This is a genomic window from Streptomyces sp. NPDC056479 (assembly GCF_042795335.1).
GTDB lineage: Bacteria > Actinomycetota > Actinomycetes > Streptomycetales > Streptomycetaceae > Streptomyces.
Genome location: NZ_JBHTRZ010000003.1, coordinates 1053518 through 1111188, shown reverse-complemented (window position 1 = coordinate 1111188; position 57671 = coordinate 1053518). Strand labels below are relative to the sequence as shown.

46 protein-coding genes (1 of these 46 cut by a window edge) are annotated in these 57671 nt (G+C 69.7%); 29 read left to right on the top strand and 17 right to left on the bottom strand.

The genetic code is table 11. From position 1 onward, the window contains the following. The 5 genes from ACFQ6S_RS16400 to ACFQ6S_RS16380 form a co-directional block, all read right to left on the bottom strand. Positions 1-313, bottom strand: partial view of an FAD-dependent monooxygenase gene (locus ACFQ6S_RS16400; protein ID WP_383409111.1) — the beginning only. It extends 1319 nt beyond the left edge of the window; the window shows 313 of its 1632 coding nt (coding positions 1-313); it begins with the start codon at positions 311-313; its stop codon lies off the left edge, out of view. A 176-nt stretch (positions 314-489) separates the two neighbouring features. Next, positions 490-1416, bottom strand: coding sequence for an amino acid ABC transporter permease (locus ACFQ6S_RS16395; protein ID WP_383409108.1), 927 nt, complete (start codon positions 1414-1416; stop codon positions 490-492). Beyond that, positions 1413-2087, bottom strand: a complete 675-nt coding sequence (locus ACFQ6S_RS16390) for an amino acid ABC transporter permease (RefSeq protein WP_383409105.1) — start codon at positions 2085-2087, stop codon at positions 1413-1415. The genes ACFQ6S_RS16395 and ACFQ6S_RS16390 overlap by 4 nt, the downstream gene beginning before the upstream one ends. A 96-nt stretch (positions 2088-2183) precedes the next feature. Next, positions 2184-3026: a glutamate ABC transporter substrate-binding protein gene (locus ACFQ6S_RS16385; RefSeq protein ID WP_383409102.1), complete on the bottom strand. Its 843-nt coding sequence runs from the start codon at positions 3024-3026 to the stop codon at positions 2184-2186. A 132-nt stretch (positions 3027-3158) separates the two neighbouring features. Then, entirely contained in the window at positions 3159-3935 is a 777-nt protein-coding gene (locus ACFQ6S_RS16380; RefSeq protein ID WP_383409099.1) for an amino acid ABC transporter ATP-binding protein, read from the bottom strand. 288 nt (positions 3936-4223) lie between these two features. On the opposite strand from ACFQ6S_RS16380, the gene ACFQ6S_RS16375 reads away from it, so the two are divergent. Next, the gene (locus ACFQ6S_RS16375; protein WP_383409096.1) at positions 4224-4910 is read left to right on the top strand and encodes a response regulator transcription factor; all 687 of its coding nucleotides are present in this window, start codon (positions 4224-4226) and stop codon (positions 4908-4910) included. Between the two features lie 9 nt (positions 4911-4919). Next, positions 4920-6311, top strand: coding sequence for an ATP-binding protein (locus ACFQ6S_RS16370; RefSeq protein ID WP_383409093.1), 1392 nt, complete (start codon positions 4920-4922; stop codon positions 6309-6311). A gap of 18 nt (positions 6312-6329) precedes the next feature. On the opposite strand, the gene ACFQ6S_RS16365 is transcribed toward ACFQ6S_RS16370, so the two are convergent. Further along, positions 6330-7325 carry a TAXI family TRAP transporter solute-binding subunit gene (locus ACFQ6S_RS16365; RefSeq protein ID WP_383409090.1) on the bottom strand — a complete coding sequence of 332 codons (996 nt, stop codon included), beginning with the start codon at positions 7323-7325 and terminating at the stop codon, positions 6330-6332. Positions 7326-7467: 142 nt separating this feature from the next. On the opposite strand from ACFQ6S_RS16365, the gene ACFQ6S_RS16360 reads away from it, so the two are divergent. Continuing rightward, positions 7468-7872 carry a MazG nucleotide pyrophosphohydrolase domain-containing protein gene (locus ACFQ6S_RS16360; protein WP_383409087.1) on the top strand — a complete coding sequence of 135 codons (405 nt, stop codon included), beginning with the start codon at positions 7468-7470 and terminating at the stop codon, positions 7870-7872. Positions 7873-7881: 9 nt separating this feature from the next. Here ACFQ6S_RS16360 and ACFQ6S_RS16355 read toward each other — a convergent pair whose 3' ends face one another. Continuing rightward, positions 7882-8829 (bottom strand): NADP-dependent oxidoreductase, encoded by a 948-nt coding sequence (locus ACFQ6S_RS16355; RefSeq protein WP_383409084.1) that lies wholly within the window; start codon positions 8827-8829, stop codon positions 7882-7884. 61 nt (positions 8830-8890) lie between these two features. Continuing rightward, on the bottom strand, positions 8891-9187 hold the full coding sequence (locus ACFQ6S_RS16350; RefSeq protein WP_383409081.1) for a DUF2218 domain-containing protein: 297 nt from the start codon (positions 9185-9187) through the stop codon (positions 8891-8893). Between the two features lie 190 nt (positions 9188-9377). Here ACFQ6S_RS16350 and ACFQ6S_RS16345 point away from each other — a divergent pair, with 190 nt between their 5' ends. From ACFQ6S_RS16345 to ACFQ6S_RS16335, 3 genes are all read left to right on the top strand, one after another. Beyond that, positions 9378-9854: a MarR family winged helix-turn-helix transcriptional regulator gene (locus ACFQ6S_RS16345; RefSeq protein ID WP_383409078.1), complete on the top strand. Its 477-nt coding sequence runs from the start codon at positions 9378-9380 to the stop codon at positions 9852-9854. 88 nt (positions 9855-9942) lie between these two features. Beyond that, the gene (gene miaB, locus ACFQ6S_RS16340; protein ID WP_383409075.1) at positions 9943-11472 is read left to right on the top strand and encodes a tRNA (N6-isopentenyl adenosine(37)-C2)-methylthiotransferase MiaB; all 1530 of its coding nucleotides are present in this window, start codon (positions 9943-9945) and stop codon (positions 11470-11472) included. A gap of 50 nt (positions 11473-11522) precedes the next feature. Beyond that, positions 11523-12251, top strand: a complete 729-nt coding sequence (locus tag ACFQ6S_RS16335; protein ID WP_383409072.1) for a class III extradiol dioxygenase subunit B-like domain-containing protein — start codon at positions 11523-11525, stop codon at positions 12249-12251. Between the two features lie 110 nt (positions 12252-12361). Here the strand turns inward: ACFQ6S_RS16335 and ACFQ6S_RS16330 are convergent, their stop codons facing one another. Both ACFQ6S_RS16330 and ACFQ6S_RS16325 read right to left on the bottom strand, forming a co-directional pair. Next, positions 12362-12631, bottom strand: a complete 270-nt coding sequence (locus ACFQ6S_RS16330) for an antitoxin (protein WP_383409070.1) — start codon at positions 12629-12631, stop codon at positions 12362-12364. Positions 12632-12655: 24 nt separating this feature from the next. Beyond that, the gene (locus ACFQ6S_RS16325) at positions 12656-12931 is read right to left on the bottom strand and encodes a hypothetical protein (protein ID WP_383409067.1); all 276 of its coding nucleotides are present in this window, start codon (positions 12929-12931) and stop codon (positions 12656-12658) included. A gap of 182 nt (positions 12932-13113) precedes the next feature. Here ACFQ6S_RS16325 and miaA point away from each other — a divergent pair, with 182 nt between their 5' ends. From miaA to hflX, 6 genes are all read left to right on the top strand, one after another. Then, positions 13114-14052, top strand: a complete 939-nt coding sequence (gene miaA, locus ACFQ6S_RS16320) for a tRNA (adenosine(37)-N6)-dimethylallyltransferase MiaA (RefSeq protein WP_383409064.1) — start codon at positions 13114-13116, stop codon at positions 14050-14052. A 108-nt stretch (positions 14053-14160) separates the two neighbouring features. Next, positions 14161-14664 (top strand): hypothetical protein, encoded by a 504-nt coding sequence (locus tag ACFQ6S_RS16315; RefSeq protein ID WP_383409302.1) that lies wholly within the window; start codon positions 14161-14163, stop codon positions 14662-14664. Positions 14665-14710: 46 nt separating this feature from the next. Then, positions 14711-15580 carry a diaminopimelate epimerase gene (gene dapF / locus ACFQ6S_RS16310; protein WP_383409062.1) on the top strand — a complete coding sequence of 290 codons (870 nt, stop codon included), beginning with the start codon at positions 14711-14713 and terminating at the stop codon, positions 15578-15580. Positions 15581-15878: 298 nt separating this feature from the next. Next, the gene (locus ACFQ6S_RS16305; RefSeq protein ID WP_383409059.1) at positions 15879-18068 is read left to right on the top strand and encodes a RelA/SpoT family protein; all 2190 of its coding nucleotides are present in this window, start codon (positions 15879-15881) and stop codon (positions 18066-18068) included. 146 nt (positions 18069-18214) lie between these two features. Beyond that, on the top strand, positions 18215-19849 hold the full coding sequence (locus ACFQ6S_RS16300; protein ID WP_383409056.1) for a M1 family metallopeptidase: 1635 nt from the start codon (positions 18215-18217) through the stop codon (positions 19847-19849). Positions 19850-20035: 186 nt separating this feature from the next. After that, complete coding sequence (gene hflX / locus ACFQ6S_RS16295) at positions 20036-21529, top strand: GTPase HflX (protein WP_383409053.1); 1494 nt, start codon at positions 20036-20038, stop codon at positions 21527-21529. Positions 21530-21648: 119 nt separating this feature from the next. Here hflX and ACFQ6S_RS16290 read toward each other — a convergent pair whose 3' ends face one another. Both ACFQ6S_RS16290 and ACFQ6S_RS16285 read right to left on the bottom strand, forming a co-directional pair. Continuing rightward, complete coding sequence (locus ACFQ6S_RS16290; RefSeq protein ID WP_383409050.1) at positions 21649-22854, bottom strand: trypsin-like serine peptidase; 1206 nt, start codon at positions 22852-22854, stop codon at positions 21649-21651. Between the two features lie 216 nt (positions 22855-23070). Beyond that, a complete protein-coding gene (locus tag ACFQ6S_RS16285) occupies positions 23071-24291 on the bottom strand; it encodes a trypsin-like serine peptidase (RefSeq protein ID WP_383409047.1) in 1221 nt (406 codons plus the stop codon). A 618-nt stretch (positions 24292-24909) separates the two neighbouring features. Here ACFQ6S_RS16285 and ACFQ6S_RS16280 point away from each other — a divergent pair. From ACFQ6S_RS16280 to ACFQ6S_RS16265, 4 genes are all read left to right on the top strand, one after another. Continuing rightward, positions 24910-26625, top strand: coding sequence for a diaminobutyrate--2-oxoglutarate transaminase family protein (locus tag ACFQ6S_RS16280; protein ID WP_383409044.1), 1716 nt, complete (start codon positions 24910-24912; stop codon positions 26623-26625). A gap of 309 nt (positions 26626-26934) precedes the next feature. Then, positions 26935-29016, top strand: a complete 2082-nt coding sequence (locus ACFQ6S_RS16275; protein ID WP_383409041.1) for an IucA/IucC family protein — start codon at positions 26935-26937, stop codon at positions 29014-29016. 38 nt (positions 29017-29054) lie between these two features. Next, on the top strand, positions 29055-29876 hold the full coding sequence (locus ACFQ6S_RS16270) for a GNAT family N-acetyltransferase (protein ID WP_383409038.1): 822 nt from the start codon (positions 29055-29057) through the stop codon (positions 29874-29876). Positions 29877-30388: 512 nt separating this feature from the next. Beyond that, entirely contained in the window at positions 30389-32374 is a 1986-nt protein-coding gene (locus ACFQ6S_RS16265) for an ATP-dependent DNA helicase (protein ID WP_383409036.1), read from the top strand. 177 nt (positions 32375-32551) lie between these two features. On the opposite strand, the gene lexA is transcribed toward ACFQ6S_RS16265, so the two are convergent. After that, on the bottom strand, positions 32552-33331 hold the full coding sequence (gene lexA / locus ACFQ6S_RS16260; protein WP_093911680.1) for a transcriptional repressor LexA: 780 nt from the start codon (positions 33329-33331) through the stop codon (positions 32552-32554). Positions 33332-33896: 565 nt separating this feature from the next. Between lexA and nrdR the strand changes: the two genes are divergently transcribed. Then, positions 33897-34466 carry a transcriptional regulator NrdR gene (gene nrdR / locus ACFQ6S_RS16255; protein ID WP_383409031.1) on the top strand — a complete coding sequence of 190 codons (570 nt, stop codon included), beginning with the start codon at positions 33897-33899 and terminating at the stop codon, positions 34464-34466. A 164-nt stretch (positions 34467-34630) separates the two neighbouring features. Continuing rightward, a complete protein-coding gene (locus ACFQ6S_RS16250; RefSeq protein WP_383409028.1) occupies positions 34631-37525 on the top strand; it encodes a vitamin B12-dependent ribonucleotide reductase in 2895 nt (964 codons plus the stop codon). A 150-nt stretch (positions 37526-37675) separates the two neighbouring features. Here the strand turns inward: ACFQ6S_RS16250 and ACFQ6S_RS16245 are convergent, their stop codons facing one another. After that, positions 37676-38209, bottom strand: a complete 534-nt coding sequence (locus tag ACFQ6S_RS16245; RefSeq protein ID WP_383409026.1) for a TerD family protein — start codon at positions 38207-38209, stop codon at positions 37676-37678. A gap of 156 nt (positions 38210-38365) precedes the next feature. Between ACFQ6S_RS16245 and ACFQ6S_RS16240 the strand changes: the two genes are divergently transcribed. The 3 genes from ACFQ6S_RS16240 (at position 38366) to ACFQ6S_RS16230 (ending at position 40668) form a co-directional block, all read left to right on the top strand. Then, complete coding sequence (locus tag ACFQ6S_RS16240) at positions 38366-38971, top strand: YdbC family protein (RefSeq protein ID WP_383409023.1); 606 nt, start codon at positions 38366-38368, stop codon at positions 38969-38971. A gap of 119 nt (positions 38972-39090) precedes the next feature. Further along, on the top strand, positions 39091-39750 hold the full coding sequence (locus tag ACFQ6S_RS16235) for a histidine phosphatase family protein (RefSeq protein WP_383409020.1): 660 nt from the start codon (positions 39091-39093) through the stop codon (positions 39748-39750). A 12-nt stretch (positions 39751-39762) separates the two neighbouring features. After that, positions 39763-40668: an ADP-ribosylglycohydrolase family protein gene (locus ACFQ6S_RS16230; protein ID WP_383409017.1), complete on the top strand. Its 906-nt coding sequence runs from the start codon at positions 39763-39765 to the stop codon at positions 40666-40668. A 382-nt stretch (positions 40669-41050) separates the two neighbouring features. Here the strand turns inward: ACFQ6S_RS16230 and ACFQ6S_RS16225 are convergent, their stop codons facing one another. Beyond that, positions 41051-42598 carry an MFS transporter gene (locus tag ACFQ6S_RS16225; protein WP_383409014.1) on the bottom strand — a complete coding sequence of 516 codons (1548 nt, stop codon included), beginning with the start codon at positions 42596-42598 and terminating at the stop codon, positions 41051-41053. Positions 42599-42783: 185 nt separating this feature from the next. On the opposite strand from ACFQ6S_RS16225, the gene ACFQ6S_RS16220 reads away from it, so the two are divergent. From ACFQ6S_RS16220 to ACFQ6S_RS16210, 3 genes are all read left to right on the top strand, one after another. Next, positions 42784-43407 (top strand): TetR/AcrR family transcriptional regulator, encoded by a 624-nt coding sequence (locus ACFQ6S_RS16220; protein WP_383409011.1) that lies wholly within the window; start codon positions 42784-42786, stop codon positions 43405-43407. An 82-nt stretch (positions 43408-43489) separates the two neighbouring features. Next, a complete protein-coding gene (locus tag ACFQ6S_RS16215) occupies positions 43490-44191 on the top strand; it encodes a ribonuclease HII (RefSeq protein ID WP_383409008.1) in 702 nt (233 codons plus the stop codon). Between the two features lie 68 nt (positions 44192-44259). Next, positions 44260-44901 (top strand): hypothetical protein, encoded by a 642-nt coding sequence (locus ACFQ6S_RS16210; RefSeq protein WP_383409005.1) that lies wholly within the window; start codon positions 44260-44262, stop codon positions 44899-44901. Positions 44902-45233: 332 nt separating this feature from the next. Here the strand turns inward: ACFQ6S_RS16210 and ACFQ6S_RS16205 are convergent, their stop codons facing one another. Continuing rightward, positions 45234-45869, bottom strand: a complete 636-nt coding sequence (locus ACFQ6S_RS16205; RefSeq protein ID WP_383409002.1) for a hypothetical protein — start codon at positions 45867-45869, stop codon at positions 45234-45236. 314 nt (positions 45870-46183) lie between these two features. Beyond that, positions 46184-48349, bottom strand: coding sequence for a RecQ family ATP-dependent DNA helicase (locus ACFQ6S_RS16200; RefSeq protein WP_383408999.1), 2166 nt, complete (start codon positions 48347-48349; stop codon positions 46184-46186). Between the two features lie 205 nt (positions 48350-48554). Here ACFQ6S_RS16200 and ACFQ6S_RS16195 point away from each other — a divergent pair, with 205 nt between their 5' ends. The 5 genes from ACFQ6S_RS16195 (at position 48555) to ACFQ6S_RS16175 (ending at position 57507) form a co-directional block, all read left to right on the top strand. Next, positions 48555-50336 carry a DUF4192 domain-containing protein gene (locus ACFQ6S_RS16195; protein ID WP_383408997.1) on the top strand — a complete coding sequence of 594 codons (1782 nt, stop codon included), beginning with the start codon at positions 48555-48557 and terminating at the stop codon, positions 50334-50336. An 860-nt stretch (positions 50337-51196) separates the two neighbouring features. Beyond that, entirely contained in the window at positions 51197-53113 is a 1917-nt protein-coding gene (locus ACFQ6S_RS16190) for a glycogen debranching N-terminal domain-containing protein (RefSeq protein WP_383409299.1), read from the top strand. Between the two features lie 406 nt (positions 53114-53519). Then, positions 53520-54278, top strand: a complete 759-nt coding sequence (locus ACFQ6S_RS16185; protein ID WP_274244220.1) for an NUDIX hydrolase — start codon at positions 53520-53522, stop codon at positions 54276-54278. A 207-nt stretch (positions 54279-54485) separates the two neighbouring features. Further along, complete coding sequence (locus ACFQ6S_RS16180; RefSeq protein ID WP_383408994.1) at positions 54486-56456, top strand: ATP-binding cassette domain-containing protein; 1971 nt, start codon at positions 54486-54488, stop codon at positions 56454-56456. A gap of 163 nt (positions 56457-56619) precedes the next feature. Beyond that, positions 56620-57507, top strand: coding sequence for a FadR/GntR family transcriptional regulator (locus ACFQ6S_RS16175; protein ID WP_383408991.1), 888 nt, complete (start codon positions 56620-56622; stop codon positions 57505-57507). Positions 57508-57671 lie beyond the last annotated feature (164 nt).

The window sequence follows — 57671 nt, the reverse complement described above, 5'->3', positions numbered from 1 at the left end:
TGTGCAGGGGGGCGGGGTTCGTGCGGCATTCGGGCTCTTCCCCGGCGCCGTCGAACGTGACCTCGCGCATCACCTGCTTGCGCCGCATCGACCGCCATCCGGCCCAGTGGGCTCCGGCATCGCCGAGCCGTACACCGGCCAGGCGTTCGATGAGGGCGGTGGTGTCCTCGCGCAGGACGACACTGCGTGCGAGACGGGGTTCGTCCTTGCCGGGACCCTCGTCGAGGACGACGCAGGGGACTTCCTGACGGGCCAGAGCAAGGGCGAGCGTAAGCCCGACGGGCCCCGCTCCGACGATGATCACCGGGTCCATGGCGCAGCGCCCCCTGCCCGCGGCGGTGTCCCCGGCGACACAAGTGAACAGAAAGTTGGAGCAGGGTGCACGATCACAGAACGTATGCAACCCATTGCCGGTGCTTGCGTCAAGTGACGGAGGGCAGTGGCGATCATGCCACTGCCCTCCGTCACCTCATGCGACCTGATGCCTCATCACAAGCCACTGGTCCCGGGGATCCCGCCTCCGGCACCGGTCCCGAAGGTGCCGCCGGTCGCCGCCGGGTTCAGCTCCTCCATGTCCTCGGCGCCGAGCACCGCACCGGTGCCCTTCTTGCTCCGCCGCAGCCTCTTCTCCAGCCAGCTCGCGAAGCTGGTGAGGATGAAGTTGAGGATGATGTAGATGATCGCCACCACGACGAAGCTGGGGATGGCGTTGCCGTAGTTGGCCGCCAGGGTGCCGCGCGCGTTGAGCAGCTCGGTGAACCCGATCATCACGCCGCCCAGCGCGGTGTCCTTCACGATGACCACGAGCTGGCTGACGATGGCCGGCAGCATGGCGGTGACGGCCTGCGGCAGCAGGATGGACCGCATCGTCTGGTTCTTGCGCAGGCCGATCGCCATCGCGGCCTCGGACTGCCCCTTGGGCAGGGCGAGGATGCCGGCCTTCACGATCTCGGCGAGGACGGACGCGTTGTAGAGCACCAGGCCGGTGACGACCGCATAGATCGGCCGCTCCTCGGTCGTGACGTTCGTCCAGCGGTCGTAGAACTCGTTCGCGAACAGCATCAGCAGCAGGACCGGGATCGCCCGGAAGAACTCCACCACCCAGGCGGCCGGAAGCCGTACCCACCGATGGTCGGACATGCGTGCGATACCGAACACCGCGCCCAGAGGAAGGGCGATCACCATGGCCAGGGCCGCGGCCTTGAGCGTGTTGGCGAGTCCCGGCAGCAGATACGTCGTCCAGGCGTTGGACTCCGTGAACGGTTTCCACAGGGCCCACTCCAGCTGGCCCTTACCGTCCATGGCGTCCCAGACGAACCACACGAGCAGGGCGAGCAGGGCGAAGAAGACCACCGAGATGACCACATTGCGCCGTTTGGCGCGAGGCCCCGGGGCGTCATAGAGAACGGAACTCATCGCTTCACCGCCAGTCGCTTGCTCAGCCAGCCGAGGAAGAGGCCGGTGGGCAGGGTCAGTACCACGAAACCGAAGGCGAAGACCGCGCCGATGAGCAGCGTCTGAGCCTCGTTCTCGATCATTTCCTTCATCAGGTAGGCGGCTTCGGCCACACCGATCGCTGCCGCCACCGTCGTGTTCTTGGTGAGGGCGATCAACACGTTGGCCAGCGGGCCGATGACCGAGCGGAAGGCCTGCGGCAGGATGATGAGCCGGAGAGTCTGACTGAAGGTCAGCCCCATGGCACGGGCCGCCTCGGCCTGTCCCATCGGCACGGTGTTGATGCCGGAGCGGATCGCCTCGCAGACGAAGGCGGCGGTGTAGCCGACGAGGCCGAGGATCGCCAGGCGGAAGCCCTGGACCTTGAAATCGGAGGCGCCCAACGTCACGCCGAAGACATCGGCGAGGCCGAGCGAGGTGAAGATGATGATGACCGTCAGGGGGATGTTCCGGACGATGTTCACATAGGCCGTGCCGAACCCACGCATGAGCGGGACCGGGCTGACCCGCATCGCGGCCAGCAGAGTTCCCCAGATCAGGGAACCGAGGCCGGAGACGGCGGTGAGTTTCACCGTCATCCAGAAGGCACCCAACAGAGTTGGGTTGTCATAGTCAGAAAGAAAGTCGAACACGATCTCCCGCGCTTCCGGGTGGGTGGCGTAGGTGGATAGCGCGGCGCGCCGCCGCCCTGATCGCGGTGGACGGCAGCGCGCCGGTCAGGCACTGCGCTACTTGACGATGACGCCGATCTTCGGCGCGGGCTCGTTCTTGTAGTTGGCCGGACCGAGGTTGTCGGCGACCGCCTTGTCCCAGGCCTTCGAGCTGACCATCTTCTCGAGGGCGGCGTTGACCTTGTTCACGGTCTCGGTGTCACCCTTCTTCACACCGATGCCGTAGTTCTCGTTGCTCAGCTTGAGGCCGGCGAGCTTGAACTTGCCCTTGTACTGCTCCTGCGCGGCGTAACCGGCGAGGATCGAGTCGTCCGTGGTCAGGGCGTCCACGGTGCCACTCTGCAGCGAGGAGATGCACTCCGAGTAGGTGCCGTTCTCCTTGAGGTTGGCCTTCGGCGCGAAGTCGTTCTTGACGTTCTGCGCCGAGGTGGAGCCGACCACCGAACACAGGTTCTTGCCGTTCAGGTCGGTGGCCTCGGTGATGTCCGAGTCCGTCTTGACCAGCAGGTCCTGGTGGGCCAGCAGGTACGGGCCGGCGAAGTCGACCTTCTGCTTGCGCTCATCGGTGATCGAGTACGTCGCGGCGATGAGCTTCACGTCGCCACGGGCGAGGGCGTTCTCACGGTCGGCGCTCTTCGTCTCGACGAACTCGATCTGGTCGGGCTCGTAGCCGAGCTCCTTCGCCACGTAGGTGGCGACGTCGACGTCGAAGCCGGAGAAGGTGCCGTCGGGCTCCTTCAGGCCCAGACCCGGCTGGTCGTACTTGATGCCGATCTTGATCTTGTCGCCGCCACCGGAGCCCGACCCACTGTCGCTGTCACCGTCCCCACCACACGCGGTGGCGGTGATGGAAAGGACGAGGGCGGCGGCCGCCGCGGCGGAGACTTTGCGGAGCTTCATGGTGAACATCCTTTGTGTGAAGAAGCGATGCGTGCCGCCAGGTGCGGCGGGGTGACGCAGGTCGTCGGATGCGAGACGCAGTCCGTCAGGGTGCGGAAACGCAGTCCGTCGGTGGTGCGGGAACGCAGTCCATCAGTGGTGCAGGATCTTGGACAGGAAGTCCTTCGCGCGGTCGCTGCGCGGATTGCTGAAGAACTGGTCCGGTACGGCTTCCTCGACGATCTTGCCGTCCGCCATGAAGACCACCCGGTTGGCGGCAGAACGGGCGAAGCCCATCTCGTGGGTGACGACGATCATGGTCATGCCGTCGCGGGCGAGCTGCTGCATGACCTCCAGGACCTCGTTGATCATCTCCGGGTCGAGCGCTGACGTGGGCTCGTCGAAGAGCATGACCTTGGGGTCCATGGCCAGCGCCCGGGCGATGGCCACACGCTGCTGCTGGCCGCCGGAGAGCTGGGCGGGGTACTTGTCCGCCTGGTTGGCCACACCCACCCGGTCGAGCAGGGTGCGGGCCTTCTCCTCGGCCTTCTTCTTGTCCGTCTTACGGACCTTGATCTGGCCCAGCATCACGTTCTCGAGCACGGTCTTGTGCGCGAAGAGGTTGAAGGACTGGAAGACCATGCCGACGTCTGCGCGCAGCCGGGCCAGCTCCTTGCCTTCCTGGGGCAGCGGCTTGCCGTCGATGGCGATCGCGCCGGAGTCGATCGTCTCGAGGCGGTTGATGGCGCGGCACAGGGTCGACTTCCCGGACCCGGAGGGTCCGATGACCACGACGACTTCACCGCGGGCGATCGTCAGGTCGATGTCCTGCAGCACGTGCAACGCGCCGAAGTGCTTGTTCACGTTCTTCAGGACGACCAGGTCGCCGGTCGCGGCCACACTGTCCTTGGCCACCGATACTTCGGTCATCGCTCTCAGGCTCCGTCCTCCTCGGTTTCGGAGGACAGTAATAACCGTATCCGACCTGCGTCATTAGTTCTGAGGGGAATCTGAGCATCACGATCCGATAGCAATCGGACACGTGTCGTAGCACTTGCTACCTGGGCGCGTACCGGCTGGGTAACGGAAGCCCCCCGGAACCGGAACCCTCTTGACGGCGTCCTCGTCCATCAGCGTGACTTCCATGGTGCACGCGCGCGTGTGCACGCACTGTGTATCTGTCCGAATCGTACGGCCGGTGAACTGAGGGAGGCCGGGGTGAGACTCCTCCTCGTCGAGGACGACAACCATGTCGCCGCCGCGCTGTCCGCGGTCCTGGCGCGACATGGTTTCGACGTCACGCACGCGCGCAGCGGCGAGGAAGCCCTTCAGGCACTCGTCCCCGAGGGCAACGGCTTCGGCGTCGTCCTCCTCGACCTCGGCCTGCCCGACCAGGACGGCTACGAGGTCTGCGGCAAGATCCGCAAGCGCACCAGCACCCCGGTGATCATGGTGACCGCGCGCTCCGACGTCCGCTCCCGCATCCACGGCCTCAACCTCGGGGCCGACGACTATGTGGTGAAGCCGTACGACACCGGAGAACTGCTCGCCCGGATCCACGCCGTCAGCCGGCGCACCACCCCGGAGGACACCGCAACGGGCGGCGAAGGTGTGCTGCGCCTGGGCTCGGTGCATATCGAGCTGCCCACGCGGCAGGTCAGTGTCGACGGTTCGGTCGTCCAGCTGACCCGCAAGGAGTTCGACCTGCTGGCCCTGCTCGCCCAGCGCCCCGGGGTGGTCTTCCGCAGGGAGCAGATCATCAGCGAGGTGTGGCGCACGAGTTGGGAGGGGACCGGGCGCACCCTTGAGGTGCATGTGGCATCCCTGCGTGCCAAGCTGCGCATGCCGGCGCTGATCGAGACCGTACGCGGCGTCGGCTACCGGCTAGTCGCCCCGGCCTCGTAGCGGGCACGGGTGCGCACTCGACTCCTTCCGCTGCTCATCGTCCTGATGGCGGCCGTGCTGCTCGCGCTCGGCGTACCGCTCGCCATCAGCCTGGCCTCGGCCCAGCAGCAGGACGTGGTCGTCGACCGGATCGACGACACGGCGTACTTCGCGGCCATCGCCCGCCCCGCCGCCGACGTCACCACCGGATCCCGCGACGACCTGCGCATCCTGAGCCGGGAGCTGGAGAACTACTACGACGTCTACGGCATCCGGGCCGGTGTCTTCCTGCCCAACGACACGCCCCTGGCCAACGGGCCGACGACCTGGTTCCTGCCCGAGACCGGCGAGGTGCGCGACGCCTTCGAGGAGTCGCTGCTCAGCCGGCGCAGCCACGACCCCAAGCAGGTGTGGCCCTGGCAGCGCGGGCGCCTCGTCGTCGCCTCGCCGGTCATCCGGGACGGCGATGTCGTCGCGGTCGTCGTCACCGACTCGCCCACCGGGCAGATGCGCTCCCGGATCGTGGACGGCTGGCTGATCATCGGCGCCGGATTGACGGCCGCGATGCTGGTGGCCGTCGGGGCCGCCCTGCGGCTGACCGGCTGGGTGCTCAGGCCGGTGCGGGTGCTGGACGTCACCACCCACGAGATCGCGAGCGGTCGCCTCAAGTCACGGGTCGCGGTGGCCAGCGGTCCGCCGGAACTGCGACGGCTGGCACGGTCGTTCAACGAGATGGCGGACAACGTCGAGGACGTGCTGGAGCAGCAGCGCGCCTTCGTCGCCGACGCCTCGCACCAACTGCGCAACCCGCTCGCGGCGCTGCTGCTGCGCATCGAACTGCTCGCCTTCGAGCTTCCCGAGGGCAATCCGGAGATCGCCTCGGTGCAGGCCGAGGGCAAGCGTCTGGCGCAGGTCCTGGACGACCTGCTCGACCTCGCCCTGGCCGAGCACACCGCGGCGGACCTCCGGCTGACCGATGTCGGCGCGCTGGCCGCCGAGCGGGTCGCCGCCTGGGCACCGACCGCCGAGGCCAAGGGCGTCCGACTGGTGGGGAACTGCCCGGCCACCACCGCCTGGGCCGACCCGGTCGCCCTGTCCAGCGCGCTGGACGCCGTGATCGACAACGCGGTCAAGTTCACGCCGAAGGACGAGTGCGTCGAGGTGACCGTCACCTCCAACGGCGCCGTGTCGACGATCGAGGTGACCGACAACGGCCCCGGCCTCTCCGCCGAGGAGCTCGCCCGCATCGGCGACCGCTTCTGGCGCAGCGGCCGGCACCAGAACATCAAGGGCTCGGGCCTGGGCCTGTCGATCTCCAGGGCCCTGCTCGCGGCCGGCGGGGGCTCGATCTCGTACGGCCCTCATGAGCCACACGGGTTGCGGGTGACCGTGACGGTGCCGCGGTCGGCGCCCACGGCGTAGTGCCGGTGGACAGCGGACCTACGGCTTGACCGAGCGGTAGTAGCGCCGGGCGCCGTCGTGCAGGGTCAGCGGGTCGGTGTAGATCGCCGTGCGCAGGTCCACGAGCTGGGCGGAGTGGACGTGGGCGCCGATGCCGTCGCGGCTCTTGATCACCGTGCGGGTGAGCCACTCGGTCAGGCGGGGGTCCATGTCCTTGCGGGTGATCAGCAGGTTGGAGACGGCGATCGTCGCCACCGTGTCGCCGTTCTGGACGGTGGGATACGCCGACTCCGGCATGTTGGTCGCGCGGTAGAAGTGCGCCGTGTCGCCCTGGGCGTGCACCTTGGCGACGAGGTCGGCGTCGATCGGCACGAACCGGAACGCGGAGTTCTCGGCGATCTTCTCCAGCCCGTCCGTGGGCACGCCGCCCGACCAGAAGAACGCGTCCAGCTCGTGCCCGAGCCGTTTGGGCCCGGTGTCGATGCCGTCCGCCCTCGGCGTGATGTCCTTCTCCGGGTCGATCCCGGCGGCCTCCAGTACGCGGGTGGCGATCAGCCGTACGCCGGAGTTGGGCAGCCCTATGGCCACCCGCTTGCCCTTCAGGTCCGCGACGGAGCGGATGTCCGAGTCCGGCGGGACGACAAGCTGTACGTAGTCGTCGTACAGGCGGGCGACACCGCGCAGCTTGTCGGTGGCGGGCCTGCCGCCCGTCTTGTACGTGTCCACCGCGTCGGCGGCGGCGATCGTGAAGTCGGCCTTGCCGGTCGCCACGCGCTCCACGTTCTCCTGGGACCCGGCACTGGTCAGCAGTCGTACCTTCAGCTGGGGCATGTCCCTGGCGAGCTCGTTGCGCAGGAGTTCGCCGTACTCCTGGTAGACCCCCGCGCGTGTGCCGGTGCTGAACGTGATCGTCCCGCTGGGGGGTTCCTCGCCCAGGGGCAACAGCCACCACAGCAGCAACCCGAGGGCCACGAACCCGGCGGCCGTGCCCTGCAGGGCCCGGCGCCTGCTGATGCGGGTGAGTGCCTTGGACATGGCGGCGATCCTGCCAGCCGGTACGCGGTGCTGACCAGGGCCGAGGTCACAGCGCGGGGGAGCGGTCGGTCGTCGGTGCCGGGCGCCTCCATGATCGGGACAGCGGGCGGGGACTGTCGGACCCGGCCGTTACAGTCGCCGTATGAGTGCCTCTCCCGCCGACCTGGTCCGTGAGTTCCACCGCGCCTTCGGGCTCGACACCCGCAGTACGCCGACGGCGGTCTCCCCGGAACTCGCCGCCCACCGTGGAGAACTGCTCGCCGAGGAGGCCGCGGAGGTCGCCGAGGTCTCCGTCAGAGGCCCGCTCGACCGGCTCGCGCACGAGCTGGCGGACGTCGTCTACGTCGCGTACGGCACGGCCCTGGTCCACGGCATCGACCTCGACGCCGTGCTGTCCGAGATCCACCGCTCCAACATGACCAAGCTGGGCCCCGACGGCCAGGTCGCCCGCCGCGCCGACGGCAAGGTCCTCAAGGGCGAGCACTACCAGGCGCCGGACGTGTCGGCCGTGCTGCGCCGCCAGGGATGGGTGGCCGACGGGGCCTGAGCGGCCGCGTCAGAGCAGGATGACGGTCTTCCCGCGGGAGCCCCCGGCACGGGCGCGGGCCACGGCGGCCGGGGCGTCGGCCAGCGGGACCTCGGCGTCGATCGTGATGCGCAGCTTGCCGGCGTCGGCGAGGGCGGCGAGGGACTCCAGCTCCTTCCGGCTGGGGTCGTTGACGAGGTTGACGCCATGGATCTCGCGAGCGGCCAGGGCGTCGGGGTCGGCGGCCCGGTTGGTGCTCACGAACCTGCCGCCGGGCTTGAGCAGACCTGCCAGGGCGTCGATGTCCCCGCCGGCCGGGGTGACCAGGTCGAGGACGGCGTCGATGCCGCCGGGGTGGGCGGCCAGGACCTGCTCGGCGGTGGGGGCGGAGGTGAAGTCGATGGTCTCGTCGGCGCCGAGATCGCGGAGGTGGCCGGCTATGTCGCCGGTGGCGGTGGCCAGCACCCTGGCGCCCTGGAGCGCGGCGAACTGGATCGCCGACTGCCCCACACCGCCGGACGCGCCGTTGACGAGGATCACCTGACCGGTGTCGAGCCGGGCGGCCTCGATGGCCTGGTAGGCGGTGACGCTGGCGGTGGGCAGCGCCGCCGCGATCGGGAACGGCAGGTCGTCGGGCATACGGGCGAGGGTGCCGTTCTCGGCGGCCACCACGTACTCGGCGTAGGAGCCGCGGCCGGCCGCGAGGTTCATGAACTGGCCGTAGACGGTGTCACCGGGCCGGAAATGGATCACATCGGGGCCGATGCGCTCGACCACGCCGGCTCCGTCGGATCCCATGACCAGCGGGAAGCCGTGCTCGACCAGGTCCTTGAGGGCGCCGTCGGCGACCTTCCAGTCGAAAGGGTTCAGCGCGGCCGCGTGCAGCCGGACCAGCACCTCGCCCGGTCCCGGTTCCGGCACGGGCAGGTCGGTGAGGAGCGGCTCGGCCCCGAAGTCGGTGAGGGTGACGGCCTTCATGACGGTGCCTTTCTCGCGGGCGCCGGGCGGGGCGCCTCCGGTGCGTGTCCTGGCGGGCGCTTCAGTCCTGGGCGGGCTCGTCCCAGGTGATGCTCAGTTCGTTGCGCCGGCCGAAGCGTTCGAGGTGGCTGCCCACGACGTCCTGGATGGTGGTGAGCGTTGCGGCGTCGGGCGCGGTGATCCGGATCAGCAGGTGGCCGTCGACGGGTTCGAGGACGACGTCGGTGTGCTGGAAGGTCAGGCGCCGGCCGCCGTCGGGCGTCTCCTCGACGGGGATCTTCCGGCCGAAGTGCGAGCCGAGCTGCTTGGCGTAGCGCGGGGCGGCGTCGGTGGCGACACGGGCGAGGGAGGAAGGCATGGGATGGGTGCTCCTTCGCGGGTTTGACGAACAGGTGAGTTCAAATTTGAACCGTGACGCCTCGACGATAGCGCGAGGTTTCAAATTTTGAACAAGGCGATCGGTGTTGCGCCGGTCACACCGGACGGCTGGATGCGGGCCCGGGTTGCGCGCCAGGTTCGAATTTGAACAGTCGCGCTAACGTTGACGCATGGCCGAACCCCACTGGTTGAACGAGGAAGAGCGGCGCGCCTGGTACGCGTTCGTGGCCGCCGGAGCGCTCGTGAACCGCCGTCTCGATCAACAGCTCAAGGACGACGTGGGGATCACGCACCTCCAGTACGAGATCCTCGTGCGCCTGAACGCCGCCCAGGGCCGCGAGATGCGCATGAGCGGCCTCGCCGACGCGCTCCTCAACTCCAAGAGCGGCCTGACCTACCAGATCACCCAGCTGGAGAAGGCCGGCCTGGTGACCCGGCGCTCCTGCCCGAGCGATGTGCGCGCGGTCTACGCCGTCCTCACCGACGCCGGCCGGACCATGCTGGAGCGGGCGGCGCCGGGCCATGTCGCCCTCGTTCGCAGGCTCCTCATCGATGTCCTCACGCCACAGCAGCTCGCGAATGTCGCCGACGGCCTGGGCGAGGTTGCCCGGCGGATGCAGGAGAGTGAGGCCGGGGTCGGGCGGTAGGGACTCCCGGCCACTGGAACTCCCGCCCGGACTCGGCTGCCCGGACTGGCCGGGACAGGGCTCCCTCACGACCACCTACCCTTGAGCCATGACCACCAGCAGCGACCGGAGCCCGGCAGTGGACGTTCACGGATCCAAGAGTTACGAAATCCGCACCTACGGGTGCCAGATGAACGTCCACGATTCCGAGCGATTGTCCGGGCTGCTCGAAGAGGCCGGTTACGTGCGCGCGCCCGAGGGTTCGGACGGCGACGCGGACGTCGTCGTCTTCAACACCTGCGCGGTCCGCGAGAACGCCGACAACAAGCTGTACGGCAACCTCGGTCACCTCGCCCCGAAGAAGGCCGGCCGGCCCGGGATGCAGATCGCCGTCGGCGGCTGTCTCGCGCAGAAGGACCGCGACACCATCGTGAAGCGGGCGCCCTGGGTGGACGTCGTCTTCGGCACGCACAACATCGGCCAGCTGCCGGTCCTGCTGGAGCGCGCCCGTGTGCAGGAGGAGGCGCAGGTCGAGATCGCCGAGTCGCTGGAGGCGTTCCCCTCGACGCTGCCGACCCGGCGCGAGAGCGCGTACGCGGCCTGGGTGTCGATCTCCGTCGGCTGCAACAACACCTGCACCTTCTGCATCGTCCCGGCCCTGCGCGGCAAGGAGAAGGACCGCCGCACCGGCGACATCCTCGCCGAGATCGAGGCCCTGGTCACCGAGGGCGTCAGCGAGATCACGCTGCTCGGCCAGAACGTCAACGCGTACGGTTCCGACATCGGCGACCGCGAGGCGTTCAGCAAGCTGCTGCGGGCGTGCGGAAAGATCGACGGCTTGGAGCGCGTCCGCTTCACCTCGCCGCACCCGCGCGACTTCACCGACGACGTGATCGCGGCGATGGCCGAGACGCCGAACGTCATGCCGCAGCTCCACATGCCCCTCCAGTCCGGCTCGGACACGGTCCTGAAGGCGATGCGCCGCTCCTACCGGCAGGAGCGCTACCTCGGGATCATCGAGAAGGTCCGCGCGGCCATCCCGCACGCTGCCATCACGACCGACATCATCGTGGGCTTCCCCGGCGAGACCGAGGAGGACTTCGAGCAGACGCTGCACGTCGTCCGGGAGGCCCGGTTCGCGCAGGCCTTCACCTTCCAGTACTCCAAGCGGCCCGGGACCCCGGCCGCGACCATGGAGGACCAGATCCCCAAGAAGGTCGTCCAGGCGCGCTACGAGCGCCTTGTCGCCCTCCAGGAGGAGATCTCCTGGGAGGAGAACAAGAAGCAGATCGGCCGCACCTTCGAGCTGATGGTCGCCGAGGGCGAGGGGCGCAAGGACGACGCCACGCACCGTCTGTCCGGCCGCGCCCCCGACAACCGCCTGGTCCACTTCACCAAGCCGGATCAGGAGGTCCGCCCCGGCGACGTGGTCACCGTCGAGGTCACCTACGCCGCCCCGCACCACCTCCTCGCCGAGGGTTCCGCCCTCGATGTGCGCCGCACGCGCGCGGGCGACGCCTGGGAGAAGCGGAGCACCGCCGAGGCCGCGAAGCCGGCGGGCGTGATGCTGGGGTTGCCGAAGATAGGGGTTCCGGAGCCGGTGCCGGTGGCCGCGGGGAGCGGCTGCGGCTGCGACTGACCGCCCCCGCAACTGACACTCCTGAGCCCTACGGCGTTACGCTGCCGATCATGCTCGTCGCCGCCGCAGTCTGCCCTTGCCCGCCGCTCCTCGTGCCCGACGTCGCCGCCGGTGCCGCCCCCGAGCTGGCCCCCGCGCGTGCCGCCTGCACGGACGGGCTGGGCCTGCTCGCGGCGGCCCGGCCGGACCGGCTCGTGGTCGTCGCGCCCGGCGAGGAGGGCGAGCACGGGGCGTACGCAGAGGGCGCGCGGGGTTCCTTCCGCGGCTTCGGTGTGGACATCGACGTACGGCTGGGGCGGGCCGAGACCGGCACCGACGCCTCCGCGCCCTCGCAACGTCCACTCCCGACCTCGCTCGCCGTCGCCGCATGGCTGCTGGAGCGGACCGGTTGGGCGGACGCCCCGATCGAGGGACTCGCGGTGGGGGAACCTCTGACCCCAAAGCGGTGTATTGAGATCGGAAGAGAAGTCGCGACCCGGGCCGAGCGGGTGGCGCTGCTGGTGATGGGCGACGCCAGCGCCTGCCGCACGCTCAAGGCTCCCGGCTACCTCGACGAGCGCGCGGCGCCTTTCGACGCGTCCGTCGCGCGTGCGCTGGGTGAGGCGGACGTGGCCGCCCTCAAGGCGCTGGACACCGAGCTGGCGCACGAGCTGAAGGCCTCGGGGCGGGCTCCGTGGCAGGTCCTCGCCGGCGCCGCCGAGGATGCGGCCCTGTCGGGCGCCCTGCTGTACGAGGACGCGCCGTACGGGGTGGGCTACCTGGTCGCGACCTGGTCGTAGAACAGGCCGCAAGGGGCGGGGCAGCGCCGGAAAGAGCCTGCAAGAACCACTGCCGAAACGGCGGACGGCCGGGAGCCGTCAAGCTCCGCGGCCGTCCGTCGATTGCCGTTTCAGGTGGTCGGCGGGGGTGAGTCCGGCGGCGGTGTGCTGCCGCCGGTCGCCGGGTCGTCGCCCTTGTGAGCGATTCGCTCCATGGCACCCTTGGCCTTGCCGGTGCCTGTGTGGATCTTCTCGCTGTACTTGCCCTTGGTTCTCTCGTCGACGGCCTTAGCGGCCTTGTCGAGGCCGTGGTGCACCTTGTCCTCGTGCCGCTGCGCGAAGTCGGAGACCTTGTCCTTGGCCGGGGCGAGTTTGGCTTTCAAATTGTCCTTCAGACCCATCGTTCACCTTCCCGCGCGGGGCAGTTACGTGCGGGCGCCCTCACCGGCCTCGCTGTCGGCCGCCTCGTCGGCAGACTGCTGCTTGGGGATCTCGACTCCGTCGTCGCCGTCGCCGTCGGCCTCGACCGACTCCGCCGCGGCCGGCTGGGCCGCGTCCTCGGCCTTGGTCTCGGCCGCGCCCTTGGCCTCTGCCGACTCCTCCGCCGCGGGCTCGGCCGTTGGTGTGTCGGCCTGGACCTCGGCAGTTGACGCCGCCTCCGTAGTCTTCGACCTCCGGAAAATCCGTGCGAAAACGCCCATATCCACTCCATACGTTACTCGTGCGGGCGAAATCCCGCGTCGTCCGGTGCGTCCGTTTGCGCCCCCGGGTCGCCGCCTCCGCGAAACCGGCGGCGGAAACCTCGCAACAGGCAACGACCTCGCGGGTGTGCCGTCACGTAACTCGTTCGAGTCCGCCCCGTGAGGTTTGCGAGACTGGGGCGGTGAGCAGCGCACCCCCCGCCCCCCGTGTCATTGCCGTTGTCGGACCCACCGCGGCCGGAAAGTCCGATCTGGGCGTTTTCCTGGCCCGGCAACTCGGGGGCGAGGTCGTCAACGCCGACTCCATGCAGCTCTACCGAGGGATGGACATCGGCACCGCCAAGCTGACGCCCGAGGAGCGCGCGGGCGTTCCGCACCACCTGCTGGACATCTGGGACGTGACGGTCACCGCGTCCGTCGCCGAATACCAGCGGCTCGCGCGCGAGCGGATCGACGCGCTGCTCGCCGAGGGGCGCTGGCCGATCCTCGTCGGCGGCTCGGGGCTGTACATCCGCGGAGCCGTCGACAACCTGGAGTTCCCCGGCACCGACCCCGAGGTCAGGGCACGGCTCGAGGAGGAACTGGCGCTGCGCGGCTCCGGGGCGCTGCACGCCCGTCTGGCCGCCGCCGACCCCGAGGCCGGGCAGGCGATCCTGCCCAGCAACGGCCGCCGTATCGTCCGGGCCCTTGAGGTGATCGAGATCACCGGCCAGCCCTTCACCGCCAACCTCCCCGGCCACGACTCGGTCTACGACACCGTCCAGATCGGCGTCGACGTGGCCCGCCCCGAGCTGGACGAGCGCATCGCACGCCGAGTGGACCGGATGTGGGACGCCGGGCTCGTGGACGAGGTGCGCATGCTGGAGGCGCAGGGGTTGCGCGAGGGGCGTACGGCCTCGCGTGCGCTCGGCTACCAGCAGGTGCTCGCGGCGCTCGCCGGGGAGTGCACTCTCGACGAGGCGCGGACCGAGACCGTACGTGCCACCAAACGCTTCGCGCGCCGCCAGGATTCATGGTTCAGGCGCGATCCGCGGGTGCACTGGCTCAGTGGGGCTGCGGCAGATCTCACAGAACTTCCGCATCTCGCACTGGCGTTGGTCGAACGACCGGTTACAGCCTGATCACGTGATGGCATCGGGACGCTCCGGCCGTCATCCCGGCCTCCGGCGCCATGCCATCATCGAGCTTCGATCGACCAAGTGGAGTCCGAGTTGGGAGGGCGCGTGGCGATGGAGGCCGGCCCTCGCGACACCGCACAAGGCACCGAGAACCTCACCGCTGACACGGGTGAGCGGGAGCCGGACGGCGACCGTCCGATCCCCGACGGGCTCGACGAGACCGAGGTCGGCGTCACCGACGACGGCCCCGAGCCCGAGGAGATGTACGCGAGCGGCCCGGAGGTCGAGGTCGAGCTGCGCCCGCAGCGCCGGCTGCGCATCTGGCAGCTCGCGCCCATCGTGGGCCTGGCTGCCGTCGGCTCTCTGATGTTCGCCTTCCCGCTGGCCTTCGACTTCGGCGACAGCGGGGCAGTGATCGCCATGCTGGGGCTCCTGATCTGCTCCTGTGCGGCCGGCTGGGGCATGATGGCCGCCCGCCGCGTCGGTTACACGTGGCCCGGACTGCCCCAGCGGGGCTCTGGGCGCAGCCCGGACTGGCGGGTCGTGCTGGCGTACGTCCTGGTCGTCGCCGCGATCGTCGTGCTGGCCGTGTGGAGAGTGGCTCGCCTGCGGTGAGAGCTGCTTTTTCGGCTCTGTCGTAGCGGCACCGTACGATCGAGGAATGAGCACGCGGATCGCCTTCCTCAAGGGTCACGGCACCGAGAACGACTTCGTGATCGTCCCGGACCCGGAGAACGTCATCGACCTGCCCCCGGCCGCCGTCGCCGCCCTGTGCGACCGTCGCGCGGGCATCGGCGGTGACGGTCTGCTGCATGTCGTGCGGTCCGCTGCGCACCCCGAGGCCAAGGGCATGGCCGCCGAGGCCGAGTGGTTCATGGACTACCGCAACGGCGACGGATCGATCGCGGAGATGTGCGGCAACGGCGTGCGCGTCTTCGCCCGCTACCTCCAGCGCGCCGGGCATGTGGGCGAGGGCGACCTCGCCGTCGCCACGCGCGGCGGCGTGAAGACCGTGCACATCGACAAGGACGGTGACATCACCGTCGGCATGGGCAAGGCCCGCCTCCCCGAAGGCGACGTCACGGTGAGCGTCGGCGAGCACAGCTGGCCCGCCCGGAACGTGAACATGGGCAACCCGCACGCGGTCGCCTTCGTGGACGACCTCGCGCAAGCCGGCGACCTGTACTCCCCGCCGCCGTTCAGCCCGGCCTCGGCCTATCCGGAGGGGGTCAACGTCGAGTTCGTGGTCGATCGCGGACCCCGCCATGTCGCGCTGCGCGTGCACGAGCGCGGTGCCGGCGAGACCCGGTCGTGCGGCACGGGCGCGTGCGCCGTCGCCGTGGCCGCCGCGCGCAGGGACGGCGCCGACCCGACGGTGACCGGTGCCCCCGCGACGTACACCGTCGATGTGCCCGGCGGCACCCTCGTGATCACCGAGCGGCCCGACGGCGAGATCGAGATGACCGGTCCCGCGGTCATCGTGGCCGAGGGTGAGATCGATGCGGAGTGGCTGGAAACGTTCGCTCGCTGAGCCTTCCGTGGCTTGAGAAGTGGAGCGTTGCGTCGTTCGCGGGGTGGGACCTGGGGCTCCTACGCCCCCGGAACGTTCGAAAGAGCGAACTGCGGCTGGCCGTATGGCGCAAAACCGTAAACCTGCAAACCCTCGCTCGAATGGGTGATCCGTTTCACGCTCGGCGAGAGGCGGTCAGTAGCACGTGATGGGCTCGGTAGCATCAAGCACCGGCCCGGACGGGGGACAAGCCGCCATCCCCTGAGCCGTGTTCGCCATGGGGTACCCCGTCCGCCGGTCCACGCAGCCGGAGGTGCCCATGAGTGCGGAGGCCACGAATTCCGCGATGCCAGGCCCGGTAGCAGGCGCTGTGCCGCCTGTCGTGCCGCGCAGGAAGGCCCGCGCACGCATCGACCTGCGCCGCCTCGGCCGGGCGGCGCTGCTCGGCTCGGCCTCACGCGACCGGTTGCCCGACGCGATCAGCCATGTGGTCGACGCCCACCGGGCCCACCATCCCGACGCGGACCTCGAATTGCTGCGCCGCGCCTACGTGCTGGCCGAGTCCTCGCACCGCGGCCAGATGCGCAAGAGCGGCGAGCCGTACATCACACATCCGCTCGCGGTGACCCTGATCCTCGCCGAACTGGGCGCCGAGACCACGACCCTGACGTCCTCCCTGCTCCACGACACCGTCGAGGACACCGATGTGACGCTCGACCAGGTCGGTGAGGAGTTCGGCGCGGAGGTCCGGTTCCTGGTCGACGGCGTGACCAAGCTGGAGAAGGTGGACTACGGCGCCGCCGCCGAGCCCGAGACCTTCCGCAAGATGCTCGTCGCCACCGGCAACGACGTCCGTGTGATGTCGATCAAACTCGCCGACCGGCTGCACAACATGCGCACCCTTGGCGTGATGCGTCCCGAGAAACAGGCCCGGATCGCCAAGGTGACCCGCGACGTTCTCATTCCGCTCGCCGAGCGGCTCGGGGTCCAGGCGCTCAAGACCGAGCTGGAAGACCTGGTCTTCGCGATCCTGCACCCCGAGGAGTACGAGCACACACGGGAGTTGATCGTCGAGAACGCCTCCCGCGGGGACGATCCGCTCGCGGAGATGGCCGACGAGATGCGCGGCGTGCTGCGCGAGGCCGACATCCAGGCCGAAGTCCTCATCCGGCCACGGCACTTCGTGTCCGTGCACCGGGTGTCCCGCAAGCGCGGACGGCTGCGGGGCGCCGACTTCGGGCGGTTGCTGGTGCTGGTGAACGAAGATGCCGACTGTTACGGCGTCCTGGGTGAGCTGCACACCTGTATGACGCCCGTGGTCTCGGAGTTCAAGGACTTCATCGCGGTTCCCAAGTTCAACCTGTACCAGTCGCTGCACACCGCCGTCGCGCGGAAAGACAGGCAGGTCGTCGAAGTACTCATCCGTACGCACCAGATGCACAAGGTCGCCGAGGCCGGCGTCGTCGCGCTCGGCAATCCGTACGCGCCCCCGTCGGAGGACCAGTCCGCTTCGAGTGACGGTGAGCGCGTCGATCCCACGCGGCCCGGGTGGCTGTCACGGCTCCTGGACTGGCAGGAGGCGGCCCCTGACCCGGACACCTTCTGGTCCACGCTGCGTGAGGACCTCGCGCAGGACCGTGAGATCACCGTGTTCCGGCCCGACGGCGGCACGCTGGGGCTGCCCGAGGGCGCGACCTGTGTGGACGCCGCGTACGCGCAGTACGGCGAGGACGCGCACGCGTGCATGGGAGCGCGGGTCAACGGGCGTCTGGCGACGCTCAGCACGGTGCTGCGGGACGGCGACACCGTTCAGCTGCTGATGGGGCAGGATCCGGCATCCGAGCCCTCCAGGGAGTGGCTGGAGCATGCCCATACGCCCGCCGCTCGGATCGCCATCCAGCGATGGCTGGCCGCGCATCCCTCGCAGGGGGGCTCGGACGGCAAGGAGACCGCGGTGGCCTTCCGGGGCGCGGCGGACGAGGCCGTTGCGCCGCCGGCTGCCGCGGAGTCGGCGGGAGCGCGGGTGGCCGGCGAAGGGGCGGTCGGTCGTCTCCGGACCGGCAATGTGCTGGTCGACCGGCCGGGTGCGGCTGTGCGGCTCGCCGGGTGCTGCACTCCTGTGCCGCCCGACGAGGTCACCGGGTTCTCCGTGCGTGGGGGAGTGGTGACCGTTCATCGAGTCGAGTGCGCTGCGGTGGCGCGTATGAAGGGTGTGGGGCGCGCGGAGGTCGATGTGCGCTGGGGGGACACCGCGGAGTGCCGGGTCACGTTGGTCGCCGAATCGTTCGTTCGCCCGCACCTATTGGCCGACCTCACGGAGGCGATGGCGCTGGAGGGGGCGGAGATCGTGTCGGCGACGGTGGAGCCTCCGACGCAGCAGCGGGTGCGTCACACGTACACGGTTCAGCTGCCGGATGCGGCGTTGCTGCCGGGGCTGATGCGGGCGATGCGGAATGTCGCGGGTGTGTATGACGTGAGTCGGGCTCAGACTCAGACGCCGGGGGGGTAGGCAGGGCCAACGGCCCCTGTGAGCCGTACGCCTGCTCGCCGTACGCGACTGTGGCGTCGTGACCTGCACCCGCCTGACGTACCCGTTCGGGTGGGCCGGGCGCGCGTCGTCGACGTCTTCCGCTTGTGCGCTGATAGCCCTGGTTCATGCTGCTCACCCCCCGCAACGAGGCTCAGCGCGCTCGTCGTCCTCGTCGGCGCCTCAAGGCGCCCGCGGTGCTGGCCACCGCCGTCTCCGTCTGTCTCCTCGCCGCCAGTGCTCCCGCCACGCCCCTGGGCATCGGCGACCATCTCTACCCGCACCTGGGAAACCCCGGGTACGACGTGGGCTCGTACGATCTGTCCTTCACCTATCCCGGCAGCAACAGCAAGCCCCTGCAGGCCGAAACCACCATCGACGCCTGGACGACCGAGGATCTGGAGCAGGTCAACCTCGACTTCGCGCACGGCAAGGTGGAGTCCGTCAAGGTCGACGGGGAGGCCGCTTCGTTCCGCAGCGTGGGTGAGGACCTCGTGGTGACGCCCTCGGAGCCGGTGCCCGACGGCAGTTGGATGCGGATCACCGTGCGGCACACCAGTGATCCCGTCTACGGGGAGAAGCGGGAGGGCGGTTGGGTGCGGACCGCGGACGGGCTTGCCATGGCCAATCAGGCCGATGCCGCGCATGTGGTGTTCCCGTGCAACGACCACCCGTCCGACAAGGCGCTGTTCACCATCCGGGTCACCGCGCCCAACGGCTACACCGCCGTCGCCAACGGTCTCCCCACGGATGTGGACCGCGCGGGAGGCTCGACGACCTGGACGTACCGGACACGGCATCCCATGGCCACCGAGCTCGCCCAGGTGTCCATCGGCCGCTCCAAGGTGGTGCACCGCAGCGGGCCGCACGGACTGCCCGTGCGGGACGTCGTACCCGCCGCGGACCGTGAGCGCCTCGAGCCGTGGCTGAAGAAGACGCCCGGCCACATCGCCTGGATGGAGGGCAAGGTCGGACGGTATCCGTTCGAGACCTATGGCCTGCTCATGGCCCATGCCTCCACCGGGTTCGAGCTCGAGACGCAGACGCTCTCGCTGTTCGAGAGGGAGCTCTTCACCCAGGCCGCGTTCCCGAAGTGGTACGTCGAGGCGATCATGGTGCATGAGCTGGCGCATCAGTGGTTCGGCGACAGCGTCAGCCCGCGCACCTGGTCCGACCTGTGGCTCAGCGAGGGGCACGCCACCTGGTACGAGGCTCTGTACGCGGCGGAGAAGGCGGAGCGGCCGCTGGAGGCGCGGATGAAGGCCGCGTATGCCGCCTCCGATCGTTGGCGTGCGGCCGGCGGACCGCCTGCGGCACCCAAGGCGCCCACGGCGGGCAAGAAGACCGGGATCTTCCGGCCCAACGTCTACGACGGTGCGGCCCTGGTTCTGTACGCCCTGCGTGAGGAGATCGGCCGACCGGCCTTCGAGCGTCTGGAGCGGCTCTGGGTGAGCCGTCATCGGGACGAGGCGGCTTCGACGGCTGACTTCGTCGCGCTGGCGGAGGAGGTCGCCGGACGTGACCTCGACGGGTTCCTGCAGCCCTGGCTGTACGGCGAGAAGACCCCGCCGATGCCAGGCCAGCCGGAGTGGAGGTCCGTGGACCCCGAGAAGGCGGTCAAGAAGGTCGGCAAGTCGATGGTCAAGAAGGTCGGCAAGCCGGCGGCCGGGAAGCAGGTAGGGAAGTCGGCGGGGAAGCCCGCGGGGAAGTCGGCGGGGAAGCCGGCGGGGAAGCCTGTGGGCAAGGAGGCGGGCCGGAAATAAGGCGATGACGAGACGGGCCGTGCCGTGCGACCATTTTCAGGTCGGCGCGGCACGGCCCGCGGGAATCTCCCGGGGTGCTCGTGCGTTGTGAGCAGTGACACGGTGCGGTTCCGGGTGCCACGGAATTGGCGCCAGGAATGCTGCCACCGTCGTCACAGGCGGATTTCCCAGAGACGTAAGGACCCAATGACCTCCTCTTCTTCCTTTTCCCAGGACTCACAGCGTTTCGCGGCCACCTATGCCGAAGGTCTTCGGGCCGATGCCCTGATGGAAGAGGACGTCGCCTGGAGCCACGAGATCGACGGAGAGCGGGACGGCGATCAGTTCGACCGCTCCGACCGCGCGGCCCTGCGCCGTGTGGTGGGCCTCTCCACCGAGCTCGAGGACGTCACCGAGGTCGAGTACCGCCAGCTCCGCCTGGAGCGGGTCGTGCTCGTCGGTGTCTGGACCTCGGGAACCTCGCGCGACGCGGAGAACTCGCTGTCGGAGCTCGCCGCCCTCGCGGAGACCGCGGGCGCGCTCGTGCTCGACGGCGTGATCCAGCGCCGCGACAAGCCCGACGCGGCCACCTACATCGGTTCCGGCAAGGCTCATGAGCTGCGGGACATCGTGGTCGACACGGGCGCGGACACCGTCATCTGCGACGGTGAGCTCAGCCCGGGCCAGCTCATCCACCTCGAAGACGTGGTCAAGGTCAAGGTCATCGACCGTACGGCCCTGATCCTCGACATCTTCGCCCAGCACGCCAAGTCCCGAGAGGGCAAGGCGCAGGTCGCGCTCGCACAGATGCAGTACATGCTGCCGAGGCTGCGCGGCTGGGGTCAGTCGCTGTCCCGGCAGATGGGCGGCGGCAAGGGCGGCGGCCTCGCCACCCGTGGTCCCGGTGAGACCAAGATCGAGACGGACCGGCGACGGATCCGCGAGAAGATGGCGAAGATGCGCCGGGAGATCGCGGAGATGAAGACCGGCCGCGACATCCAGCGCCAGGTCCGCCGACGCAACAAGGTGCCCTCGGTCGCCATCGCGGGCTACACCAACGCCGGAAAGTCCTCCCTGCTCAACCGCCTCACGGGCGCGGGCGTGCTGGTCGAGAACGCCCTGTTCGCGACCCTGGACCCGACCGTGCGCCGGGCCGAGACCCCGGGCGGACGGCTGTACACCCTGGCCGACACCGTCGGTTTCGTACGGCACCTGCCGCATCACCTGGTCGAGGCGTTCCGCTCCACCATGGAGGAGGTCGGCGACTCCGACCTGATCCTGCACGTGGTGGACGGCTCGCACCCGGACCCGGAGGAGCAGCTGGCCGCCGTGCGCGAGGTGATCAGGGATGTCGGCGCCACCGACGTGCCCGAGATCGTCGTGATCAACAAGGCCGACGCGGCCGACCCGCTGACCCTTCAGCGGCTGCTGCGGATCGAGAAGCGGTCCATCGCGGTCTCGGCCCGCACCGGCCGGGGCATCGACGAGTTGCTCGCACTGATCGACAACGAGCTGCCGCGGCCCTCGGTCGAGATCGAGGCGCTGGTGCCGTACACCCACGGCAAGCTGGTCGCCCGCGCCCACACCGAGGGCGAGGTGATCTCCGAGGAGCACACCCCGGAGGGCACGCTGCTCAAGGTGCGGGTGCACGAGGAGCTGGCGGCGGACCTCGCGCCGTACGTTCCGGCGCCGACCGCCTGAGCCGTCGTGGCACGGTGGCCCGAGCGGCCCCGGGTGTCGTAGAAGCGCTCGTAGAAGTGCCGAAGGCCCGCTCCCTTTCTCAGGGGAGCGGGCCTTCCGTATGCGTCAGTACGCCTGTGTCAGCGGCCGCCGTACGTCCTGCTCATGTTCTGGTACAGCGACTCGGCACCCGCGCCCAGCTGCGGGCCCGCCAGCCATGTGTTGTCCTCGGGGCCGATCGACGTGTTGGACACCAGCTTGGTGTCGCCGTTCACCACGCGGAACCAGCCGCCGCCCGAGGAACCGCCGGTCATGGTGCAGCCGATGCGGTACATCGTCGGCAGCGCCGGGCTGAGCGAGAGGCGGCCCGGACGGTCGACGCACTTGAACATCTGCAGGCCGTTGAACGGAGGTGCCGCCGGGTAGCCCCACGCGCCCATCGTGGCGACCTCGGTCGCGGACGGGGCGGAGAAGTCGACGTCCAGGGCGCCGGTGGTCTCCTCCAGGGACTTCGAGCCGGCCTCCGGCTTCACATGCAGCACCGAGTAGTCGTACGCGGCGCCGTCGCCGCCCGTGTCCGAGCCGCCCTGGATCCATTCGTTCGACGTCGAGACCCAGTCGGCCCACCAGTTGCCGTAGGGAGCGATCTCCGCGGATGTGGCGCTGCCCAGCTGTGCCTCGGACTTGCCGAGGTCGTTGTAGGCCGGGACGAAGACGATGTTGCGGTACCAGCCGCCGCTCTGTCCGGCGTGCACACAGTGGCCCGCCGTCCAGACGAGGTTGGACTTGCCGGGGTGGTTGACGTCCTTGACGACCGTGCCGGAGCAGACCGCCGGGCCGTCGGGGGTGTCGAAGAAGACCTTGCCGACGGGGGCCGCGTTCTCGTGGTACGGCGTCTTCTCGGCCGTCGCCTCCACAGGCGCCGGCTCCGGATCGCTCACACCCTGGTCGGCCGAGGCGTCCTGCGTGGTGACCGTCTTGTTGGCCTCCTTCGCGGACTGCATCCGGTCAGGCTTCCAGAGCCCCTCGATGACCGGGTTGACGAAGTCCTTGGCCTCGCTGAGCCACTTGTCCTTGTCCCAGTCCTTCCAGGCGCCGTCCTTCCACTTGTCGATGTCGACCCCGTGCTCCTTGAGCTTGTCCGCGATCTCGGACGGGATCTGGATCTTGCCGTCACCGGCGTCGGCGGCTTGGGATGCGGCGGCGTCGGCCCGGTCGCTCGCCGAGTCTCCGGTCGAGCCGTTGCAGGCGGTCGCGGTCAGCGCCAGGGCGGCGGCGAGTCCGGTGGCGGCGAGGACGGAGCGCCGCCTGCGGCCTGGAGCCGCGGGCGTAGATGTGGAACGCATGGTGCGGTAACCCCCGTTGAAGCGTGTTGCTGCTGTAGCGCCGTGATGGCAAGTGCTCGTCGCGGAGGGGCCGTCGTGCAGGTTCTGGTGCGGTCCCTCGGACGCGACACCCCACTATGCCGGTGGAGTTGAGAGCGAACGGCGGTGAGGCGGTGAAGGTTTCTCCCCACCGTCCCACCGCCGTCTGCGGCCGTCACCCCCGGGCTTCGGCGGTCGTCACTGCCCCGCGAACTTCTCTCCCATACCGTCGAAGACCGCCTTGGCCTCCTTGCCCAGCCGCGGACCCGCCAGCCAGCCCGACTCCACCGGCCCGATCGAGGTGTTGGACACGAGCGCGGGCTTGCCGTCCGAGCCCGTCGCGATCCACCCGCCACCGGACGAACCGCCGGTCATGGTGCAGCCGATGCGGTACATGGTCGGGTCCGAGGCATTGATCGACAGCCGGCCAGGCTTGTCCTGGCACTGGTACAGCTTCTGACCGTCGAACGGCGCCGCCGCCGGGTAGCCGATCGCCTTCATGCTGTCCACGTCGGGGACGGCCGGTGCGTTGAAGTCCACCGGAAGCGCCGAACCGACGGTCTCCTCCAGGGACTTTCCGTTGCCGCCGGCCTCCGGCTTCACATGCAGCACGGCGAAGTCGTACGGCGCGCCGTCACCGCCCGTCGGACCGCCCTGCGCGATCCACTGGTCCGAAGTCTGCACCCAGTCGGCCCACCAGACGCCGTACGGGGCGACCTGCTCCTTGGTCGCGCTCTCCAGCGCGGCCGTGTCCATGGCCTTGTCGTTGTACGACGGCACGAACGCGATGTTGCGGTACCAGCCGCCGCTCTTGCCGGCGTGCACACAGTGGCCCGCCGTCCACACCATGTTGGACTTGCCGGGGTTCGCCGGGTCCTGTACGACCGTCGCCGAGCAGACCATCGTGCCTTCGGGGGAGTCGAAGAGCACCTTGCCCGCCACGGGCACGCTGGCGTGATACGTGGGCGACACGGCCTGCGCGTCCACCGGCTCCGGCGTCGGGTCGGTCACGCCTTGGTCACCCGAGAGGTCGCTGTCGTCGACACCTCGGTCCGGGTCCTCGGCGTCGCGCATACGGTCCGGGTCCCACAGTCCCTCGATGATCGGGTTGACGTAGTCCTTGGCCTCGCGCAGCCAGTCCTCCCGGTCCCAGTTCTTCCAGGCGCCGTCCTTCCACTTGTCGATGTCGATCCCGTGCTCTTTGAGCTTGTCCTTGATGTCATCCGGGATCTGGAGCTTGCCCTCGCCCCCGGCGGCGGCGGACGCGGTGGCCTCGCCACCCGCCTCCGCGTCGCCGGAGTCGCAGGCGGTGACGGTGAGGGCCAGCGCCGCGGCGAGCGCGACCAGGGGCAGCGGGGAGGTTCTGCGGCGCGCGCTCCTCCCTCGGCGGGTGGTGAACGACGGCCGTATCGATCGCATGATCTGACTCCCCCTGGAGTGACGGTACTTGGCGCCGCAGCTGTGAGCTTCCGCTGGTCACTCGCGGGTCCGGCCTGCGGCCACGGCGCGTTGGGACGGCACCACACACTATGCGCTCGCTGTGGGGGAGCACCGACGGAACGGCAACGGTTTCGCTACGGGCTGTCTGATCTGGCAACTTGTCCGGGGCGGCGCCGATTTGGTGCCGGTGATCACGGTTTTCGGGGACGTCGACGGACGTGCGGAGTCGTGGCCCGGCTCGGCTCGGTTCCGCTCGGGCGGGCGCTGGACGGTGGGCAGCGGGTGGCGGGCACGGGGTGAGGGCGTGCCGCGCGCCTTGGCCGGATCCGTGGTGGACGGCCCGGGGCGCGCCCGACAACTCTGCGACCGGGAGCGCGAGGGCTCCGCCGACGGTTTTGTCTCGGCAAGGATCTTGAAGCAACCCGTAACCGTCAGAACGGTCCGGTGTTGGTAGCCGTGGGGACCTGACGTCGATGTGCGGTCCTCTGTGCCCAGTTCCCCGGAGTTTCGAGTGGACGCTCGCGGGGCTTCGTATGTCGGGTCGGGCGAGGATGCGAGAAACCTGCTCGCCCCTGGACAGCGGGAGGACAGGGAGCCATGGCCGTGACCGAATCTGTGCGCGGGGCTACATCCGAGTCGGCGGGAGCGGGCGCCGTGCACGAGGGGATCCTGCGACGGCAGTCGGCGCGTGAGTCGGCGGCGCGCACCTACGCGCGTGCCCTGCCGATCGTGCCGGTGCGTGCGCGTGGGCTGACCATCGAGGGGGCGGACGGCAGCCGCTACCTGGACTGCCTCTCCGGCGCGGGGACGTTGGCCCTCGGACACAACCACCCCGTGGTCCTGGAGGCCATCCGCAAGGTCCTCGACTCGGGCGCCCCGCTGCATGTCCTCGACCTGGCGACCCCCGTCAAGGACGCTTTCATCACCGAGCTCTTCCGCACCCTGCCACCCGGCCTCGCGGACAACGCGCGCGTGCAGTTCTGCGGACCGGCCGGGACCGACGCGGTGGAGGCCGCCTTCAAGCTCGTCCGGGTCGCCACCGGGCGCACCGGAATCCTCGCCTTCAGCGGTGCCTACCACGGCATGACCGCCGGAGCGCTCGAAGCATCCGGGGGCGCCTTCGACGTACGGGTCGCGCGCCTGCCCTACCCGCAGGACTACCGCTGCCCCTTCGGCGTCGGCGGCGAACACGGCGCCGAACTCGCCGCCCGCTGGACCGAGTCGGTTCTCGACGACCCCAAGTCGGGCGTACGGCAGCCCGCCGGGATGATCCTCGAACCTGTCCAGGGAGAGGGTGGAGTGATCCCCGCCCCGGACACCTGGCTGCGGCGCATGCGGCAGATCACCGCTGACCGCTCCATCCCCCTGATCGCCGACGAGGTCCAGACCGGAGTCGGGCGCACCGGGTCCTTCTGGGCCGTCGAGCACAGCGGTGTCACGCCCGACGTGATGGTCCTCTCCAAGGCCATCGGGGGCAGCCTGCCCCTGGCCGTCATCGTCTACCGCGACGACCTCGACGCCTGGCAACCGGGCGCCCACGCCGGCACCTTCCGCGGCAACCAACTCGCCATGGCCGCCGGCGCGGCGACGCTCGCCTACGTCCGCGAGAACCGCCTCGCCGAACGCGCAGCCGAACTGGGCGCGCGGATGCTGGATCAACTCCAGCGCCTCGCAGGGGAGTTCGCGTGCATCGGCGATGTACGGGGGAGGGGCTTGATGATCGGGGTCGAGGTCGTGGAGCCGGGCGCCGCACCCGATCGTGTCGAGGGGCGGTCGGTGGCCCTGGCGGCTGCGAGTGGGGGCGAGGGGCTTGGCGTTCTGGACCGGACGGGGGGAGCTGCCGGCTACGCGGAGCCAGGACCGTCGTCTGATCTCGGTGGGCTTGGAGGCGGGGCTGGGGCTGGGCCTGAGGGTGGAGCTGGAGGATTCGTGGGTCTCGGTTCCGCTCGGAGTGTCGGCGGAACCGGGCTGACCGGAGCCGTCCCCATGGGCGTGCCAGTCCGGACTGCGGCGGCTGCGGTGGGGACGCCAGCGGCCGCGGCGCAGGGCTCGGAACCACGTCCCGCCGCCCCTGAACTCGCTGCCGCCATCCAACGCGAGTGCCTTCGACGTGGCCTCATCGTCGAACTCGGCGGCCGTCACTCCAGCGTCGTCCGGCTCTTGCCACCCCTGACCATCAGCGACGAGCAGGCGGCCGCGGTGCTCGACCGACTGGCCGACGCGGTGGACGTGGTGTCCCGGGGCCACGCCGATCACGACCGGCTGCACCGGCCGCACGCAGGGCAGCGGCGCCGCGGCGACCGGGCGGGTTAGCCCAGCAGCCGTTGCGGGGGCGCCGGTACGCACCCCGAATTGTTCCCTTCCATCGTCGTACGCCGACCGAGCCGTAACTGAGCGGCGGCCTACGCCCAAGCGGCACATCACGCTCTCTCGCAACCTCGCTTCCAACTGACACCTCCCTTCCTCACACCTTCCGACGGTGCCCTCTCCAACCCCACGTCCCCCTCGTCGCAGTACGGCAGCCGTCGCCGCGCGAGCCAGAACCATCACAGAGGACCAGCCTTGAACAGCACCCCCGCGCAAGGAACGCCGCAGCGAGAAGACGGGCCGCGACGAGTTGACGTGCCGCGACGAGTGGACGTGCCCCAGCGGGTAGACCTGCCGCAGCAGGCGGACGCGCCACAGGAGCCGGCGTCGCCACAGCAAGTCCGCGCGCAGGTACTGGTCCGGACGCCGGCACAGGCAGGCCCTCCAGATGTCGAGCGCTTGCACGAGGTCGTCTCCGACCTCCTGGAGCACCCTGACCCACACACCGCAGCACAGGCCGCCGCCGTGGAAAACCTGCTCCGCTGCTGGGTACGCGAGACCAACGTGCCGTCACCCCGCAAGGGGATCCTCCGCATCCCCTTGCCTGCCAGCGGTACGGCCCTGCTGGCGCCGGTCGACTACTGGTCCCCGACGGGGTGGCACCGCTTCGGCCTCCCGCAGCTGGCCGATGCCCCCGCCGAGTCCCCACTGATCGATGCCGTCACCCTCGCCGCGCTACTCACCCGGGAGACGCTCTCTCATCCCACCCCCTCCTTCGCCGCCCACTCCCCTCCCTCCGGCACCATCGACGCTCCCGCTCCATCCGCGGCCCCGGCGCCTGACGCCGTACCCCCGGCCTCCGCGGTATCCGGGACCACGACCCCAGTGAGATCCGCAGCTCGCACGGCCCCCGCGATGTCCGACGCCGCCGATCTCGTCGCCCGCGTCGCCGACTCGACTCGACGAACCGCCACCTTCATCAAGGAGCGTCGGGACTGCCAGGCCAACAGCAGCCCTGACCTCTTCCTCTCGGCCGAGCAGGCACTCGTGCTCGGCCACCCGCACCACCCGACGCCGAAGAGTCGCGAGGGCCTCTCCGAGACCGAGGCAGCGTTGTACTCACCCGAGTTGCGTGGCTCCTTCCCCCTGCACTGGCTGGCCGTCGCTCCGTCTGTGCTCGCCGCCGACTCAGCATGGACCGAACGCGGCCGTGTCGTCCCCGCTCCCCAGCTCACGGCCCGGCTTGCCGGCCCTGACCTGCCGTTGCCCGACGGCTATGCGGCCCTTCCGCTCCATCCCTGGCAGCTGCGTGAGATCCGGAACCGCCCCGGGACCTCGGCCCTGCTCGACGCCGGACTGCTTGTCGACCTCGGCGCTCACGGTGCCCCGTGGCATCCCACTTCCTCCGTGCGAACCGTCCACAGACCCCATGCCCCGGTCATGCTCAAGCTGTCGCTGGGCCTGCGTATCACCAACTCCTGCCGTGAGAATCTCCGCAAGGAGCTGCACCGCGGTGTGGAGGTCCACCGACTCCTACGCACGGGACTCGCCACGCAATGGCGGGCGGCGCACCCCACCTTCGACATCGTGCGCGACCCGGCCTGGCTCGCTGTCGACGGGCTGGACGGCACCCCTATGTCCGGTCTCGACGTGATGATCCGGCACAACCCCTTCCATCCCACCGACGACGTGTCCTGCGTAGCTGGACTCGTCTCACCTCTCCCTCGAACTCGCTCCGGACTCACTGCCACCCGACCTCGTTCGGACAAGGAGCCTCTGAGGTCCCGCCTGGCCGAGCTGGTCACGGGTCTCGCCACCCGCACAGGCCGCTCACTAGGGGCAGTCGCTGTCGAGTGGTTCCTGCGCTACCTCGAGCATGTCGTTCGACCCGTGTTGTGGCTGGACGCCGAGGCGGGTATCGCCCTGGAGGCGCACCAGCAGAACACGCTGCTCCTGCTGGACGGTGACGGTTGGCCCTCGGGCGGCCGGTACCGCGACAACCAGGGGTACTACTTCCGTGAGTCCCGGCGCGCCGGGCTGGACACCCGACTGCCAGGCATCGGCAAGCACAGCGACTCCTTCGTCCTGGACGAGGTCACCGACGAGCGGTTCGCGTACTACCTCGTGATCAACAACGTGCTCGGTCTCATCGGGGCGTTCGGCTCCCAGCGCATTGCCGACGAACAGCTACTGCTTGCCGCCTTCCGCCGCTTCCTCGGCGAAGTGGCCTCGGGCCCCGGTCGGCTGCGCACGTCACTGCCCGCTCACCTGCTCGACTCACCCGTGCTGCGCTGCAAGGCCAACCTCCTGACCCGACTGCACGGCCTCGATGAACTCGTAGGGCCCGTGGACACCCAGTCTGTCTACGTCACCATCGCCAACCCCATTCATTCCTGAAGAACATGACCTACCTCGCCTCCTGAGAGGAGCGTCCCGTGCCTCACACCGACGCGAGTGCCGACGCAGGTATCGCCCCAGCCACCGATTTCGGCACCCTCACGAGCCCGGGTGCTCGCGAGGGTCGTATCGGCTCGGCTGCCGAAGCGGGCGCAGATGTTGAGGACACGCTGGACCTGCGCCTGCCCGCTGACTTTGTCGCGCTCTTCGCGGAGGACGTCGGTGTCGGCGGGGGCTGGAGGCGGGGAGCCGACACGGGCGCGCCTGGCTTCGTCGCCCCGGTTGCTCCTGATCTGCTGGGCAGCGTCGTCGACTGGGGGCCGGTCAGTACATCGGCAGGAGTGCTGCACCTGGTCCCCGCGCGGATCGAACGAGACCTTCCGATCATCAGCCGCTGGATGAACGACCCCACCGTCACGGCCTTCTGGGGCCTCGCCGGACCCGAGAACGCGACCGAGGAGCATCTGCTCTCCCAGCTGTTCGGTGACGGACGCAGCGTTCCGTGCGTCGGCATGTTGGACGGCACGCCGATGAGCTACTGGGAGATCTACCGGGCCGACCTCGACCCACTGGCCCGCCACTACCCGGCTCGACCACATGACATCGGAGTGCATCTCCTGATCGGGACCACCGGTGACCGAGGGCGAGGTCTCGGCGGAACTCTTCTCCGAGCCGTCGCCAACCTCGCGCTCGACAAGCGACCCGCCTGCGCCCGCATCGTCGCGGAACCTGACATTCGCAACACCCCTTCTATCGCCGCATTCCTGAGCGCCGGCTTCCGCTTCTCCGCCGAGATCGAGCTGCCCGCCAAGCGGGCCGCCCTCATGATCAGAGACCGAAGCCTGCACCATCTGCTGTGACGCCACGTCGCGGTGTCATCACTTTTGGTACACCGCTCGCGCCGATCCGGTTCCCACTCCCGGCGAACCGAAATCAGGCGAGTCGATCTCGGTCGTATCGAGTCGCTCTCTGCTGGGGCTGGTCGCTGGCCACTGGGGCCGGGCCTGTCTGCCCGGGCGTAGCCGACCTCCGCTGGGATCGGGTCGATTGCCCAGTCACTCCGTGCACGGGCTTGGCTTGATCGACCACACCTTGACCGCCCCGGACTGTGGCTTCGCCGTCCCAGCCCGCCCCCGAATCAATCCGGCCACAGACCAACCAGCCTTGATCACTCGTCCCCGACCAACCCAGATTTGGTCACGACCGATCCAACCCCGACCGCCTCCAAGCCGCCCCTGACCTCACCCGAACCAATCCCGCACCCACCCGAACAGATCCGGTCCCCACCCGAGGAACCCCCGGTCTTGATCCAGTCCCCCGTCCCCACCGCGGGCGCTCGTTTGTCAGTCCCGGGCCGTAGGGTGGTCGGGCTATGACGAAGCCCTCACTCCCCGAACTCCTGCATGCTGCCGTCACTGCCGTTGGCGGCACGGAGCGCCCCGGCCAGGTGACGATGGCCGAATCCGTCGCCGAGGCGATCGATGGCGGATCTCATCTGCTGGTCCAGGCCGGCACCGGCACCGGAAAGTCGCTGGGCTATCTCGTGCCCGCGCTCGCGCACGGGGAGCGCGTCGTCGTTGCGACGGCCACGCTGGCCCTTCAGCGCCAGCTCGTGGAGCGGGACCTGCCGCGCACGGTGGATGCGCTGCATCCGCTGCTGCGCCGTCGCCCGGAGTTCGCCATGCTCAAGGGCAGGTCGAATTACCTGTGTCTGCACCGTCTGCACGAGGGCGTCCCGCAGGACGAGGAAGAGGGCCTCTTCGACCAGTTCGAGGCCGCGGCACCCACCAGCAAGCTGGGGCAGGACCTGCTGAGGTTGCGTGACTGGTCGGACGAGACCGAGACGGGTGACCGCGACAATCTGACGCCTGGTGTGTCCGACCGGGCCTGGGCTCAGGTGTCGGTGTCGTCGCGGGAATGCCTCGGCGCCACCAAGTGCGCGTACGGCGCCGAATGCTTCGCCGAGATGGCCCGTGAGCGAGCCAAGCTCTCGGAGGTCGTCGTCACCAACCACGCGCTGCTCGCGATCGACGCCATCGAGGGCGCCCCGGTCCTCCCGCAGCACGAGGTTCTGATCGTCGACGAGGCGCACGAACTGGTCTCCCGTGTCACCGGAGTCGCGACCGGCGAACTCACTCCCGGCCAGGTCAACCGCGCGGTGCGCCGTGCCGCGAAGCTGGTCAACGAGAAGGCCGCCGACCAGCTCCAGACGGCCGCCGAGGGCTTCGAACGACTGATGGAGCTGGCCCTGCCGGGCCGCCTGGAGGAGATCCCGGAAGACCTCGCCTACGCGCTCATGGCACTGCGCGACGCGTGCCGCACCGTCATTTCCGCGATCGGCGCGACCCGTGACAAATCCGTGCAGGACGAGGACGCGGTCCGTAAGCAGGCACTGGCGTCGGTCGAGTCGGTGCACGACGTCGCGGAGCGGATCACCAACGGATCGGAGTGGGACGTCGTCTGGTACGAGCGTCACGACCGCTTCGGCGCGTCCTTGCGGGTGGCGCCCATGTCGGTGTCGGGTCTGCTGAGGGAGAAGCTCTTCGCGGACCGCTCCGTCACGCTGACCTCCGCGACCTTGAAGCTCGGCGGCGACTTCAATGGTGTCGGTGCCTCTCTGGGACTTGCTCCGGAGGGCACGGAAGGCGACGACCTCCCGCAGTGGAAGGGCGTGGATGTCGGCTCGCCGTTCGAGTACCGCAAGCAGGGCATCCTGTACGTCGCCAAGCACCTGTCGCGCCCGGCGCGGGACGGCGATCGCATGGACATGCTCGACGAGCTGACCGAACTGATCCAGGCGGCGGGTGGCCGCACGCTCGGTCTGTTCTCCTCGATGCGGGCCGCCCAGCTGGCCGCCGAGGAGCTCCGCTCCCGCATCCCGGAGTTCCCGATCCTCCTCCAGGGCGAGGAGACGCTCGGCGAGCTGATCAAGAACTTCTCGGCCGACCCGAAGACCTGCCTGTTCGGCACCTTGTCCCTCTGGCAGGGCGTTGATGTACCCGGCCCCAGTTGTCAGCTGGTCGTCATGGACAAGATCCCGTTCCCGAGGCCGGACGACCCGCTGATGAGCGCTCGCCAGAAGGCGGTGGAGGACGCCGGCGGCAACGGCTTCATGGCGGTCGCCGCCACCCACGCCGCGCTGCTCATGGCTCAGGGCGCCGGCCGCCTCGTACGGGCCTCGGGGGATCGCGGCGTGGTCGCCGTACTGGACCAGCGGCTGGCGACGGCCCGGTACGGGAGCTATCTGAAGGCGTCACTGCCTGACTTCTGGTACACGACGGACCGTAATCAAGTCCGGAAGTCGCTGGCCTCGATCGACTCCGTGGCGAAGCAGGCGGAGGCGGCGGAGTCCCAGTGATCGTGGTTAGCCTGTCGCGGTGCCCGCGACAGGCTAACCGCTGATCCAAGACGCGGTGACGTCGGGGCCCCTACACCCTGCGGGCCCCGGAGACAGCACAGGGCCCCGGAACCGGCGCAGGGGTCCCGGGGCCCGGTCAGAGGGCGATTGCCTTTCGGACTTCGCCCGCCGCAGCCGTTACACGCGCCGCAGCACCGCCACCACCTTGCCTAGAATAGTCGCGTCGTCGCCGGGGATCGGCTCGTACGCGGAGTTGTGCGGGAGGAGCCAGACGTGGCCGTCCTCGCGCTTGAAGCGCTTCACGGTGGCCTCGCCGTCGAGCATCGCGGCCACGATGTCGCCGTTCTCGGCGACCGGCTGGCGCCGGACCGTTACCCAGTCGCCGTCGCAGATCGCGGCCTCGATCATCGAGTCACCGACGACCTTCAGGACGAACAGCTCACCGTCGCCGACCAGCTGCCGGGGGAGAGGGAAGACGTCCTCGACCGACTCCTCGGCGAGGATCGGGCCACCGGCGGCGATGCGGCCGACCAGCGGGACGTAGGACGCGGCGGGCTTGCCTGCCGTGTCCGTGGGCTGCACGGAGGCGGCCTGGTCGGAGCCGCGCACCTCGTATGCGCGCGGGCGGTGCGGGTCGCGGCGGAGGAAGCCCTTGCGCTCCAGCGCCATCAGTTGGTGCGCGACCGAGGACGTGCTCGACAGGCCGACCGCCTGACCGATCTCCCGCATCGACGGCGGGTAGCCACGCCGCTGCACGGAGTCCCTGATGACCTCGATCACGCGGCGCTGCCTGTCGGTGAGTCCCGAGCTGTCCGCCCGGATGCCAGGAGGTCGACCTGGCAGGGAACGCTTGTGTCCCTCGGGATTCATGGCTTCGTTCATCGCATGCACCGGCTCGAGTCGGCCCTGGGAGCGGTCCTGGGCAGTGATGGTGGCACTGTCTGCGGTGGTGGTCACGTCGGCCCCTCTCGATGGTCTCCCTGCTGCACAACGGTAGTTGCTTTCGAAAGGTTGCGCCAAACACACGTTCGAGTGAAAAATCGCGGATCGGCTTACGTGATCGCGTGTCTGGGTGTATGGCTGACGAGCTACCCGGCGGGCAAAAGGGCCCATTGTTGTACTCTTCACCGCCGGGGTGACGACCTCGTGGGTTGTTGCCCCAGTCTGCCATCAGGGATCACTTCAACCGGGAACCGACCCCCATCTGTGCGGGAGTCATACGTCCCCTCCGTGCGGCGCTCACGGTATCTCCGTATGTGCCCCAGCGGTATGGGTGTGCAACGGAGTTGTACCGCGCGCGGGTGTGGCCGTACGGCACATGCCGCTGTCCGTGCGACACGCGCGTACGGCTTGGATGTATGAGCCAATCCCCACATCTAGTGGTTGGATTGCAGCAGCAGCCCAGAAGTTGTGGTCCCCCAGGTCTTCGGACCCTCGGAGATCGCCTATGCTTGGGGCTGCTTCGCGGGGCCCATGTGGCCCAGCGAGGCTATTGAGTCTGCTGTGAGGAGGGTTCGGAGTTATGCACTGTCCCTTCTGCAGGCACCCCGACAGCCGTGTCGTCGACAGCCGTACGACCGACGACGGCACGTCGATCCGCAGGCGCCGCCAGTGTCCTGACTGCTCCCGTCGTTTCACGACCGTGGAGACGTGCTCGCTGATGGTGATCAAGCGGTCCGGAGTCACGGAGCCGTTCAGCCGTACCAAGGTCATCAACGGTGTGCGCAAGGCATGCCAGGGACGACCTGTCACCGAGGACGCGCTCGCCCAGCTCGGCCAACGGGTCGAGGAGGCGGTGCGGGCCACCGGTAGCGCCGAGCTGACCACCCACGACGTGGGGCTGGCCATACTCGGCCCGTTGCAGGAGCTCGACCTCGTCGCCTATCTGCGATTCGCCTCCGTCTACCGGGCTTTCGACTCGCTCGAGGACTTCGATGCAGCGATCGCGGAACTGAGGGAGACGACGGGACACCCCGCCGCGGACGAGGACGACCGCGACGACGGCGTGGACGCAGTCACGGGGGGCCAGGAAGACGATCGCGGGTCCGGAGGGACTGCACAGGTCCCCGTGCCCGCCAACGCCGCCGACTGAGGGCGGGCCGGACCCGGTCGTCAGACCTGGGATCCGGCCGAGAGGGCGGCGACAGAAGACCTGCTGCGGGTGGCGATCAGAGGTGCCCGCAGCACCAGACAGAACACGTGCCACGGGGAACATCGGGGCACTTCAGGGCGTTTTCGCCCGTAGAGGGAGGCGGCATGACAGAGACGGCGAGCGGTCCGGCACGGAGTTCCCGCGCCAAGGGCACCAAGGCGACCAAGGGACTGCGTATCGAGCGCATCCACACCACCCCCGGCGTGCACCCGTACGACGAGGTGGCCTGGGAGCGCCGTGACGTCGTCATGACCAACTGGCGCGACGGCTCGGTGAACTTCGAGCAGCGCGGCGTCGAGTTCCCCGACTTCTGGTCGGTGAACGCGGTCAACATCGTCACCAGCAAGTACTTCCGCGGTGCCGTCGGCACCCCGCAGCGCGAGGTGAGCCTGAAGCAGCTCATCGACCGCATCGTGAAGACGTATCGGAAGGCCGGCGAGGACTACAAGTACTTCGCGTCGCCCGCCGATGCCGAGATCTTCGAGCACGAGCTGGCCTACGCCCTCCTGCACCAGATCTTCAGCTTCAACAGCCCGGTGTGGTTCAACGTCGGCACGCCCCAGCCGCAGCAGGTCTCCGCCTGCTTCATCCTGTCGGTCGACGACTCCATGGAGTCGATCCTCGATTGGTACAAGGAAGAGGGCATGATCTTCAAGGGCGGCTCCGGCGCCGGCCTGAACCTCTCCCGGATCCGCTCCTCCAAGGAGCTGCTGTCCTCCGGCGGCAACGCCTCCGGTCCGGTCTCCTTCATGCGCGGTGCCGACGCCTCCGCAGGAACGATCAAGTCGGGCGGCGCCACCCGCCGGGCCGCCAAGATGGTCATCCTCGACGTCGACCACCCCGACATCGAGGACTTCATCGAGACCAAGGTGAAGGAAGAGGAGAAGATCCGCGCCCTGCGCGACGCGGGCTTCGACATGGACCTCGGCGGCGACGACATCACGTCCGTCCAGTACCAGAACGCCAACAACTCGGTCCGCGTGAACGACACGTTCATGAAGGCCGTCGAGACGGGCGGCAAGTTCGGTCTGACGTCCCGTATGACCGGCGAGGTCATCGAAGAGGTCGACGCCAAGGCCCTGTTCCGCAAGATGGCCGAGGCCGCGTGGGCCTGCGCCGACCCGGGCATCCAGTACGACGACACCATCAACCACTGGCACACGTGCCCGGAGTCCGGCCGTATCAACGGCTCGAACCCCTGCAGCGAGTACATGCACCTGGACAACACGTCCTGCAACCTCGCCTCGCTGAACCTGATGAAGTTCCTGAAGGACGACGGCAAGGGCAAGCAGTCCTTCGACGTCGAGCGCTTCGCGAAGGTCGTCGAGCTCGTCATCACCGCGATGGACATCTCCATCTGCTTCGCGGACTTCCCGACGCAGAAGATCGGTGAGAACACGCGCGCGTTCCGCCAGCTCGGCATCGGCTACGCCAACCTCGGCGCCCTGCTGATGGCGACCGGCCACGCGTACGACTCGGACGGCGGCCGTGCCCTCGCCGGTGCCATCACCTCCCTGATGACGGGCACGTCGTACAAGCGTTCCGCCGAACTCGCCGCGGTCGTCGGCGCGTACGACGGTTACGCCCGCAACGCCCAGCCGCACCTGCGTGTCATGAAGCAGCACGCCGACGCCAACACCGCGGCCGTGCGCATGGACGACCTGGACACGCCGATCTGGGCCGCCGCCACGGAGGCCTGGCAGGACGTGCAGCGCCTTGGTGAGAAGAACGGTTTCCGTAACTCCCAGGCGTCCGTCATCGCCCCGACCGGCACCATCGGTCTGGCGATGTCCTGCGACACCACCGGTCTTGAGCCCGACCTCGCGCTGGTCAAGTTCAAGAAGCTGGTCGGCGGCGGCTCGATGCAGATCGTCAACGGCACCGTCCCGCAGGCCCTGCGCCGCCTGGGCTACCAGGAGGAGCAGATCGAGGCGATCGTCGCCCACATCGCCGAGAACGGCAATGTCGTCGACGCCCCGGGCCTCAAGCACGAGCACTACGAGGTGTTCGACTGCGCCATGGGCGAGCGCTCCATCTCCGCGATGGGCCACGTCCGCATGATGGCCGCGATCCAGCCGTGGATCTCCGGCGCCCTGTCCAAGACGGTCAACATGCCGGAGTCGGCGACCGTCGAGGAGGTCGAGGAGATCTACTTCGAGGCCTGGAAGATGGGCGTCAAGGCGCTCGCCATCTACCGCGACAACTGCAAGGTCGGCCAGCCCCTCTCCGCCAAGACCAAGGAGAAGGAGAAGACCGAGATCACGGAGAAGGCCGAGGCCACCATCCGTGAGACGGTCGAGAAGGTCGTCGAGTACCGCCCGGTCCGCAAGCGCCTCCCGAAGGGCCGTCCCGGCATCACGACGTCCTTCACCGTCGGCGGCGCCGAGGGCTACATGACCGCCAACTCCTACCCGGACGACGGTCTCGGCGAGGTCTTCCTGAAGATGTCCAAGCAGGGCTCGACGCTCGCGGGCATGATGGACGCCTTCTCCATCGCGGTCTCCGTGGGCCTCCAGTACGGCGTGCCGCTGGAGACGTACGTCTCGAAGTTCACGAACATGCGCTTCGAGCCGGCCGGTATGACGGACGACCCGGACGTGCGGATGGCGCAGTCGATCGTCGACTACATCTTCCGCCGCCTGGCGCTGGACTTCCTGCCCTTCGAGACGCGGTCCGCGCTCGGCATCCACTCCGCCGAGGAGCGTCAGCGTCACCTGGAGACCGGTTCGTACGAGGCCGGCGATGACGAGGTGGACGTCGAGGGCCTGGCCCAGTCGGCGCCGCGCGCCCAGGAGCTGAAGGCCGTCGCCACGCCGAAGGCCGAGGTCGAGGCGGCCAAGCCCGCTCCGCAGCAGGCGCACACCAGCGCCGAGTTGGTGGAGATGCAGCTGGGCATCCAGGCCGACGCCCCGCTGTGCTTCTCCTGCGGCACGAAGATGCAGCGGGCCGGCTCCTGCTACATCTGCGAGGGCTGCGGCTCGACCAGCGGTTGCAGCTGACACCGTGCGGGCCCGGCCGTTGGGTAGCCCCTGAAGGGCTCTGACGGCAGGCTCCGCAAGGATGAGGGGTGCCGACCACATGGTCGGCACCCCTCATCGCTGTTCGTCCCCCCGCGCGCGTGGGACGTTCCCACGCGCGCGTAGGGGCTCTCAAGGCCGGCGAGCCCGGCCCATGGTCGCTGTGAACGTCGACGGATCGTCCTCGAAACCTTGGATGCCGGAACGGAACTCCCAGGTGCTCGAACCCTCACGTACGAACTCCGCGACCGTGGCCGCCGTCGACCCGAGGACACCGCCGAAATCGTCCTCGGCCATGACGGTGTAGCCCTCGCGGATACGCAGGGCCGGCTTGATCACGCTGACGAACGTGCGCTGCGCGGGGCGCTGCTGGATCACCACGCCGACCAGCACGCGCGCGTACCGGCTGTCGAGCCGGTCGAGCTCCACGGTCAGCACCTCGTCCCAGCCGAAGCCCTTGCCGTCCTTGCTGTCCCGGTTGAGGTAGATGGTCCCGTCGGGAGAGCGGCTGTCGAAGTGCACCACATAGGCGGGATCCCCGTAGGGATCGCTGGCCAGATAGGTCGCGGCGACTATGTCCAGATCGGTGGGCGGCTGTCCGGCCGGACTCGGATCCCACTTGACTGAGATCTCGACTTTCCGGATTCCCTTGTTGATGGCGTTCACCAGGCTTCCCCTTCCCCGTTACGCGTCTGCCCTCAGCCCGAACTGCCCATCGGACAAGGCCGGTTGTCCATCCTGCCACGCGCGCGGGATCGTGCGCCGGGGAGCTCTCCTGCCGAGCGTGACCGACGCCACGCTCCGTGGCCTTACCATGGCGCGGTGCTGGTCAAGTGGATTCGCTGCACCGTGGTGGACCGCCGCGGCTTCGAGCGGGGGCAGCGAAAATGGGCGGGGCTTCTGGGGGAGCCGGGATTTCGGGGGCAGGGCGGTGGTTGGAGCCGGGGGCGGCAGGGGGTAGCGCACATCTTCTCGTTCTGGGAGAGCCGTTCCTTCTACGACTCCTTCATGGCGCGCTCCCACGACAGACTGGCGGCGGCTCAGTCGGGCACCTACAAGGACATGCAGGTCAAGCTCTTCGACTACCGCTTCGACGTGAAGACCGGCTTCGAGCCGCGCTTCACCGAAGCGGACCTCGTCCGGGTGGCCCACTGCCGTGTCCATGAGGAGCGGGCCGAGCACTTCACGCTCATGCAGGAGAAGGTCTGGAACCCCGCCATGGCCGGCTCTCCCGGTATGGTCCGCGGACTGTTCGGCGAGGCGCCGGGTCATGAGTTCCTGGTGCTGTCGATGTGGCAGTCGGCCGCGGAGCACGGCAAGTACCGCACCGAGCGGGTGGAGCGGCTGGCACTGCGAGCCCAGACGGAGGCTGACGTCGCGGCCCTTACGGGTGACATCGTGGAGCTCGAAGCGACTTGGACGGTTTGATTTCCGGACCCGTTGCGCGTGCGCGTCCCTGTGGCTGGCGGTGCAGGAAATGTGTGACCTACGCCGTATGGAGCCCGTCTGAGTGCTCAATAGGGCGTCGGCCGATCTAGGGTTTTGGCATGGCACGACCACGGCGCATCGTCCTTGTCCGGCACGGCGAGTCAACGGGCAATGTTGATGACACCGTTTACGAGCGTGAGCCCGACCACGCGTTGGCTCTGACCGACCGCGGCTGGCGGCAGGCGGAGGAGACGGGCAAACGCCTGCGGGAGGTGTTCGGCCGCGAGCGCGTCAGTGTGTACGTCTCGCCCTACCGCCGCACCCATGAGACGCTGCGCGCCTTCCACCTCGACCCTGAGCTCATACGGGTGCGCGAGGAGCCCCGCCTGCGCGAGCAGGACTGGGGGAACTGGCAGGACCGTGACGACGTACGCCTCCAGAAGTCCTATCGGGACGCCTACGGTCACTTCTTCTACCGCTTCGCCCAGGGCGAGTCCGGCGCCGACGTGTACGACCGTGTCGGAAACTTCCTGGAGAGCCTGTACCGCAGTTTCGAGGCGCCGGACCATCCACCGAACGTGCTGCTCGTGACCCACGGACTGGCCATGCGGCTGTTCTGCATGCGCTGGTTCCACTGGACGGTCGCGGACTTCGAGTCGCTGTCGAACCCGGGGAACGCGGAGATGCGGATGCTCGTTCTCGGAGACGACGGCAAGTACACGCTTGACCGGCCGTTCGACCGTTGGCGAGATCCGGAACCGTACGGGATCACCGGATAGAGTGGCAGGGCGATGACCGCTGACTCCTCACCCGAAGGGCGCCTGGACCGCGCCCTCGCCAGCCTGCGCGGACTCGCCGTTGGGGATGCGCTCGGCTCGCAGTTCTTCGTGCCGGTGAACTACCCGCTGCTCAAGCGCCGCGAGCTGCCGTCCGGCCCCTGGCAGTGGACGGACGACACCGAGATGGCCTGCTCCGTGGTCGCCGTCCTGGCCGCCCACCGCCGCATCGACCAGGACGCTCTGGCCGGCTCCTTCGCCGAGCACCATGACTTCGACCGTGGCTACGGCCCTGCGGTCAACCGGCTGCTGCGCCTGATCCGGGAGGGCGGGGACTGGCGCGAGCTGTCGGCCGCGCTGTTCAAGGGCCAAGGGTCCTGGGGCAACGGCGCCGCGATGCGGATCGCACCCCTCGGCGCTTGGTACGCGGACGATCCGGAGCAGGCGACCCACCAGGCCGAGATCTCGGCCTATCCCACGCATCAACACCGCGAGGCCGTGGTCGGCGCCATGGCCGTCGCCGCGGCTGCCGCGCTGGCCGCCGCACCCGGCGGGCCGCCGAGCCCCGAGTCTCTTCTCGACGACGTCGTCGCCCTGATCCCGAAGAGCGCGGTCGGAGCGGGCCTGCGTCGCGCCCGGGACATGCTCGACTACGGCGACGCGGGAACCGTCGCGGCCGTCCTGGGCTGCGGACGGCGTACGACGGCCCACGACACCGTGCCCTTCGCGCTCTGGTCGGCCGCACGCTCCCTGGGCGACTACGAGCAGGCCTTCTGGACGACCGCGCAGGTCGGCGGTGATGTCGACACCACATGCGCCATCGTGGGCGGCGTGATCGGCTCCGGGAAGGCCGGGGCGGTGCCGACCGAGTGGGTGGAGCGGACCGAGGCGCTGCCGGGGTGGGTTCCGACGTCGGTGTAGCGGGGCTTTGCTGCCCTGCCGGGGTCACTTCTCACCGGTTACCTCTGCCGTGCCAGGATCCTCGATAACTTTCCGTGCCTGCCGGGAACTCTGTGTGACCGCCGGTGCGTTGTCGTGGCAGTTGGTGTGCGACGGCTGGGGCCGCATGCACAGGTGACCCACGAGGGGCGCAGGGGGTGGAGCCATGGGGTTCATGTCGGTGCAGGGTGTGCTGCTGGTCGCGGCGACCGCCGCGTGGGGTGGACTTCTGCTCGCCCGCGCCATCGCGGGCGGCCCATCATCAGTCGAAGTGAGGGTGGTGCGGATGGCCGGCCGGTCGTTCTCGGCGTCGGTCTCCCGGACTCGATCCGGCCATCCACAGCCCGTCGAGGACCCGGCCGGGTCAGCCGGCCATCGGGCCCGCCGTCCCGGCGAGAGCATTCAAGTCGCTCTTGCGGACCTTGATCACGAACCATGCGGTGACCAGGGCGAGTACGGCCATCGCGGCTGCCGCCACGAAGCCCGTCGAGATGCCCTGGGTGAGCACTTCATGTCCCCATCGGCCGGGAAGCTGGTGCGTCTGGGCGAACTCCGCCTTCTGCTCGGCCGACCCCTCCGCCATGAACTTCGGCAGCTGCTTCTCCGCCTCGTCCCTGCTGGCCGAGCCGAACACCGTCGTGAGGATGGACAGGCCGAGCGAGCCGCCCACCTGCTGCGTGGCGTTGAGAAGCCCGGACGCGGCACCGGCCTCGTGCTGGGCGACTCCGGAGACCGCGGTGATCGTCAGCGTCACGAAGTTCAGCCCCATGCCGAAGCCGAACACCAGCATCGGGCCGAGAACTCCGCCGACGTACGAGCTGTCGGCGCTGATGAGGGTCTGCCAGGCCAGCCCGATCGCCGCGAGTGCCGAGCCCACGAGCATGAACGGCTTGGGCCCGAGCACCGGAAGGAAGCGCTGCGACAGGCCCGCGCCGAGCGCGATCACGACCGTCACGGGCAGGAAGGCGAGACCAGCCTCGATCGGGCTGTACAGCAGTACGTTCTGCACGAAGAGAACGATGTAGAAGAACATCCCGAACATCGCCGCAGCGAGGCTGAGCATGATCACATACGTGCCCGAGCGGTTGCGGTCGGCGAACATCCTGAGCGGGGTGATCGGCTCCTTGGCCCGCGACTCGATGAACGCGAAGGCGAGCAGAAGGACCACCGCGGCGCCGAAGGACCCGATGGTCAGGTTGTCCCGCCAGCCCTCGTCCGCCGCACGGATGAAGCCGTAGACCAGGGACGCCATGCCGACCGTCGAGGTCAGTGCACCCGCTATGTCGAAACGGCCGGTGTGCCGCTCGGACTCGCTGATGTACAGCGGCGTGAGCAGGGCTATGGCGATGCCTATGGGCACGTTGACGAAGAGCACCCATCGCCAGTCGAGCCACTCGGTGAGCATGCCGCCCGTGAGCAGGCCGATGGCGCCACCCCCCGCGGAGACCGCGGCGAAGACACCGAACGCGCGGTTGCGTTCGGGGCCTTCGGGAAACGTGGTGGTGATGAGCGCCAGCGAGGTGGGCGAGGCGATTGCGCCACCCACGCCCTGGAGCACGCGCGCGGCCAGCAACTGCCACGGTTCCTGGGCGAGTCCGCCGAGCAGCGAGGCGAGCGTGAACACCAGGATGCCGGTCATGAAGACCCGGCGGCGCCCCAGGATGTCACCGGCGCGGCCGCCCAGGAGCAGCAGACCGCCGAAGGTGAGCGTGTAGGAGCTGACGACCCAGGTGAGGTCGGTGGTGCTGAACTTGAGCGCGTCTTGAATGTGCGGGAGTGCGATGTTCACAATCGTCGCGTCGAGTACCACCATGAGTTGGCAGGCCGCGATGACGGCGAGCGCGATGCCGGGATGCCCCTCCCGGCGGGCCGCACCTGGCTTTTGATCCTTGATCAACTGAGAGGTTGTCACTATGGGTCCCCCACAAGTGCCGTAGTGAACGCTCGCGTTCACTGTCGCGTCAACCGTAGTGAGTCCCCATTAGTGAACGCAAGCGTTCACTTGCATTGTCGTCGCGCGGCCTGTCCCCTGTAGTTGCCGTGCGGTGGTCCCAAGTCCCCGGAATCCCGCTTCCCTTGTTCGTTGGAGACGCTCAGATGGTTACCTCGCGCTGGACGGCCGCCCCCGCTCAGGCGGCCTCCCTCCGTCGGCGTGGCGCCGTGCTCGAACGCGCGATCCTCGATGCCGCCCTGGAGCAACTCAGCACCGTCGGCTGGAACGGCCTCACCATGGAAGGCGTCGCTGCCGGTGCGCAGACCGGTAAGGCCGCTGTCTATCGCCGCTGGCCGTCCAAGGAGGATCTCGTCGCCGATGCGCTGCGGGCGGGATTGCCGCGCTTCGAGTCGGCCCCCGACCTCGGAAGTGTGCGCGAGGATCTGCTCGAGCTGTGTCGTCAGGCGCGTGAGGCGATGTTCTCCCGTCCTGGATTCGCCCTGCGATCGGTGATTCACGAATGCGACAGTCTCCAGGCTGAGCGCTTCCATGCTGTGATCTTCGAGGGGGTCGTGGAGCCGACGATCAGGTTGCTCCGAGAGGTCATCACCCGTGGAATTGGGCGGGGCGAGGTGCGGGGTGACGCGGCGAACGGCTATGTTTTCGACGCCATTCCGGCGATGATGATGTACCGATCAAAGATGTGCACAAGCGAATGGAATGATCGGGATCTCGAGGAGATGATCGACCAGCTGATGCTTCCCCTGCTCCGGCCGGCAGGCACCTGACGCATCGCTTCATCGCCCTGCGAGTCGCTTCGAAGAACCAGGGTGTCGAAGCGGCTTTCGGGCGGCGTAGGCTTAGGGCGCCATGCCGTACGAACCCCCTACCCACACCGTCGAGCGCTCCCTCCGAGCCACGACCGGAGCGAAGATCATTGCCGGTGTCGACGAGGTGGGGCGCGGTGCGTGGGCCGGCCCCGTCACCGTCTGCGCGGCGGTGACCGGACTGCGCCGGCCTCCCGAGGGCCTCACGGACTCCAAGCTGCTCACCATCAAACGGCGCAACGAGCTCGCCGAGGTGCTGCGGACGTGGGTGACGTCATACGCCCTCGGGCACGCCTCACCGGAGGAGATCGACGAGCGGGGGATGACCGCCGCGCTGCGGCTGGCCGCGGGGCGTGCGTTGGAAGCACTGCCCGTCCGCCCCGACGCCGTGATCCTCGACGGGAAGCACGACTATCTCGGGACTCCCTGGCGGGTCCGCACGGTGATCAAGGGCGACCAGTCATGCGTGGCGGTCGCGGCGGCCTCGGTGATCGCCAAGGTTCAGCGCGACAAAATGATGGCCGAACTGGGTATCGACCATGCAGACTTCGGTTTTGCGGACAACGCCGGGTATCCGTCGCCTGTGCACAAGGCCGCACTGGCGGAGCGGGGACCCACCCCGTACCACCGGTTGTCGTGGGCGTATCTTGATGCGCTGCCCCAGTGGCGGCACCTCAAGAAGGTCCGTGCGTGGGTGGACGTAAGCGTTCCGGAGATCGAGGGACAGCTCGGCTTCGACTTCTGACGATTCCGTTCGCACTCGTGTGCCACCCGCCGACGCGAGCCGTACCAGCGTTTGATAAAAATCAGCTCATGCCTCTCATTCCCGAGGAGCCTCAGATTCACGAGAGTGCCCAGGGTCCCCGCGCCACTCCGGCCGCTGGCCGTACCGCGCCGACCCCTCGCCCCGTACCCGGCCCGCGTCCTGCGGCTCCGTCGCGTCCCGGCCGACCCGGGCCGGTGCGGCCCGCGCCGCCGGTGCAACGTACGCCGCGCGATGCGGCCGTGGCCAAGCCCGGACCGTCGGGCCCCCCTGCTCCTGCCGCCCCCGCTCCGGCGTCGGCGACCCCGCAGATCCAGCTGATCCCGGCCTCCCCCGAAGGCGCGCTCGACGCTGCCGAGGAAGCCGTCGACCTGCTTCTGGACTCGGGTCGCGCCCCGGGCGAGGTGCTGGTGATCACCACCGGCGAACAGCATCCGTGGGCCACTCACGAGCTGTCCTTCGGTGAAACCTCCTACTGGGCTCAGCACGACTCGGGCGACGACGTGTTCTACGCCGACGCCTCCGTCGTGAGCCGCGCCACCGTGCGGCCCGTGGTCGTGGTGGCCGTCAACGGCGGTCCCGACACCGTTGCTGCCGACGCCCTGCCTCTGGCCCTCGGCCGGGCCGGTGCCCTGTTGATCGTCTGCGGTGACCCGCAGCGGATCAACTCGGTGCTGGGCGCGGGCGTCTGATCCGGTTCCGGTTCGTCCGGGGGACATTCCGCGGGACAGCGGGGGGACGGGGCGCCGCTGAGGCGGCGTCTCTGCACGGTGAGGCGTTCGGCATGCGCGGACGAGTGTGGGCGCACGAGCGGAGAGTTCGCCGTTTGCAGGCCTCGTCGGTTCGGGCCGCGATTCCCATGCGCGAGGGATGTTCGGAGGGAGCGTGGCGGCGCCGGCCAGTTGGGGCCGTCGTACCTCGCCGTCGTATTGCCTGCGCCCGTACGGCGCGAGTGTGGCTTCGGTCGAGATTCTCCGGTTGTGCGGTCAGTGGGTGTTCGCGCCGTCAGCGGACGGCTGTGCTCTCAGCGAGCAGCCGCGCGCCGCAGAACCTCTGAGGCCGCGCCGCCGGTGCGTGGCAGGGGCACGGGTGACTCGGACGTCGCGAAGGGCTCCGGTGACGAGTCGACGTTGGGCCGGCGGCCGCCGCGACCCTCGCCGAGGACCTGCCAGCCGTCGCTGGTCAGCGTTATGTAGGCGCCGCAGCGCAGGCCGTGCAGGGTGCAGGCGTCACGCAGGCCCCACATCCAGGCGCCGTCCTCCTCCGTCCAACGGGCATCGCCGTCACGGCAGTAGAGCAGCACGGCGGTGCGCACGGGAGTGCGGCGCCGCAGGTCGTGCGGGATGACTCGGCGCAACTGGGCGAGCAGCGCGTTGCGGAACATCCAACCGTCGGCCGGAGCCGGTCGGCGGGTGAACGAGGCACTCGCGCACAGCCGTTCCTCCGAGTCGAGCACCGCGACGATCGCGGTCGCCGGCCTGGGACGGTGCCGTGAGTGGAGACCGCTGACGACCTCGCGAGGATTGCGCAGCAGCGGGATACCGGCCGCCGCCCACTCCGCGGGTTCGAGCATGCGGGCCAGGGGGTTGACGGATGCGGCGGACAGGTCGGCTGACGTCGACATGGACGCCGCGGAGGACGGAGCGAATCCGAAGGTCACGGTCCTCCCTTCGGCTACGCGCCCACACTGCGGGCGAGGTCGGATTCGGGGGCGCGCACACCGCAGCAGAGCCCTTCCGGATCACGGACGAGCCGCGCGGGGAGCGGACTCCAATTCTTCCTGTCGAACCTGGATGCGGCAACGAGCAATTGGGGCCACCGACCGATATCTGCTGGTGCGCGGGTTATATCCCTACCCAGTGCATGACTTTGGGATGCGTGGGGCGACCCTGCACAACCAGGTCCTACGTCTTGAAGCGGACGCACGTCCAGGGCTGCGGTGGAATCGCGTGCCGCACTCCGTGCCGGTCGCGATCAGCCCTGCATGGCCAGAACCAAAGGCATCACCCCCTGTGCCCCGGCCCGGCGGAGCATGCGCGCCGCGACGGCGAGAGTCCAGCCGGTCTCGGTGAAGTCGTCGACCAGCAGTACGGGCCCCTGGGCCTCGGCGAGAGCAGAGGCGAGGGCGGGTGGTACGACCAGCGCGCCGTCGAGCACCTTCAGCCGCTGCGCACTGTTGCTACGGGAGGCCGGGGCCGCCTCCTCGGTGTAGTCCAGGGAACCCAGCAACGGGAGTCTGCCGATCTCCGCGATGCGCGCGCTCAGCGAGTTGATCAGCTGCGGCCGGGTGCGGGAAGCGATCGTGACCACGCCGACCGGGCGCGGTGGAGCGTCCTGCGCCCCGGAGGCCCAGCCGCCGGGGCCCTTGGCCCAGTCGACCAGGACACCCACGACCGCGTTCGCCACGTCGTCGGGCACGGGGCCGTCCGGGGCGTGGGGCGCGAGCATCGGTCGCAGCCGGTTGCCCCAGCCGATGTCGGACAGGCGTCCCAATGCCCTGCCCGGCGCAGCCTGTTCGCCGGCGGCGATGCGTCCCTTGAGGTCGACGCCGATCGCCGGAAGACCGGTCGGCCACATGCGGCGCGGCTCCACCTCGACCCCCGCCCGGCCCAGGTCGTCGCGCGCGGCGTCCAGCGCGGTCGTGGATGTGTCGGCGGTGAAGCGGGCGCCCGCGCAGTTGTCGCAGCGACCGCAGGGCTTGGCCTCCTCGTCGTCGAGCTGACGCTGGAGGAACTCCATCCGGCAGGCCGTCGTCGAGGCGTAGTCGCGCATCGCCTGCTGCTCGGTCCTGCGCTGCCGAGCAACCCAGTCGTACCGCTCGGCCTCGTAGGCCCATGGCTGCCCGGTGGCGATCCAGCCGCCCTTGACCCGCCGTACGGCCCCGTCCACGTCCAGGACCTTGAGCATGGTCTCCAGCCGAGACCGGCGCAGCTCGACCAGGGGTTCCAGGGCGGGCAGCGACAGGGCTCTGTCCGACCGTGCGAGGACGTCGAGGGTGCGGCGCACCAGGTCCTCCGAGGGGAAGGCGAGTGAGGCGAAGTACTGCCAGATCGCCTCGTCCTCCTGTCCGGGAAGGAGGAGCACCTCGGCGTGCTCGACGCCGCGTCCGGCGCGACCGACCTGCTGGTAATAGGCGATGGGCGAGGAGGGCGAACCGAGATGCACCACAAAGCCGAGGTCGGGCTTGTCGAAGCCCATGCCGAGCGCTGAGGTGGCCACCAGGGCCTTGACCCTGTTGCCGAGCAGGTCGTCCTCGGCCTGCCGACGGTCGGCGTTCTCCGTCTTGCCGGTATAGGAAGCGACTGTGTGTCCGCGCTGTCGCAGGAAGGCAGTGACCTCCTCGGCGGCGGCCACCGTGAGCGTGTAGATGATCCCCGAGCCCGGCAGGTCGTCGAGGTGGTCGGCGAGCCAGGCCATCCGGTGCGCTGCGTCCGGCAGACGCAGGACGCTCAGGCTCAGGCTGTCCCGGTCCAGTGGACCGCGCAGCACCAGGGCGTCGGAGCTGCCACCCGTGCCGAGCTGTTCGGCGACGTCGGCGGTCACGCGCGCGTTGGCGGTGGCGGTGGTCGCCAGCACGGGCACTCCGGGCGGGAGATCGGAGAGCATCGTGCGCAGCCTCCGGTAGTCCGGCCGGAAGTCATGGCCCCAGTCCGAGATGCAATGCGCCTCGTCCACCACGAGAAGGCCGGTCGCCGCGGCCAGCTTGGGCAGCACCTGGTCGCGGAAGTCGGGGTTGTTGAGGCGCTCGGGTGAGACGAGGAGCACGTCGACTTCGCCGGAAGCGATCTCGCTCTGAATCGTGTCCCACTCCTCGGTGTTGGAGGAGTTGATGGTCCGCGCATGAATGCCGGCCCGGGCGGCGGCATCGACCTGGTTGCGCATGAGCGCGAGCAGCGGGGAGACGATCACGGTGGGGCCGCTGCCACGGGACCGCAGCAGGGACGTGGCCACGAAGTAGACCGCGGACTTGCCCCACCCCGTGCGCTGCACGACGAGGGCGCGGCGTCTGTCGGCGACCAGTGCCTCGATCGCCCGCCACTGGTCCTCGCGCAGCCGGGCCGTGCCCGTGGTGTCCCCGACGAGGCGGGCGAGGACCGCGTCGGCCGCCGCCCGGAGATCCGCGTTGCTCGTGTGCTCCATGGGTTCCATACAACAGGACGGGACTGACAGACGGGGGGCGAGCGGGGCGGGGCGGCGGCTCGGCGGGCGTGGTGGAGGGGTGGGCGACAACGGTGGTGGGATGGATGAGAGGCTGCTGCCCCCCGCGCACCGGGGTTGTCGTGTCCCTGGTCGGAGTTATCCACAGGCCAAAGCGGAGTCTGGCAATCCGCGAGATCGTCGGCGCATGACGAACCACAGCGGCACGACTGGATCTTCTGACAACGACGGCACCTCGGGCGAGGAGCAGCACCGCGCCCCCGGAGCCACTGACCCGAACGCGGCCCGTGATGTGCACGATGTGCGGCGCGGACAGGGTGGGCACGGCGGGCATCGTGGGCATGGGCATGGCGGGCATGACGAAGTCCGAGGACGCTCGCGCCCAGTAGACCCCCTCGACTGCACGCCGTACGAAGCGCACCTCCCCGAGCAGCAGGTCACCTTGCGCTCCCCGGCCGAACTGGCCGACGCCCTGCCGTACCTCCTCGGATACCGCGTCGAGGAGAGCATCGTGCTGGTCGCGCTGCACGACAAGGACGGCCGTGGCCGCTTCGGTGGCCGGGCACGGCTTGGCATTCCCGCGAGCGCCGACGACTGGGACGCCGCGGCCGGACAACTGGCCCACGGACTGGTGACGGGCAGCGAGCGCAGGGGAGCGCGGCCGGAGCAGATGGTCGCGTTCCTCTGCCAGGAACCGGCGAAGGGCGAGACAGGCCGGCAGGTCATGGAACGACTGCGACCGCTGGCCCAGAAGATGCGCGTCGCGTGCGGGAGCCTGGACGTGCCGGTGATCGAGGCCTTGTGCATCTCGGACGGCCGATTCTGGTCCTACTGCTGCGACAGGACGGAGTGCTGTCCGTCCGAGGGCCGACCGATGGGCCTGCCCGGTACGTCGGTGCTGGCGGCCGCGGCCGCCTATGCCGGAGTTCAGGTGCGCGGCACCCTGCGCGAGTTGCGGGCCAGGCTGCTGCCCTGGGAGACCAGCGCCGCCCTGGAACAGGAGACCGCGCTGGACACCGCCGGGGCCGAGCTGGTCGCCAGGATCATCGACGATGCGACCCGCCCGGGCGTGGCGGAGGAGACTCTGGAGCTCGCCGAGCGGCTCAAGAGCCGGTTCGCCGAGGCCCCGCCCATGTCAGGCACCCTGACCGCGGATCTGCGTGACGACCAACTGCTCGACCACAACGAAGCGGCGAGGCTCATTCTGGGCCTGCAGGACCGTGCGATGCGCGACCGAGTGGCCGAGTGGATGGAGGGCGACGAGGCCGGCCCCGCCCTACGGCTCTGGCGAGCACTGGCCCGCCGCTGCGTCGGACCGTACCGCGAGCATGCTGCGGCGCCGCTCACTCTGGCCGGCTGGGTGGCCTGGTCGAGCGGCGATGAGCTGGAGGCCCGCGAGGCCCTCGCCATGGCCCTCAGCGCCGACTCCGACTACCTCTTCGCCCGTCTGCTGCATCAGGCCTGCAATGAGGGCCTGGACCCAGAGTCGATCCGGCGCTGCCTGCGCACCGAACGAACTGGGCGGGAGCGGACGGATGCGGGGCGTCGGGACAAGCCGGAGCCGGGGGAGGTCGGGGAGCCGGAGCCGGGGGAGGTCGGGGAGCCGGAGCCGGAGGAGGTCAGGGAGCTGGAGCGGCGTGATGTGGTGGAACCCGCCACCATCGCGCCGACGCCAGGTGCGGATGATCCTCGCGGTTCTCGGCCCCCAGTGGGTTCGGTCGGCAGCCCTTCTCGGTCCACAAGGGCCGCCGGGCGAGGGCGGGGGTCGATCCGTCCTCGTACGCCTTCGGTTGCACGTCCAGGGTCCGAGCGGCCGGGCGGCACCGCACCGCGCGTGTTGAGGAGCGCGGCTTCGCGTGGTGCGAAGAGCACGGCGCCGCGCACCTCGAAGAGGGGAGCCGCGCGTCGGGGGGAGTCTCTTCCCGATAGCGGGCGTGCCGGAACCGCGTGTGGGGACGGGGACGAGTGAGGCGTCGCGGGCAGCGCGTTGAGCAGGGCCGCCTTGAAGGGTGTCGCCTTGCTGGCGACGGTCCTGCCCACCGGCTTGCTCGAGGCCGGGGAGGTGACGGCAGCCGCCGGGCGAGGTGCGCTTGCCACGCCTGCGGTCGTGGAGTCCGTGATCCACGCCGCGACGATCGGCTTCGCGAGCCTGGTGGCCCCAGCCAACAGCGTGAATGGACCGCCGACCTGCGCCTCAGCACCCCGCAGCACCTCGTCCCACCCGACGATTCCGATGAACGAGGTGGGGCGTCGGCCGGGCTACCGCCAGACGGGCGTGACCTGGAGGGATCTCCCCCCGTTCACCTGAGTGGCGGTACGCCTGGACCGGCAGCGCCGTCGCACCGCCCCTGTCACTCCGGATCCCCCAGCCGGCGCCGCACTCGCCCGTGGTGCGATGAGCGCAGAGGAAGCCGCCCTATGTCACAGCCGACTCCGATCTCCCCGGCCGCCGATGATCGTTCGACAACCGGTGGGCCGGTGCCCTCCCAGAGGCAGGACGTGGGGCCGCGCCCGGCCGAGGGGCGCGCGGGTCGGCACGTTGCCGCAATTCCGAACGACGCTGCCCGAAGCACTGACCGGTTACCGCGTCCTGCCCGGTGGCCCACGGCAGGCCAGGGCGGTGGCCCGGAGGCTCAGGTACGGGAGGCCAAGCTCCTCCACCAGCCCACAAGGCCGAGCCCGAGCTTCCCGCCCTCGTCTCCGCCCCAACGCCTGCCCTCATCCGCGCCCCAACGCCCGCCTGCCTCCTTGCCCCAAGCCCAGCCGCTGCCCGTCCAGCCACCAACCGCAGGCCGTTCCGCCGCCCTGCCCTCCACCCACGACGCCTTGATCTGCGTGGCCCTGCCAGGCCTCGCAATCTCCACGGACCAAGGCCAGTTGACCGGCCGGGGACTCGACGGGTTCTACCGCGCGGGCCGACGCGTACTCTCGCGCTGTCAGATCCGCGTCGCTGGACGTGAGCCGCTCGCCGTCCAGGCTCGGATGACCGCCGCTGACCGCGTCCGCTTCGTCGGCACTCTACGCAGCTCTCCGCAGGCCGGCCCGGATCCGGACGTCGTCGTCGAGCGCACCCGTCATGCCGACGGCACGGAGCGGATCACGCTGCGCAGTGCGGCCGTCCGCGCCCTACGGCTGCCGATCGAGATCGCTCTGGCCACGGATCTCGCCGACCTCGGTGCCATCGCGTGCGGCGACTCGGGACCCGAACTCCCGGCCAGCGTCCACGACTCCGGCCTGCGCTGGTCGTCCGCCAAGGGGAACTCGGTGGTCACGGCCGACCCGCCGCCCTCCGACGCGCTGGCGTCCGCAGGTCTGCTGCGCTGGGAGTTCGAACTGCCCCCGGGAGGCAGCGCGAGCATCGAGCTGCGAGTGCGACCGGACGGAGCCGGACCTGTCCGCGCCGTGGGCCGGGCCGCGACCAGCCCACTCGCGCCCACACAGGCGGCCGGGGACGATCCCAGGGTGGCGGCGTTGCTGCGCACGAGCATCGACGATCTCCAGGCCCTCCTGTTGCGAGACCCCGCCCACCCCACCGACACCTACCTGGCGGCCGGGGTTCCCTGGCGGTGCGGCCTGGCTCCGGCCGAGGCGCTCGCCGCGGCCCGGATGACCCTGCCCCTAGGTACCCGCCTCGCCGTAGGCACGTTGCGAACTCTCGCTCGCACGCAACTCCTGGGCCAGGGACCTCAGTTCGGCATGATCCCTGGGCCGAGACGGGACGCGGGCCCGCGTCTCCCGCCGGGCTGTACGGGCACGGAGGCCACGCTGCTCTTCCCCGCGCTGCTCGCGGAGGCCCGACGCTGGGGGATGCCCGATACCGAGACCGAGGAACTCCTCCCAGCGGCCGAGCGGTGCCTGACCTGGCTGCGGACCACTGTGGGAGGCGGTACCTATCTGCCCGACCCACAACCCGGCGGCCCTGTCCGTTGCGAGACCCAGGCCCACGCCCATCGTGCGGCACTGCTCGGCGCCGATCTGCTCGACGCCTGCGGCAGACCGGGCGGTGGTGAGCTGCGGCACTGGGCGGGGGCACTGCGGACGGTGTTCCGGGCCGACTTCTGGATCGACGACCTGAGCGGCGGCAGACCCGCGGCTGCCCGTGTCCCGGACGGACGCCCCGTGCCGTTCCTGGGCGCTGCTGCCGCCCATCTGCTCGACACCGGCCTGCTGGGCGAAGGAGAAAGGGCCCCCGGCCTGCTCGACAAGGTGCAGACCGAGCAGCTCGCCCGGCTGCTCGGCGGTCCGGCCATGGACTCGGGCTGGGGCCTGCGTGGACTGAGCGTGAAGGAGACGGGACACAACCCGTTCGGTCACCGAAGTGGCGCTGTGAGGGTCCACGAGACGGCGGTTGCCGTCGCCGGCCTCGCCGCGGCCGACTACGAGAAGGAGGCGAGCGCACTGCTGCGGGGGCTACTGGCGGCTGCTGAGGAGTTCGGGCACCGGCTGCCCGACATGTACGCGGGGGAGCGGCGCACCGAAGGGAGCGTTCCCCTACCGCATCCGGCGGCCTGCCGTCCCGCGGCCACGGCGGCGGCAGCCGGGGTGCAGCTGCTGACGACCCTCGCCGGCCTACGCCCGGACGCCCCGGCAAGGACGGTCACGCTGCGGCCCATGCGCAGTGCGCCGCTCGGTGAGATCGCCCTGACGGGGCTTCGGGTCGCCGGCGCACCATTCTCCGTACGGGTCAGTCGGCTCGGTCTCGCCATGGTCGAGGAGGCCGCCGACGGGCTGCAACTGCGAACGTGATCCATGCGGCAGCGGGCGCGACCTCGCAGCGGGCATAACCCCCCACGACGCCGACAGTGACGGCAACGACGGCGAGCATGCCCACCACAACAGCGGCGTGTCCCCCGGCGGCGCCGACCGTGCCCACAACCACGACGAGCATGCTCACCACAACAGCGGGCGTGACCCCATGCGACGCCGGGCGTGACCCCACACGAACGCGCCCCTGACCGCTGCGCCCGGCGAGCATGCGTCCCCACCACAGCGGGTCTGACCTCGTACAACCCCACTTACAACCTCGTACGCCGCAAGAGCCGACACCACACGCCACAAGACCCCAGGACCCATACCCGACCGGATTGGATCAACCATCGACCGGCTCGACGAACGGAGTGTTTATCGTCAGGCAGACGACTATGATCGCCGCATGCCCTACGACCCGTCAGCGTTTCCGCCCTTTGCCGTCACCGTGGACCTGGTCGTGCTGACCGTGCGTCGCCATGCCTTGTGCGCGTTGGCGGTGCGCAGGGGTGAACCGCCGTTCCAGGGGCGCTGGGCGCTGCCTGGGGGGTTCGTGCGGGCGGACGAGGACCTGTCGCAGGCCGCCGCGCGCGAACTGGCGGAGGAGACCGGACTGCGCGCCCACGACCCTGCCGTACCGGCACAGGACAACGGGGCGCATCTGGAGCAGCTCGCGACGTACGGCGACCCCAAGCGGGATCCGCGGATGCGGGTGGTCAGCGTTGCACACCTGGCGCTTGCCCCGGACCTGCCGGCGCCGCGCGCGGGCGGCGACGCCAGCAACGCCCGCTGGGCGCCGGTCGACGAGCTGTTGCAGCAGGGCGGTTACGGCCGCGACGGCGAACCGGTCGCGCCGCTCGCGTTCGACCATGCGCAGATCCTGGCCGACGGTGTGGAGCGGGCCCGTTCGAAGATCGAGTACTCGTCGCTGGCCACGGCGTTCTGCCCCACCGAGTTCACCGTCGGGGAGCTGCGCCGGGTGTACGAGGCGGTGTGGGGTGTGGCGCTGGACCCCCGCAACTTCCACCGCAAGGTGACGGGCACGCCCGGTTTCCTGGTTCCCACCGGCGGAACCACCACCCGTCAGGGCGGTCGCCCCGCCCAACTCTTCCGGGCCGGTGGAGCCACGCTGCTCAACCCCCCGATGCTGCGACCCGAGGTCTGACGAGGAAGCCAGGGGCACACCACAGTCACGGGAACCAGGGGCGCACGAGGGCGGAAGAGCCAGGGGCGCGCCGCCACTCCGGATGCCCTCCGACGCGCCCAAGTTCCTGCCCCGCTACGAACTGGTACCCGACCGGCCCGAATGTCCCCAGCGCAGCACGCCTTGCCCTCCCCGAAAAAACGGACATAGCGCGCTATCTTGCTGCGGGTGATCGAGGCGATCGGACTGACCAGCAACCCTCGCAAGGAGCTTCCCCCCGCCGTCGACGACGTTTCCTTCGAGGCGCGCGCGGGCCATGTCACCGCGCTGCTCGGAGCGTCGGGCGCGGGCAAGACGACGGCGCTCAGACTCATGCTCGAACTCCAACAGGGCCGTGGGATCACCTTCTTCAGAGGCCGTCCCCTGCGCCGCATCGCTCATCCGTCACGCGAGGTCGGCGTGCTGCTGGGCGATGTACCCGGGCATCCGGCACGCACGGTGCGCGGTCATCTGCGGATGCTGTGTGCCGCCGCGGGAGTTCCGGCCCGGCGCGCCGACGAGGTCCTGGAGGTGGTCGGCCTCGTCAGTCTGCGTGACGAGCGCCTGGGCAGCCTCTCGCGAGGCATGGACCGCCGCTTCGGTCTGGCCTGCGCGCTGCTGGCCGATCCGCACACCCTGGTGCTCGACGGTCCCGCGGACGGGCTCACGACCCGAGAGCGCCGCTGGCTGCACGGCGCGCTGCGCGCGCACGCGGCCCAGGGCGGCACGGTCCTGCTGACCACGGCCGACCCCAAGGAAGCCGCGCGCACCGCCGACCGGGTCGTCACGCTGGAGCGGGGCACGCTCGTCGCCGACCAGGACGCCGCCGACTTCGCACGCACCCGGCTGCGCCCACGCGTCGCCGTCCGCACCCCGCACGCCTCGCGCCTCGCCGCCCTGCTCACCAAGGACGCGCGTGCCGCGCACCGCTCCGTCGAGGTCATCCGCGAGAACGGCAACCGGATCTCGGTGTACGGCAGTACCTGCGCCGCCGTCGGCGAGATCGCGTTCCGCCACGGCATTCTCGTGCACCAACTCGCGGATGAGATCGGAGACATGGGGCCCGACACCGGCTCGCCCGAACTCCTGGCCGACGATGCGCCGGAGGTGGCGTACCGCAACGGGGGAGCAGCCGGCGATCGCAGGCGTCGGGCCGATACCGCACCGATGGAGGGCGAGGAGCAGGTCGGGGCAGGCGAGCTCGTGGCGGCGTCCGAGGCGTCGCAGGCCGCCCTCGGAGGGCAGGCCGGGGACACTGCGCACGACGAGTCCCCGGAGGGCTCACAGGGCGGCGTGGATGGGTCTTCGTCGAAGACCGCCGGTGCCCGTTCGTCCGCCTCTCGCCTCGACGCCCTCCCCGATCTCCCGCCCCCCATCTCCGTCCGCCCCGCCCCCAGCCCCCTCCGCCCCCTCCGGTACGAGCTGCGGCGCGCGGTCGGTGTCGGCACGGGGTTCGTCACCGCGGCCGTCGTGCTCGTGGTGTCCGCCCTCATGGCCGTCATGCTGGCCCGCATCGGACACACGCCACACGCGCGCCTGCTGGTCGCGTGGCCGCGGGAGCTTCCGCTGCCGCCCGCGGCGCTCGGGGCCGGGCTGCTCGGCGCGATCGCGTTCGGCGACGAATTCCGCCACCCCGCCCTGGCGGCGGATCGCGGCACCGTCCCCCGTCGGCTGGGGCTGCTGGCCGCGAAACTCCTGGTCGCCTCCGCCACCGCCCTGGCGCTGGCCGTGCTCACCCTGGGCTGCGACATCGAGGTGCTCTACCTCGTCTACGGACGGGAGCTCGCGGAAGTTCCCACCGACTGGCTTTCGCTGAGCGCGAGTTGGATCGGGCTCGTGGTCGGCTGCGCGTGGGCCGGAGTGCTCGCCGCCGGGCTGTTCCGGTCCACCACGGCCGGGCTCGCCGCGGTGGTCACGGTGCCCATCGTCGTCGTACCCCTCGTCCAGAAGGTCCTGGAAGGGCCGTCCGTGCGGACGGCGGCCGGATTTCCGCTGCGGCTGCGGGAGCTGCTCCTGTCGCAGTGGCCGTTCGGGGGGGAGCGATATCTGGCGGCCGTGGCCCGCGTGATCGGTCAACCCGTCGGCGGCGCACTGACGTTGTCGCTCACCGCGCTGCTCTGCGCCTATCTCTTCACGATCCTGAGGAGCAGGGTCCGATGACGACCGTCCCTGCCGTTCTCGGTTCTGTCGTGCTCACAACTCCCCCGAGAAAGCCCATTTCTTTCCGATAAGGCGTCAATTGCGACGGGGTGAGCGATCACCCTTTCGTGTGCTTTTCACCAAAGACCTCAAGGGAGTTGGAGACGGCGCCGACAAAGGATCCGTGAGTACCCTTGCGCACACCATGATGACCGCCGCCCGCGCCGCCGACTCCGGACTCGCCGGCCCGGGCGATCTCGACCGCTACCCCTACGCCGAGGCCCCCATCGCCGACCGCGTCGGATCCCCCGCCTGGGAGGGCGCGGATCCGGAACTGGGCCGGGTCGGCCGGCGAGCCGCGGGCAGCCGCGGACGCGGGCTGCACGGCCAACTCGTCCAACAGCTCGGCCAGATGATCGTCTCCGGCGACCTGGGCGCCGACCGCCCGCTGGTGCCCGAGGAGATCGGCCAGCGTTTCGAGGTCTCCCGCACGGTCGTCCGTGAGTCGCTGCGCGTCCTGGAGGCCAAGGGCCTGGTCAGCGCCCGCCCGAACGTCGGCACGCGCGTGCGCCCCGTCAGTGACTGGAACCTCCTCGATCCGGACATCATCGAGTGGCGGGCCTACGGGCCGCAGCGCGACGACCAGCGCCGCGAGCTGAGCGAGCTCCGCTGGACGATCGAGCCGCTCGCCGCCCGCCTTGCCGCCGGGCACGGGCGCGACGAGGTCCAGCAGCGGCTCGGCGACATGGTCGAGATCATGAACCACGCGATGGGCCAGGGCGACGTCCTCACCTTCTCCCGTGCCGACGCCGAGTTCCACTCGCTGCTCATCCAGGTCGCCGGCAACCGCATGCTGGAGCACCTTTCGGGGATCGTGACGGCCGCTCTCCAGGTCTCCGGCGGTCCGGTGACCGGCTGTGACCGGCCGAACGAGACGTCGCTGGCGCACCACAGCAGGATCGTCGACGCCCTCGCCGCCGGCGACGGCGCGGCGGCCGAGTCGGCCATGCGCCAGCTGCTCACCGTCCATCCCGAGGTCGAGCGAGTGGTGCCCGCGCCCCGCGAGCACTGACCGCGCACCAGGGTGGCGCGGCCCGGAACGCCTCCCCCTCCTGTGGCGCTCCAGGCCTGCGCACCCCCTCCCGTCGGGACAAAGAGGAGCCTCCACGAACTCCCGCGTGCCCAAGAGTGGGGAAGAGGGGGGATCACCCCCTGACGACTGACCCCCGACACCAG

Excerpts from the sequence above, each read along its gene's own strand:
- ACFQ6S_RS16355 (WP_383409084.1), bottom strand. The coding sequence starts at position 8,829 with ATGAAGGCCGTCACCCTCACCGACTTCGGGGCCGAGCCGCTCCTCACC.
- ACFQ6S_RS16210 (WP_383409005.1), top strand. The coding sequence starts at position 44,260 with ATGCCTCTCATTCCCGAGGAGCCTCAGATTCACGAGAGTGCCCAGGGT.
- miaB (WP_383409075.1), top strand. The coding sequence starts at position 9,943 with ATGACCACCAGCAGCGACCGGAGCCCGGCAGTGGACGTTCACGGATCC.
- ACFQ6S_RS16280 (WP_383409044.1), top strand. The coding sequence starts at position 24,910 with ATGGCCGTGACCGAATCTGTGCGCGGGGCTACATCCGAGTCGGCGGGA.
- ACFQ6S_RS16265 (WP_383409036.1), top strand. The coding sequence starts at position 30,389 with ATGACGAAGCCCTCACTCCCCGAACTCCTGCATGCTGCCGTCACTGCC.
- ACFQ6S_RS16200 (WP_383408999.1), bottom strand. The coding sequence starts at position 48,349 with ATGGAGCACACGAGCAACGCGGATCTCCGGGCGGCGGCCGACGCGGTC.
- ACFQ6S_RS16345 (WP_383409078.1), top strand. The coding sequence starts at position 9,378 with ATGGCCGAACCCCACTGGTTGAACGAGGAAGAGCGGCGCGCCTGGTAC.
- ACFQ6S_RS16380 (WP_383409099.1), bottom strand. The coding sequence starts at position 3,935 with ATGACCGAAGTATCGGTGGCCAAGGACAGTGTGGCCGCGACCGGCGAC.
- ACFQ6S_RS16365 (WP_383409090.1), bottom strand. The coding sequence starts at position 7,325 with ATGTCCAAGGCACTCACCCGCATCAGCAGGCGCCGGGCCCTGCAGGGC.
- ACFQ6S_RS16230 (WP_383409017.1), top strand. The coding sequence starts at position 39,763 with ATGACCGCTGACTCCTCACCCGAAGGGCGCCTGGACCGCGCCCTCGCC.
- ACFQ6S_RS16195 (WP_383408997.1), top strand. The coding sequence starts at position 48,555 with ATGACGAACCACAGCGGCACGACTGGATCTTCTGACAACGACGGCACC.
- ACFQ6S_RS16300 (WP_383409056.1), top strand. The coding sequence starts at position 18,215 with ATGCTGCTCACCCCCCGCAACGAGGCTCAGCGCGCTCGTCGTCCTCGT.
- ACFQ6S_RS16290 (WP_383409050.1), bottom strand. The coding sequence starts at position 22,854 with ATGCGTTCCACATCTACGCCCGCGGCTCCAGGCCGCAGGCGGCGCTCC.
- ACFQ6S_RS16285 (WP_383409047.1), bottom strand. The coding sequence starts at position 24,291 with ATGCGATCGATACGGCCGTCGTTCACCACCCGCCGAGGGAGGAGCGCG.
- ACFQ6S_RS16250 (WP_383409028.1), top strand. The coding sequence starts at position 34,631 with ATGACAGAGACGGCGAGCGGTCCGGCACGGAGTTCCCGCGCCAAGGGC.
- ACFQ6S_RS16360 (WP_383409087.1), top strand. The coding sequence starts at position 7,468 with ATGAGTGCCTCTCCCGCCGACCTGGTCCGTGAGTTCCACCGCGCCTTC.
- hflX (WP_383409053.1), top strand. The coding sequence starts at position 20,036 with ATGACCTCCTCTTCTTCCTTTTCCCAGGACTCACAGCGTTTCGCGGCC.
- ACFQ6S_RS16335 (WP_383409072.1), top strand. The coding sequence starts at position 11,523 with ATGCTCGTCGCCGCCGCAGTCTGCCCTTGCCCGCCGCTCCTCGTGCCC.
- ACFQ6S_RS16235 (WP_383409020.1), top strand. The coding sequence starts at position 39,091 with ATGGCACGACCACGGCGCATCGTCCTTGTCCGGCACGGCGAGTCAACG.
- ACFQ6S_RS16385 (WP_383409102.1), bottom strand. The coding sequence starts at position 3,026 with ATGAAGCTCCGCAAAGTCTCCGCCGCGGCGGCCGCCGCCCTCGTCCTT.
- ACFQ6S_RS16215 (WP_383409008.1), top strand. The coding sequence starts at position 43,490 with ATGCCGTACGAACCCCCTACCCACACCGTCGAGCGCTCCCTCCGAGCC.
- ACFQ6S_RS16330 (WP_383409070.1), bottom strand. The coding sequence starts at position 12,631 with ATGGGTCTGAAGGACAATTTGAAAGCCAAACTCGCCCCGGCCAAGGAC.
- ACFQ6S_RS16315 (WP_383409302.1), top strand. The coding sequence starts at position 14,161 with ATGGAGGCCGGCCCTCGCGACACCGCACAAGGCACCGAGAACCTCACC.
- ACFQ6S_RS16185 (WP_274244220.1), top strand. The coding sequence starts at position 53,520 with ATGCCCTACGACCCGTCAGCGTTTCCGCCCTTTGCCGTCACCGTGGAC.
- ACFQ6S_RS16350 (WP_383409081.1), bottom strand. The coding sequence starts at position 9,187 with ATGCCTTCCTCCCTCGCCCGTGTCGCCACCGACGCCGCCCCGCGCTAC.
- ACFQ6S_RS16325 (WP_383409067.1), bottom strand. The coding sequence starts at position 12,931 with ATGGGCGTTTTCGCACGGATTTTCCGGAGGTCGAAGACTACGGAGGCG.
- ACFQ6S_RS16220 (WP_383409011.1), top strand. The coding sequence starts at position 42,784 with ATGGTTACCTCGCGCTGGACGGCCGCCCCCGCTCAGGCGGCCTCCCTC.
- nrdR (WP_383409031.1), top strand. The coding sequence starts at position 33,897 with ATGCACTGTCCCTTCTGCAGGCACCCCGACAGCCGTGTCGTCGACAGC.
- ACFQ6S_RS16395 (WP_383409108.1), bottom strand. The coding sequence starts at position 1,416 with ATGAGTTCCGTTCTCTATGACGCCCCGGGGCCTCGCGCCAAACGGCGC.
- ACFQ6S_RS16305 (WP_383409059.1), top strand. The coding sequence starts at position 15,879 with ATGAGTGCGGAGGCCACGAATTCCGCGATGCCAGGCCCGGTAGCAGGC.
- dapF (WP_383409062.1), top strand. The coding sequence starts at position 14,711 with ATGAGCACGCGGATCGCCTTCCTCAAGGGTCACGGCACCGAGAACGAC.